This window comes from Agrococcus versicolor, from assembly GCF_039531815.1.
In the GTDB taxonomy this organism is placed as follows: domain Bacteria; phylum Actinomycetota; class Actinomycetes; order Actinomycetales; family Microbacteriaceae; genus Agrococcus; species Agrococcus versicolor.
Genome location: NZ_BAAAQT010000005.1, coordinates 541,555 through 597,514, shown reverse-complemented (window position 1 = coordinate 597,514; position 55,960 = coordinate 541,555). Strand labels below are relative to the sequence as shown.

The window sequence follows — 55,960 nt, the reverse complement described above, 5'->3', positions numbered from 1 at the left end:
ACTCGCGCACGACCGGCGCGGTGCGCTCGCGCGCCTTCGCGGTCATGAGTTTGGAGTCGCGCAGGCCCGCGGGCACCTCGTCGCAGCGCGCGAGCGCGAACGCGCCGACGCTCACGGGCCCGGCGAGCGCCCCGCGCCCCACCTCGTCCATGCCGATGACGAGCGGGCGGGCATCCCACAGCCCCGTCTCGACCTCGAGCGTGGGCTCGATCATCGGCCGCCCGATCCGACGCCGGAGTACACCTCGTCGTGGTCGTCGATCCACTGCCAGCGCGCGACGGGCCACGACACGACGATCGCGCGACCGACGACGTCCGACACCGGCACGAAGCCGCCCGTGGGCTCGTCCATGTGGGCGCGCGAGTCGGCCGAGTGGTACCGGTTGTCGCCGAGCACCCACAGCTGCCCCTCGGGCACGACGACGTCGAAGTCGGTGCCGGAGGCGGGCAGTCCCTCCTGGTCGAGGGTGACGTAGTCCGTCTCGTCGATCGGCACGTCGTTGATCGTGATCTGGCCGAAGTCGTTGCAGCACACGACGTGGTCGCCCGGCAGCCCGATGACGCGCTTGATGAGGTAGCCGTGGCTGTCGTCGGGCGCGAGGCCCACGAACGTCAGGAACCAGTCGGCGGCGCCCGCGATGCCCTCGGGCTGGTCGACCTGCGGGTCGGGCAGCCACGCGTCCGGGTCCTCGAACACGACGACGTCGCCGCGCTCGAGCTGCACGAGCTGCGGGGTGAGCAGGCTCACGATGACGCGGTCGTCGACCTCGAGCGTGTCGGACATCGACGGCGACGGGATGTAGAACGGCCGCACGAGGAACGTCTTCACGAGGAAGGAGATGATGAGCGCCGCGAGGAAGATCACCGCGAGGTCTCTCAGGAACAGGATGATCGTCCTGGAACCGCGTCCATCGGCCTTCGTCGCCATGCCCTGGTCCTGCCCTTCGCCAGCCGCCAAGCCTACGGCCGTCACCCATGCACGCAGGACGACACGAGGGGTGCGCGCGGCACTTCGTTGTCGAACCGTGCTGTCGAGCATCGCTCACGTGCCAGGCGTCCGCCCGCACCCGGACACGACGAAGGGGGCCGGTCGCCCGGCCCCCTTCGTGGATCGCATCGACGCTCAGGCGTCGCGCTTCTCCTTGATCTTCGCTGCCTTGCCGCGCAGGTTGCGCAGGTAGTACAGCTTCGCGCGGCGGACGTCACCCTTGGTGACGACCTCGATCTTGTCGATGACGGGCGAGTGCACGGGGAACGTGCGCTCGACGCCGACCTGGAACGAGACCTTGCGGACCGTGAAGGTCTCGCCGATGCCGCGGCCCTGACGGCCGATGACGTGGCCCTGGAACACCTGGACGCGCGAGCGCGAGCCCTCGATGATGTTCACGTGCACCTTGACGGTGTCGCCGGGGCGGAAGTCGGGGACGTCGGAGCGCAGCGAGGCTGCGTCGACGTGGTCGAGGATGTTCATGGCGGTGTCGCTCTCTGCGGCCGCCACAGGTCGACCGCTTCAGGATGTGGATGTTCGTGGGGTGCCCGCTCGCTCCCCTGTGGCAGAGGATGTGCATGGCACAATCGACCATCTTGCCACATGGCGGCCGTCGACGGCCACACGCGGGCGGCGCTCAGTCGGAGGCGCCACGCTCGAGCCGGATCGTCGTGCCGGCCTGCGGTCCGCCCGGACGCTCGAAGACCGCATCCGACGCCACGATCGGGCGCTGCGCCACCTGGTCGACGTAGGCGCCCAGGCGCGTGCGGGTCTCGAGCAGCAGCAGGCGGACCTGCACGTACCCGATGACGAAGCCGGCGAGGACCACGAGCAGGCCGAGGACGCCGGCGAGCGCGGCGGAGGCCGTGAGGGCGCCCGCGCCGACGAGCGCCGTGAGCGCGCTGCCGGACGCCGCACCCGAGCCGTCGACGACGAGCATGCCGAGGACGACGATCGCGAGCAGCCACGGTCCGACGAGCCGCACGTCGTGCCAGGTGACGGCGCGCGGACCGCGCACCTCCTTGCGCGCGAGCGTGAGCCCTGCGACCGCGCCGATCTGCAGCGCGAGGAACGGCGCGAGCAGCGCGAGCGGCACGATGGCCTGCGCGAGCGGCGCGCCGAAGAGGCCACGGCCGACGAGCACCCAGATGGGCAGCACGACGACCGAGGCGATCATGATCCACAGGAACGCGCGGCGCATGCGGCGAGCGTAGCGACCGGTGCGCCGGCTCCGCCCATGCGTTCGCCGAGAGCACGCCCGGAGCGCGCTCGCCCCGGCGCTGCGGACGTCAGCCCTCGAGGAGGTCGGGCCGCACGCGTCGCGTGCGCTCGATCGCCTGCTCGCGACGCCACGCCGCGACCTTGCCGTGGTCGCCCGAGCGCAGCACGTCCGGCACGTCGAGGCCGCGCCACGTCGCGGGCTTCGTGTAGATCGGGTACTCGAGGAGGCCGTCGGCGTGGCTCTCCTCGACGATCGACTCGGGGTTGCCGACCATGCCCGGGACGAGGCGCGTGATCGCCTCGAGCATCGCGACGACCGCGACCTCACCACCGTTCAGCACGTAGTCGCCGAGGCTCAGCTCGCGCACGGTCGCACGCGTCGCGACGTGCTCGGCGACGCGGGAGTCGATGCCCTCGTAGCGACCGCACGCGAAGACGAGGTGCGGCGCCTCGGCCAGCTCGTGCGCGATCGCCTGGGTGAAGCGCTCCCCCGCGGGCGACGGGAAGACGACCGTGGCCGGCGTCTGCGCGCTCGCGTCGGTGCCGAGGACGGCGTCGAAGGCCTCGCCCCACGGCTCGGGCTTCATGACCATGCCGGCGCCGCCGCCGTAGGGGGTGTCGTCGACGGTGCGGTGCCGGTCGTGCGTGAACGCGCGCAGGTCGTGCACGCGGGCGTCGACGAGGCCGCTCTGGCGCGCGCGACCCAGGAGCGACACGTCGAGCACCGAGAAGAAGTCGGGGAAGATCGTGACGACGTCGATGCGCACGTCAGCCCTTCGCGGCTGCGGGCGGCTCGGGGGCCGCCGGCTCGTCCGCCGCAGCGGATGCGTCCGGCGCGGGCGCCTCGGACGGGTCCGACTCCTCGGCGTCGGGCTCGGGAGCCTCCGCCGCATCGGCACGGCGGCCGGCGCCCTGGGGCTCCGGCTCGGCGTCGGCCGGGTCCGGATCCTCGAACAGGCCGTTGGGCGGCGTGATCTCCACGCGGCCGCGCTGCAGGTCGACCGTCGGCACGAAGGCCTGGACGAACGGCAGCAGCACCTCGGTCTCGCCGGAGGCGATGACGAGGAGGTCCTGGGCGGGCATCGGGTCGATGCGAGCGATGCGCCCGACCATGACGCCGTCGCGCCACACCTCGAGGTTCGCGAGCTGGTGCTGGTACCAGGCGTCGGGCTCGGAGGGCAGCTCGGTGGCGTCCTGCTCGACCCAGAGGACGGCCTTGACGAGGGTCTCGGCCTCCTCGCGGTCGTCGATGCCCTCGAAGAACCCGACGGGGTTGCCGTTGTAGACGCGGAACTCGGTGAGTCGCAGCGTCTTGCGGTGCCACTTCGACGACGTCGGCACCTGCAGCGAGAACTCGGCGCCCGGCACGAAGCGGCGATCAGGCTCGTCGGTGTACAGCTCGATCTTCAGCGCGCCCTTGAGGCCGTGCGCCTTGGTGAGGCGACCGACCCGCAGCTGGGTGCGCGTGCGCTCAGGAATCGGTGTCCACCACGTCGACACGGACGCGGCGCCCCTGCGCGAGCGCACCGACGACGGTGCGCAGCGCGGTCGCGGTACGGCCTCCACGGCCGATGACGCGGCCGAGGTCCTCGGGGTGCACGCGCACCTCGAGGACCTCGCCGCGGGGGGTCTCGCGCGACGCGACGGCGACCTCGTCCGGGCGATCGACGATGCCCTTGACGAGGTGCTCCAGCGCCGCGACGAGCATGTGCTACTCGGCCTTGGCGTCGGACTCGGCGGGTGCCTCGTCGGCGGCGGGCGCCTCGGCCTCGGGTGCCGCTGCGGGCTCCTCGGCCTTCTTCTCCGCCTTCGGGCGGAGGACGGGGGCCTTCTTCTCGTCGGCGACGAAGGCCTTGCGGCCCTCGGGCTGCTGCACGGTCGAGACGGCGTTCGCGTCGCCCTTGAACTTGCCCCAGTCGCCCGTGAGCTTGAGGATCGCGGCCACCTGCTCGGTCGGCTGCGCGCCGACGCCGAGCCAGTACTGCGCACGCTCGCCGTCGACCTCGATGCGCGAGGGGTTCTCGGTCGGGTGGTAGATCCCGATCTCCTCGATGACGCGGCCGTCGCGCTTGGTGCGCGAGTCGGCGACGACGATGCGGTAGAAGGGTGCGCGCATCTTGCCGAAGCGCTTGAGACGGATCTTGACAGCCACGGTTCTCCTGGTGGTTCCTTGACGAATGTGCACCCCTCGGGCCGCGGCGGGGGCGCGGAGAGGGAAGGCGGTGGGAGCCCGCATCTCCGAGAGAGGGCGGAACTGCTGGCTCGACCCACCATTCTGTCACATGACGCCACGCGTGCGTGCGCACCGCTCGGCGCACGACCGCGCCCTACGCTTGCGCCATGGACTTCGCCCACTCCGCGCGCGGCACCCTCGGGGTCGAATGGGAGCTGCAGCTCGTCGACCGCACGTCGCGCGACCTCGCTCCCGTCGCCCCGGCCGTGCTCGCGCGCATCGACGACGACCGGGTGAAGGGCGAGTTCCTGCAGAACACGGTCGAGCTCGTCACGGGCGTGCACGGCACGACGGACGCCGCGGTCGCCGAGGTGCGCGAGCTGCGCGACCTCGTCGTCGCGGCGGCCGACGCCGAGGGCGCCGACGTCATCGGCTCCGGCACGCACCCGACCGCGCGGTGGCGCGGCCAGCCGGTCTCCGACTCCCCCCGGTACCGCAGGCTCATCGAGCACGGCGGGTCGTGGGCCGAGCGCCTGCTCATCTTCGGCGTCCACACGCACGTCGGCATCGATCGACCCCGGCAGCAGACGGTGCCCATCGTGCACGCGCTGCTCGACCACCTGCCGCTCATCCTCGCGCTCTCGGCCTCGAGCCCGTACTGGCAGGGCCACGACTCCGGCTACGCCTCGCAGCGCGCCATGCTCTTCCAGCAGATCCCGAACGCGGGCCTCCCGCCGGACATGCCCGACTGGGAGACGTGGGAGCGCGTCGCGCACGACCTCGTGCACGTCGGCGCCGCCGACGGCCTCACCGAGCTGCGCTGGGACGTGCGCCCGTCGCCGCGCCTCGGCACCGTCGAGGCGCGGATCGCCGACGGCGCGCCCTCCCTCGCGCACCTGCACGCCGTCACGGCCCTCACGCACTGCCTCGTCGAGGAGCGCATGCGCGCGCTCGACGACGGCACCGAGCCCGAGCGCATCCCCTCGTGGCTCGTGCGCGAGAACCGCTGGCGCACCGCGCGCTTCGGCCTCGACGCCGTCATGATCACGAACGCCGAGGGCGCCACGATGCGCGTGGCCGAGGTGCTGCACTCGACGCTCGATCGCCTGGCACCCATCGCGGAGGACCTCGGCGCGACCGCGGGGATCGACGCGGCCGTCGCGGTGCTCGCGCAGGGCGGCTCGTCGGCGCAGCAGCGCGAGGCGATGATCGCCGGCGGCATGGATGCGGTGCTCGAGCACCTCGTAGAGGCCATGCGCGACTAGCCGCTCCGAGCCGCCCGCCCGGAGCCTGCGTCCGCGCTCGGCGCTCGCCTCACGCCGCGGGCGCCGCGGCGAACGCGCGCACGAAGGCGTCGGCGACGCGCACGTCGCCCGACACGACCTCCACGGCGTCGCGTCCGTCGCCGCGCGCCAGCAGCCCCTGCAGGTCGACGCCTGCGCGCAGCACGGCGTCGGGGACCCGGGCGCGCAGCGCCCGAGCCGTCTCCCCCGCCGCACCCGTCTCCGGCCGTTCGAGCGCCACGGTCGCGACGTCGAGGCGGTCGCCGTCGACCCGCACGCGCAGCGCGACGGTGCCGACGAGCAGGTCGGCGACGAAGGCCTGGTCGTGCGCCTCGGAGGCCGAGAACGCGGCCCGCAGCGCGGTGGCGAGCGCGTCCGCGGTCACGACGTCGTCCTCCGCGGGCTCGCCGAGGGATCGCGCGCCCCAGCGGGCGAGCGCGTCGACGACGGGCGCGAGGTCGCGCCCGAGCGGCGTGAGCTCGTAGACGGTGCCCATGCGCTTCACCGGGGTCTTGACGGCGAGGCCGGCGTCGACGAGCTCGGCGAGCCGCGTCGCGAGCACGTTCGTCGGGATGCGCGGCAGGCCGGCCCGCAGGTCGCCGTAGCGCCGCGGGCCGACGAGCAGGTCGCGCACCACGAGCAGCGCCCACCGGTCGCCGACGAGCTCGAGCGCTCGCGTGACGCCGTCGTGCTGCCCGTAGGAGCGGGCCGCCATCAGGAGTCGGCGCCGCCCTCGGCCAGGAACGCGTCGGGGCCCTGCTCGGCCGCGTGCGGATCCATCCACATGAACTCGAGGACGTTGCCGTCGGGGTCCTCGATCGCGTGCTGCACCATGAAGCCGTAGTCCTGCGCGGGACGCGACTCCGAGCCGCCCGAGGCGAGCGCGGTCGCCGCGATCTCCGCGACCGCCTCGCGCGAGTCGCGGCTGAGGGCGATGAGCGCCTGCGCCGTCGTGCGCGGGTCGGCGACCTCCTTCGACGTGAACGTCTGGAAGAAGTCGCGGCGCAGGATCATGAGCATGATCGTGTCCGAGATGACGACGCATGCGGCGTTCTCGTCGGTGAACATGGGATTGATCGACCATCCGAGCGCCTCGTAGAAGGCCTTCGAGCGGTCGAGGTCGGTGACGGGGAGGTTGACGAAGATCATCGTGGACATGTCGGCTCCGTTCGGATGCGCCGACCCCTCGTCGGACCGGCTGCCGTCATGCTTGCAAAAAGCAAGTGCGACGTCAAGCCTCCCGGCATCGCCCGATCAGGCGTTCTTCGCGTCGCGCCAGTCGAGGAACTGCCGCACCTGCTCGACGTCGTAGCCGCCGGGGCCGTCGTCGCCCGAGATCGACACCGTGATGAGACGGGTGCCGAGCGCGTGCAGCGCGTCGAGGCGCTCGACGCCGAGGCCGCCGATGCCCTGGCGCACGCTCGCGCCGTTCGACACGACCATGCCCGAGATGTCGCGCTCGACGTCGTCGGCGTGCTGCGCGAGCACGTCGAGCTTGTGCTGCAGCTCGTCGGGGCCGGCGAAGGAGTGCCACACGTCGGCGTGCTGGGCGACGATCCGCAGCGTCTTCCGCTCGCCGCCGCCGCCGATGAGCACGGGGATGTCGCGCACCGGCGCGGGGTTGAGCGCCGCGAGGCGCGACTCGATGCGCGGCATCGCGTCCTTCAGCTCGCGCAGCCGCGAGCCGGGCGTGCCGAACTCGTAGCCGTACTCGACGTAGTCGCGCTCGAACCAGCCGGCGCCGATGCCGAGCACGAAGCGTCCGTTCGAGATGTGGTCGAGCGTGCGCGAGACGTCGGCGAGCAGGTCGGGGTTGCGGTACGAGTTGCAGAACACGAGCGGGCCGAGCTCGACGCGCTCCGTCGCCTGCGCCCAGGCGGCCAGCTGCGTCGTGCACTCGAAGTGCAGCCCGTCGGGCTCGCCGGACAGCGGGTAGAAGTGGTCCCAGTTGAAGACCATGTCGACGCCCATGTCCTCGAGGCGCCGGACGGCGTCGAGCGACTGCTGGAACGAGGCGTGCTGCGGCGAGACCTGCACGCCGATGCGGGTGGGGATGTCGGTGGCGACCATGCGCTCCAGCCTAGGCGCGCATGCGACGACGGATCTGGGGCTAGCGCCCGCCGCCCAGCATGCGCTGCAGTGCGGCTCGGTCCTCGGCGCTCATGTCGGCGAGGTCGGGTGCCGCCTGCTGGCCGCCGCCGAACACGCCGCCGGGCGCGGGCGCCTCGACGGGCGCCACGGCGCGCTTGGCGGGGTTGCCCGAGCGCTTGCCCTTCGACGGCTTCTGCTGCACCTGCCGCTTGCCGACGCCGTGCGAGCCGGGCATGGGACCCATGCCGGGGATGTTCGGCATGCCGCCCTTCGCGACGGTCTTCATCATCTTCGCCGCCTGGTCGAAGCGCTGCATGAGCTGGTTGACCTCGGTGACGGTCACGCCGGAGCCGCGCGCGATGCGGAGGCGGCGCGAGCCGTTCAGGATCTTCGACTGCTTCCTCTCGCGCGGCGTCATCGAGAGGATGATCGCCTCGGTGCGCGCGAACTCGCCCTCGTCGAAGCCGTCGATCGCCTCGCGCAGGCCCTTCGCACCCGGCAGCATGCCGAGCATCTGCTTGAAGTTGCCCGCCTTGCGCACCTGCTGCAGCTGCTTGAGGAAGTCCTCGAGCGTGAACGAGTCGGTGAGCATCGCCTCGGTGACGCGACGCGCCTCCTCCTCGTCGAACGACTTCTGCGCCTGCTCGATGAGGGTGAGGATGTCGCCGAGGTCGAGGATGCGGCTCGCCATGCGGTCGGGGTGGAAGGGCTCGAAGTCCTCGAGCCGCTCGCCGGTCGAGGCGAAGAGGATGGGGCGGCCCGTGACGCCGCGGATGGACAGCGCCGCGCCACCGCGCGCGTCGCCGTCGAGCTTCGTGAGCACGACGCCCGTGAAGTCGACGCCCTCCTGGAAGGCCTTCGCCGTCGCGACGGCGTCCTGGCCGATCATGGCGTCGATGACGAAGAGCACCTCGTCGGGCTGGATGGCCTTGCGGATCCTCGACGCCTGCTGCATGAGCTCGGCGTCGACGCCGAGGCGGCCCGCGGTGTCGACGATGACGACGTCGTGCTGCCGACTGCGCGCGAGGGCGACGCCGTCGCGTGCGACCTTCACGGGGTCGCCGACGCCGTTGCCCGGCTCGGGCGCGTAGACCGCGACGCCCGCCTGGCCGGCGACGACCTCGAGCTGCGTCACGGCGTTCGGGCGCTGGAGGTCGGCGGCGACGAGGATCGGGGTGTGCCCCTCGCCCGCGAGGTGCAGCGCGAGCTTGCCCGCGAGCGTCGTCTTGCCCGCGCCCTGCAGGCCGGCGAGCATGATGATCGTCGGCGGGGTCTTCGCGAGCTCGAGCCTGCGCTGCTCGCCGCCGAGGATCGCGACGAGCTCCTCGTTGACGATCTGCACGACCTGCTGCGCAGGGTTGAGCGAGCTCGACACCTCCGCGCCGAGGGCGCGCTCGCGGATGCGACCGCAGAAGTCCTTCACGACGTCGAGCGCGACGTCGGCGTCGAGCAGCGCACGACGGATCTCGCGGACGGTGCCGTCGATGTCCGACGGCGTCAGCCGACCCTTCGTGCGCAGCTTCGCGAGGGAGTCGGTGAGCCGGGTGGAGAGAGAGCCGAACGCTGCCATGGTGCCTCCGATGGTACCGGCGGCCGGGCATGGCGTCGTCCCCGGGCGTCTACGCTGCCAGCATGCGCCTGAGACTCTCGCCGCGCGACGTGGGCGTGCTCGTGCGAGCGACGTCGAGGCGGGGCCCGACGCTCGCCGCGCTCGCCGAGGCCGCCGCCGCCCGGTTCCGCGATCGCACGGCCCTCGTCGTCGGCGATCGGTCGTGGTCGTTCGCCGAGCTGTGGCGGCGTGCCGAGCGCCTCGCGGGCGTGTGGCATCGCGAGTCGCTCGACGGGCCGCGCACGGTCGTGGTCGCCTGCGAGGGCGCCGGGCTCGTCGTGTCGCTGCTCGCGGGATCGCGCCTCGGCCTCGACGTCTGGCTCGCGCATCCCGGCCGCGTCGCCGCGCTCGAGCACGTCATCCCCGACGACGCGCTGCTCGTGCACGAGGAGGATGCGCCGGCGTGGCACCGCGGTCCGACGATGCCCGCCGAGCAGGCGCTCGCCCGCTCCGACGAGGAGGGCGGCCCGCTCGCGGACACGAGCCGACGCGGTCGGCTCGTGCTCATGACCGCCGGCACGACCGGCACGCCCGTGCCGCACGTCGCCCGGCAGTTCTCGGTGTGGGGCCTGCGGCAGCTGCGCAGCCTCCACGAGCGCATCGGCATCGCCTCGACCGACACGGTGCTCGCGTGCTGGCCCCTGCACCAGGGCAACGGCGTGCAGCTCGTCGCCGCGTCGCTGCTCACGGGCGCGACGCTCGTCGCCGCGCCGCGGTCGCGGCCGCACACGCGCGTGCGGCTGCTGCTCGAGCGCGGCGCGACGATGCTGTCGGGCACGCCGACGCAGCTGGGCCGCCTGCTCGACCACCTCGCCGAGACGGGCGAGACGCCGCCGCCCGTGCGGCGCATCGTCAGCGGCAGCGAGCCGCTCGACGCGCGGCTCGTCGCGCGCCTGCACGACGCGTGGGGGCCGATCGTCTGCAACGCCTACGGCACGACCGAGACGGGCACCGTGACGGTCGCGAGCCCCGACGAGGTCGTCGCGCATCCCGGCACGGTCGGCCGCGCCATCCCCGGCACGCAGGCCGGCATCGTCGGCCATCCCACGGGCGAGCAGGCCGAGGGGCGCGTGTGGGTGCGCGGCGCAGGCCGCACGATCATCACCGACGACCGGGGCCGCATGGACGACGGCAGGCTCACGATCCTCGGGCGGATGCCCGCCGGACCGGACGGCGACTGACGATGGCGCCGACGCCCGACTTCGTCCTCCGGCTGCGCGAGCACGTCGGCCACGCGCCGCTGTGGCTCTCCGGATCGACGGCCGTCGTGCTCGACGACGATCGCGTGCTGCTCGTGCGCCGCGCCGACACGGGCGCGTGGACGCCGATCTCGGGCATCGTCGATCCCGGCGAGCATCCTGCGACGACCGCGGTGCGCGAGGCGCTCGAGGAGGCGGGGGTCGTCATCGAGGTCGAGGCGCTCGTGCGCGTCCACGTCCTGCCTCCGACGACCTACGGCAACGGCGACGTCACGCAGTACCTCGACCTCGTGCACCGGTGCCGCCACGTGTCGGGCGAGCCGCACGTCGCCGACGAGGAGTCGGTCGACGTGCGCTGGTTCGCCCTCGACGCCCTGCCGCCCATGAGCGACGACATGCTCGCGCGGCTCGACGCCGCCGTGGCGTTCGACGGCACCGTGCGCCTGGCGTAGCCGCGCCCGGCGTCGCCGCGCCTGGCGTCGTCGCGCCTCGCGACCGGCGTCAGCCGACGAGCTGCTCCACGAAGACGTGGGGCGTGAAGCCCGTGAGGTCGTCGATGCCCTCGCCCTGGCCGATGAGCTTGATGGGGATGCCCGTGCGCTCCTGGACGGCGAGCACGAAGCCGCCCTTCGCGCTGCCGTCGAGCTTCGTGATGACGAGGCCCGTGACGCCGGCGTGCTCGATGAAGGCCTGCGCCTGCGCGACGCCGTTCTGCCCCGTCGTCGCGTCGAGCACGAGCAGCACCTCCGACACGGGCGCGAGCTTCTCGACGACGCGGCGGATCTTGCCGAGCTCGTCCATGAGCCCGCCCTTGGTCTGCAGCCTGCCCGCGGTGTCGACGATGCACATCGCGATGCCGCCGGCCTGCGCGCGCTGCACGGTCTGGAAGGCGACGGAGGCGGGATCCTGCCCCTCGCGCTCGGGCCGCACGACCTCGACGCCCGCCCGCTGCGCCCACGTCGCGAGCTGCTCGACGGCGGCGGCGCGGAAGGTGTCGGCCGCGCCGACCACGACCGACTGGCCGTGGCTCGCGAGCAGCCGCGCGAGCTTGCCGATCGTCGTCGTCTTGCCGACGCCGTTCACGCCGACGACGAGGATGACGGCGGGCCGCTCCTGCAGCGTCAGGGTGGGGTCGTAGGCGGCGAAGCGCTCCTCGAGCGTCTCCCGCAGCATGCGGCGCAGCTCGCGGGGATCGTCGACGACGAGCCGGTCGACGTCGGCGCGCAGCGCCTCGACGACCTCCTCGGCGATGTCGGGACCGAAGTCGGCGGTGATGAGCGCCGTCTCCAGGTCCTCCCAGGTCTCCTCGGTGATGGTCTCGCGCTGGAACATCCCGCGGAGCGCGTTCGAGATCGACCACCGCTGCGCCATGGCCCCCATGCTAGGCGGTGCGCCGCCGACCGCCACGCACCGGCGAGGCGTCGAGGCGCTACCATGAGGGTCGCGAAGGGGAGTATCCCGATTCGCCGCGATTCGTCATCACGGGCCCCGGGGCCCCGGTCGCGGCGGCGTGCGTGAGCACGCGGGAGAGACGTTCGCGCCTCCCCTGCGCCCTCACGCCCCCGAAAGGCAGCCCGTGACCCCGTACCAGATCTTCGAGATCGTCTCGCTCTCGGTGCTCGTGCTCATCCTCGTCGCCGACCTGCTGATCGTCGTCAAGCGGCCCCACGTGCCCTCGATGAAGGAGGCGACCGGCTGGGTCGTGCTCTACGTCTCGCTCGCGCTCGTGTTCGCCGGGGCGCTCCTGCTCATGGGCGACGCCCAGCACGCCGGCGAGTTCGTGACCGGCTGGCTGCTCGAGTACTCGCTGTCGATCGACAACCTCTTCGTCTTCATCATCATCCTCAGCCGCTTCTCGGTGCCGCGCGAGATGCAGCAGCGCGTGCTGATGATCGGCATCCTCATCGCGATCGTGCTGCGAGGCATCTTCATCCTCGTCGGCGTGCAGCTCGTCGAGCAGCTCTCGTGGGTCTTCTACATCTTCGGCGCCTACCTCGTCTACGTCGCGTACAAGCAGGCGTTCGGCAACGACGACGAGGCCGGCGAGAAGGACAACCTCGTCACGCGCCTGCTCAAGAGGCGCGTGAACTTCACCGACACGTGGAACGGCGGCAAGGCGACGCTCGTCGAGGACGGCGTGAAGTTCATGACGCCCTTCGTGCTCGTCATCGTCGCGCTCGGCACGACCGACCTGCTGTTCGCCATCGACTCGATCCCCGCCATCTTCTCGGTGACGACCGACCCGTTCCTCGTCTTCGCGTGCAACATCTTCGCCCTCATGGGCCTGCGCCAGCTGTACTTCCTGCTCGGCGGCCTCCTCGACCGCCTCGTGTACCTGCACTACGGCATCGCGGCGATCCTCGGCTTCATCGGCATCAAGCTCGTGTTCCACGCCATGGAGGAGAACGAGCTGCCGTTCATCAACGGCGGCGAGCACATCGCGTGGGTCCCGCACATCGAGACGTGGCACTCGCTGCTCGTCATCCTCGCCTCCATGGTCGTGTCGGTCGTCGCCTCGCTCATCAAGCTGCGCATCGACGCCCGCAGGACCGGCGACGGCAGCCTGCACCTCGGCCCCGTCGAGGCCGAGCGCGGCGCCGACGGCCACTTCCACATCGTCGACGCGACGGGCTCGTCGTTCGCCCGCCCGCTCACGATCGAGCCGCGCACGCAGGGCCTCATGGTGGTCGACGCCGAGGGCAAGCAGGCCCCGATCACCGACTTCGACCGCGAGGTGCTGCGCGAGGCGGCCGTCGAGGACATGCCCGAGCCCGCGCGCGACGCCATCCGCGACGAGGCCCGTGCCGAGTTCGACGCGCACGAGCGCGCCAACCCGACGGATGCCGCGGCCGACGCGGTCGACGACGGGCCCGACGCCCGACGATGATCGTCGGGCTCGATCCCGCCCCGATCCTCGCGTGGCTCGCGCCGCGCGCGATCGACGGGATCGAGGCCGTCGACGCGTCGGGCTACCGACGCACCCTCCGGACGCCGAGCGGCGTCGTCGTGGCCGCCGCCGCGGTCGACGCCCGCTCGGCGTCCGGCGTCCGGCTCGAGGGCGGCACGGCGGCGGTCGAGGCGCTGCGCGACGTCTTCGCGCTCGACGTCGACGCCGCGGAGGCGGATGCCCGAGTCGCCTGGGCGGCCGATCGGCACGGCATCCCCGCGCTCGCCGCCTCGATCGCCGCCGCTCCCCTGCTGCGCGCGCCCGGGTGCGCCGACCCGCACGAGATGACCTACCGGGCCGTCGTCGGGCAGCAGATCTCGGTCGCCGCCGCCACGGGGCAGCTGCGGCTGCTCGCCGCGCTCGGCGACGCGCAGGAGCAGCCGGTCGACGGCCTGCGCCGGCTCTTCCCGACGGACGCGCAGGTCGCAGCCGGAGCGCTGGGCGTGCTGCGCGGTCCGCGGGCGAGGTCCGAGACCGTCGCCCGCGTCGCGGCGGCGCTCGAGGCCGGCGAGCTCGTCATCGAGCGCGGCATCGACCTCGAGCGGATGCGCGCGCAGCTCGTGGCGCTGCGCGGCATCGGGCCGTGGACGGCGGGCTACGTGTCGCTGCGGCTCGGGGATCCCGACGTCCTGCTGCTCGGCGACTCCGCCGTGCGAGCGGGCGCCCTAGCGCTCGGCATCGTCGACCTCCCCGCGCTGGCCGCCGACGTCGCGCCGTGGCGCACGCACCTCATGCTGCACTGCTGGCGGGCGTCCGCGCCCTGAGAGGCGCCGCGGTCGCGCGACGGCGACCGGCTCCGGGGCGCGCGGTCGATGCACGAGCGTCACGAGCGGCAGCGACGAGGACGAGGACGCCGAGCACGCACGCCCACGCCTGCCTCAGCACGAGGACGACGGCCTCGACGGCCTGGCGACGAGGTCGCGATCTGCGCGCCTGCCCGGGTCAGCCACGCACCGAGGCCGTGACCGTGAACGTCGCGTCGCGGTGCACCTGCCGCGTCGGGCCGACGGCGCGCTCGAGCGCGGTGCGGTAGCGCAGGTGCCCGTTCCACACGCACCACAGCTCGCCCCCGGGTCGCAGCACGCGGCCCGCGGCCTCGAACATGCGGTGCGCGAGACCCGTGTGCACGGCCGAGTCGGCGTGGAAGGGCGGGTTGAGCAGCACGAGGTCCATCGACGCGTCGGGCACGCTCCCGGCGGCGTCGTCGCGCAGCGTCGTCACGTGCGCGCCGTTGGCGGCGGCCGTGAGCGCCGTCGAGCGCACGGCGCCGGCGGAGCGGTCGGTCGCCGTGACGCGGGCGGCCGGCTGGGCGAGTGCGACGGCCGTCGCGAGGAGCCCCGAGCCGCAGCCGAGGTCGAGCACGGCCGACGCGCGGGGCATGGCCGCGACGCGATCGAGCAGCAGCCGCGTGCCGCGGTCGACGGCGGAGCCGGCGAAGACGCCGCCGTGGGCGACGACCGTGAGCCCGACGTCGTCGTGCCGCGTCGATCGCGGCCAGTCGAGCGGCGGGAGGTCGCCCCGGGGTCCGGCGGCATGGAGGACGCGCGCCTTGCGGTGGGCGAGGGTGGCCGAGACCTCGCGGAGGTGGCGCTCGAGGACGCCGTTCTGCGAGCGCGTCATGTGCTTGACGCGCGCGCCGGCGACGACGTGCACGTCGCCCGCGGCGTGGCGTGCCACGAGGCCCGCGATCTCGTCGAGGGCGTCGAGCGATCGCGGCAGCTGGAGCAGCACGAGGCTCGCGCCCGTGACGAGCTCGGCGTCGAGCGGGTGATGCGCGTAGCCGCGGAGCCCGACGTGCTCGGCGTTGGCATCGAGCGCACGCTCCCCCGTGATCGGATCCTGGTGCACGCGCACGTGCGCCGCGCCCGCGTCGAGCGCGCCGAGCGTGAGCGCCCCGTGGCGATCGCCGACCACGACGACGTCGCGCCCCGCGATCCACGGCGCCGCCTCGGCGAGCACGAGCGCATCGGCGCTGTCGTGCGCCTGCAGGTCGGGCGAGTCGACGTCGGGCCAGCGGCGCAGGGCGTCGAGGTCGAGCATCGTCCCAGCGTAGGCGTCTGGGGCACGGCGTACCGTCGTCCGCATGGATGCGATCGCGCTCGTCGACGACCTCCGTGCCCGGGTGGGCGGGACCGTGCTCGCCGCCGACGACGACGGCTGGGACGAGGCGCGCGCCCCGTGGGCGCGCCAGGTGCTGCAACGCCCGGTCGCCGTCGTGACCGCCGCCGATGCGATCGACGTCGCGACCGTGCTCGACGTGGCGCGGGCGCATGGCGCCACGGTCGCGGTGCAGCCCACCGGCCACGGCGCGCACGATGCCCTCGACGGTGCGATCGTGCTGCGCATGGGCGCCTTCGACGGCGTCGAGGTCGACGTCGAGACGCGCACGGCCCGGGTCGGCGCCGGCGTGCTCGTCGGCGACCTGCTCGCGGCGCTCGACGGCACGGGGCTCGTCGCGCCGTCGGGCTCGAGCCGCATCGTGTCGGTCGCGGGCCTCGTGCTCGGCGGCGGGCACGGCTGGCTCTCGCGCCTCGGCGGGCTCGGCGGGCAGTGGCTGCGGCGTGCGCACGTCGTGCTGCCGGACGGCGCGCATCGCTGGATCGACGACGCGGACCCTGCGATGCGCCTGCTGCGCGGCGCGGGCGGGCTCGTGGCGATCGCGACCGAGCTCGAGCTCGACCTCCTGCCGGTCGCCGACCTGCGCGGCGGCGCGCTCGCGTTCGCGAGCGAGGCCGCCCGCGTCGTGCTGCTCGCGGCGAGCGAGCTCGCGACCGCCGCGCCGGGGGTCGCGCTCTCGATCGACCTGCTCGCGATGCCCGACGTGCCCGCGCTCCCCGAGGCCATCCGCGGCCGCTCCTGGACGAGCGTGCACGCCGTGCTCGCCGACGTCGACGATGCCGTGCTCGACGGGATCCGCACGGCGGCGCACCCGATCGCCGACGCCATCGCACCGATCGCCCCGGGCGCGCTGCATGCGATCGCGGGCGATCCCGAGGAGCCGGGCGCCGCCGCCGGCTGGTCGGCGTTCGCGCCGTCGCTCGATGACGCGACGATCGACGCGATCGTCCGCGCCCGGGCCGACCCCTCCCTCGCCGCCATCGTCGCGATCGAGGTGCGGCTGCTCGGCGCGATGCCGGCCCCGCTGCCCACGATCGTGCCGGCACCGAGCGCCGACTGGCTGGTGCACTGCATCGCGCCCATCCCGCCCGGTGGCGACGGCGCGACGCAGCGCTCCGCCGTCGCTCGGCTCGCCGCGCTCCTCGCACCCGTCACGGTCGACGCGACGCTGCCGACCTTCCTCGGCGACGCCGGGCTGGAGCGCGCGCTGCCGGAGGACGCCCTGGATGCCGTGCGGGCATGGCGCGCCGAGCACGACGGCGACGTGCTGCACCCGAGCCGGCTGCCGCGCTGACCGCGGCCGGACGAACGAGCAGCGGATGCGGTTGTGTGGCGCGCGAGGCCTCCCGCCGACAGGATCGTCGCAGGAGGTCACCATGCACCGCACCCGCTCCCACGGCACGCTCCCCCTCGTGCTCGCCGCATCGGCCGCGCTCGCGCTCGCCGGCTGCACCGCGACGGCCGCCACGGCGCCGACTCCCTCGTCCGCAGGCGCACCGAGCGAGAGCCCCGCGACGCCCGACGAGGCGACGGAGCTCGGCGCCGTGCCCGAGCCCGTGCCGAGCGGCGAGGTCGTCGCGCAGGGCCTCGTGCTCGACGCCGGCACCCCCGTGCTGTGCCTCGGCGACGTCGCCGCGTCGGCGCCGCCCCAGTGCGGCGGCATCCCCCTCGTCGGCTGGGACTGGTCGGCGATCGACGGCTGGGAGCAGTCGGCGAGCACCCGCTGGGGCTCGTACGCCGTGCAGGGCACGTTCGACGGCGAGACGTTCCGCGTCACCGCCGACCCGATCTCGCTCGCGCTCTACGACGTCGCCCCCATCCCGGAGGCGCCGCGCGAGCCCGGCACGACGCCCGAGGACGAGCTCGCCCGCATCCAGGGCGTGCTGCAGGATGCGCTCGGCGACCGCCTGCTCGCCGGCCAGCCCGTCGACGGCACGCTGGACGCGACGGTCGTGTTCGACGACGGCACGCTGCAGGAGCACCTCGACGAGGTCTACGGGGCGAACGTCGTGCGCGTCATGAGCGCGATGCGCGCCGTGGACGCGCCCTGATCCGAGCCGCACGTCGGCCGCAGATGAGACGAGACGCGAGCCCTCGGGCTCGCGTCTCGTCGTCGTGCGGTCGGGTGCCGCTCAGTCGGCGTCGCCGCGGCCCGTCTCGGACTGCAGGCGGTCGATGTGCTGCGAGGCCTCGGCCTTCGTCATGTCGGCCGGCAGCTGCTCGCCCGCCTCGCGCGCGAGGGTGTCGAGGTAGCTGGTCTGGGCGGCGGTGATGGGCTCGTCGCCCGTGGCCCAGTCGCTCGGGTCCTTGACCGCGGCGTCCTGCGGGTCCGCTGCGCCCAGCATGTCGCCGGAGGTCTGGTCGTCGTCCTGGGGTGCGTTCGCATCGGTCATGTCCGAAGGCTATGCCGCGCCGCCGACATCGCCGGAGGGCTTGCGCGCGGCCGTCCGGGCGGTCGCTCCCGGCGGGGCGCGTGCGCCGTCGTCGCGCGGAGGACGCGTGCGCTACGACGCGTGCGCCTCGTCCGGCTCGCGCCGCGTGCGCTGCCCCACGACGGCCGAGACGCCGTCCTGCCGCATCGAGACGCCGTAGAGCGCGTCGGCGATCTCCATCGTGCGCTTCTGATGCGTGATCACGATGAGCTGGCTCGTCTCGCGCAGCTGCTCGAACACCTGCAGCAGGCGACCGAGGTTCGCGTCGTCGAGCGCGGCCTCCACCTCGTCCATGATGTAGAACGGGCTCGGCCGCGCCTTGAAGATCGCGACCATGAGGGCGACGGCCGCGAGCGAGCGCTCGCCGCCCGAGAGCAGCGAGAGTCGGTCGATGCGCTTGCCCGCGGGGCGCACGGTGACCTCGATGCCCGTCTCGAGCATGTCCTCGGGATCCGTGAGCGCGAGGCTCCCCGAGCCGCCGGGGAACAGCACGGGGAAGATCTCCGCGAACGCGACGCGCGTGTCCTCGAAGGCGCTCGCGAAGATGCCCTCCATCCGCTCGTCGAGGTCGGCGATGATCTGCTCGAGGTCCCTGCGCGTCGTCGCGAGGTCCGCGAGCTGCTCGGTGAGGAACGCGTGCCGCTGCTCGAGCGCCGCGTACTCCTCGAGCGCGAGCGGGTTCACCCGCCCGAGGCGTGCGAGCGTGCGCTCGGCCTCCGCGAGCCGCCGCTGCCACGTCGGTCGGTCGAAGTCGGCGTCGGGCGCATGCTCGGCGAGCAGCACGTCCTCGTCGACGCCGAGCTCGGCCGCGGCGCGCTCGATGAGGCTCGACAGGTGGAGGCGCTGCTCGTACGTCTCCATCTCGAGCCCGTGGACGCGCTCGGTGAGCGCGTGCAGGCGATCGCGCAGCTCGGACTCCTGCCTGCGCAGCGTGCCGAGCGCCTCGGAGTTCTCGCGTCGCGCCGTCTCGCGCTCGGCCAGGCGCAGCCGCGCCTCGGAGAGCGAGCGGTCGACGGCGTCGAGCACGGGAGGCAGCGCGCCGGCGACGCGCTCGGCGGCACGCCGCTGCCGCTCGCGGATGACGGCGCGTCTCGCCTGCTCCTCGGCGGCCTGCCGCTGCGCGACCATCTCGCGCTCGAGCGCCGTGGCGCGCTCGCGCTCGACGCGGACACGCTCGCGCGCCGTCTCGACGTCGACGCGCAGCTCGGTCTCCATGCCGCGCTCGGCGTCGAGCTCGGTCACGAGCGACTCGCGCGAGGACGCGTCGAGGATGGGGCGCGGCGTCTGCTCGAAGTCGGCGAGCCGTCGCTCGGCCGCGTCGAGCGCCGACGATGCCTCCGCGAGCCCCGCCTCCGCCTCGACGACGGCCGCCTGGGCGCGCTCGCGCTCCGCGACCGCCGACTCGAGCCGTGCGCGCACGCGCGAGCGCTCCTGCCCGCGCGCCGCCGACTCCGCGTCGTGGGCGCGCAGCGCCTCGAGCGCCTCCTGCGACTCGCGCCTGCCCGCCTGGAGCGCGTGGCGCTGCTCGTCGACGACGCCGGCCTCGCGCTCGATCTCGGCGCTGAGCGTCTCGAGCCGCTCGAGGGCCGCGTCACGGTCGGCGACGAGCTCGAGCCGCGACGCGGCGTCCTTCGACCCGCCCTGCACGAGCTGCCGCGTCATGACGTCGCCCTCGCGCGTCACCACCGTCACGCCGACGTCCGCTGCGAGCGCCCCGACCACCGCGGCCGCGGCGTCGAGGTCGTCGACCACGACCGTGCGGGCGAGGAGGCCGAGCACGCCGTCGGGCGCCTCCACGACGTCGACGGCAGGCGTCGCGCCGTCGATCGCCGCGACGGCAGCGGCATCCGCGTCGAGCACGGCATCCGCGACGACGACGTCGATGCGGCCGTGGCCGCCGTCGCGCGCGTGCGCGACCGCTGCGACCGCCGCCTCGCGCGAGGTCGCGAGCAGCGCCTCGCCGAGCGCGCCGAGGGCGGCGGCGATGGCCGCCTCGAAGCCGGGTCGCACGCGGATGCGCTCGGCCACGACGCCGTCGATGCCCGCGAGCCCGGCGTCGGCGAGGGCGGCCGAGGCGCTCTGCGCGTCGAGCGCGAGCGACAGCGCCGTCGAGCGCGCTGCGAGGGAGTCGCGCTCACGCTCGCGTGCGTGGAGTGCCTCGCGCGCACGCTCGAGCGACGCCTGCAGCGTGGCGACGGCCTCGTCGGCGGCGCGCCACCGCGATCCGAGGGTCTCGGCGTCGCCGGCCTCGAGGTCGTCGTCGCCCAGCGCGTCGACGGCCTGCTGCGCCTCGACGAGCCGCTGCTGCGCGTTCGCGAGCGCCGCACCGCGTCGCTCGACCTCGGTGCCGCGCGCCGTGCGCGTCGACGCCGCGACCTCGACGCGCGAGCGATGCGCCGCGAGCTCGAGGTCGTGGCGCGACACGAGCGCCGACTGCCGTGCGATCTCCTCGTCGAGCGCGTCGAGGGCCGCCCGCGCGAGCGCGACCTTCGCCGCCTGGCTGCCGAGCCCGCGCTCGCCGTCGGCGACGCGATCGGCGAGCGCCTCGGCCTCGGCGCGGACGGCGGCGATCTGGTCGGCGGTCACGAGGCGCGAGAGGTCCTGCTGCTCGATGGGCTCGCCGAGCAGCGCGAGCCGCTGGGTCGCGAGGGTCGAGAGCGACTGCAGGCGCGTGCGCTCGCGCTCGAGCCCGTGCACCGTCTGGCGGGCGAGGTCGACCTCATCTCCGCCCATCGCGTCCTCGATGCGAGCGGCGCGCATGCGCGCCTGGTCGAGCTGCTCCTGCAGCACGATGCGCTCGCTCTTGCGCTCCGACTCCGTGCGCGCCGCCGCCGCGAGCGCATCGCGGAGGCGCACGACCTCGTCAGCGATGAGCCTGCCCTTCGCCTCGCGGACGGCCGCCTGGATCGACTGCGCCTCCTTCGCGATCTCGGCCTGCTGCCCGAGTGGCTTCAGCTGCCTGCGCAGCTCGCCGGCGAGATCCGACAGCCGGGTGAGGTTCTGCTGCATCGCGTCGAGCTTGCGGAGCGTCTTCTCCTTGCGCCTGCGGTGCTTGAGGATGCCCGCGGCCTCCTCGAGGAACCCGCGGCGGTCGGTCGGGCTCGCCTGCAGCAGCGCGTCGAGCTGCCCCTGGCCGACGATGACGTGCATCTCGCGTCCGAGGCCGGAGTCCGACAGCAGCTCCTGCACGTCGAGCAGCCGGCACGACTCGCCGTTGATCGCGTACTCGCTGCCGCCGCTGCGGAAGAGGGTGCGGGAGATCTGCACCTCGGCGTACTCGATCGGCAGCGCGCCGTCGGCGTTGTCGATCGTCAGCTCGACGTGCGCGCGCGACAGCGGCCCCGTCGTCGCCGTGCCGGCGAAGATGACGTCCTCCATCTTGCCGCCGCGCAGCGTCTTCGCGCCCTGCTCGCCCATGACCCAGGCCAGGGCGTCGACGACGTTCGACTTGCCGGAGCCGTTCGGGCCGACGACCGCGGTGACGCCCGGCTCGAACCGGAACGACGTCGCGCGCGCGAAGGACTTGAAGCCCTTGACGTCGAGGCTCTTGAGGTACACGCCGCTCCCGGTCCGATGGATCGGACCCCACGCTAGCGAACCCGGGCGTGTTGCCGAGGAGGCGGGCCGCGGGTACGCTGCAAGGCTGTCCCGCCGCGGGTGGCGGAAGGACGAGCCCATGACGATCGAGATCCACCCGATCGAGATGCCGACTACCGCGACCGAGCCCGGCGAGCGCGGCGATGCGTTCCGCGAGCACCATGCCCTCGCCGAGCGATCCGCCGCCGCTCGCTACGCGCCCGGCGTGCTCGACCTCACCGCCGACGAGCGGCTGACGGCGTGGGCGACGACCGCGACCGAGCGGAACGTGCGGCTCGGGGCCAGGCTCGACGGCAGGCTCGTCGGCGCCGCGCACCTGTGGCTTCCGCTCGCGGAGTCGACCGACGTGCTCGACTTCGGCACGGCCGCGGAGCCTGGTCTCGATGCGTCAACGGCGCGCGCGGTGCACGCCGCGCTCGTCGAGCGCGCGCTGGCCGTGGCCGGCACCGAGCGTCGCCGGACGATCATGGGCGGCTCCCCCGGGGCCGCGACGGGCGACCGCACCGCCGCGACCGGCTTCGGCGCCGCCGATCCCGGGCATCCCGAGGCCGCACCGCTCGTGGCTGCGGGCTTCGAGCTCGAGCAGGTCTACCGGGTGAGCCTGCTGCACCTCGACGCCGTCCACGACCTGCGAGCGCGGCTCGAGGCGGCGAGCGCGCGATCGCGCGGCTACGACGTCGTGGCGTGGCAGGGCGAGACGCCCGGCGTCCACCGCGAGGCCATGCGCCGACTGCACGAGCGCATGTCGACGGATGCCCCCGTCGGCGGCCTCGCCCTCGAGCCCGAGGTGTGGAGCGACGAGCGCCTCGCGGCGTTCGAGCAGCAGAAGGCGGAGGGCGGCCGCACGATCCGCACCGTCGCCGCGCGCGATGCGAGCGGCACGCTCGTCGGCTTCTCGACGCTCTTCGTCGGCTCGGGCGACGTCGCGCGGCAGCACGACACGCTCGTGGTGCGCGAGCATCGCGGACACGGGCTCGGCATGCTGCTGAAGCTCGCGAACCTCGTCGAGCTCGATGGCCACCACCCCGGGCACCGCCGGGTCAGCACCTGGAACGCGGAGGAGAATCGCCCCATGCTCGCGACGAACGAGGCCGTCGGGTTCGCGCCCATCGCCTACGAGGCGGTCTGGCAGCGGACGCCGCGCGACGAGCGGACCGCGGCATGACCATCGAGGTCCGCGAGCTGGCCGTGCCCGCCGCGTACGACGACGGCACCCGGGCATGGGCGACGTTCGCCGAGATGGTGGCGGTGCGCAACGCCGTCATGGCCCACACGTGGGACGGCGACGCGGCGACGCACGCGATCACGACCCGGGAGGCCTACGGCACCGCCTCGAGCCAGGAGGACGAGCGGCTCGTCTACCTCGGCGGCTGGCTCGACGGCCGCCTCGTGGCGCGCGGCTACGTCGAGCTCTCGCGCCGCGAGGCCCTGCACGTCGCCGGCGTCGACGTGCTCGTGCTGCCCGAGGCGAGGCGTCGGGGCGTCGGCACCGCCGTCTGGCGGGCGGCGCGTGCGATCTGCGAGGCGGACGGTCGCACGACCGTGCAGGCATGGGTCGACCATCGGCCCGCGACCGGGCCGGCCATCCCCGCGCCCACGGGGTTCGGCAGCGTGCCGGCGGACGCCCCGGAGGTCGGCTTCCTGCTGCGCCAGGGCTTCGTGCTCGAGCAGGTCGAGCGCATGAGCGAGCTGTGCCTCGACGACGCGACCGCCGAGCTCGAGCGCCTGCGCGACGCCGCCCTCCCCCACGCCCTCGGCTACGCGATCCGCACCTGGACGGGCAGGACGCCGCCCGAGCTGCTCGACGCGCTCGCGGCGCTGCATCGGCGGATGTCGACCGATGCTCCCGCCGCCGGCCTCGACCACGAGGAGGAGGACTGGGATGCCGGTCGCGTCGAGCGGATCGAGGAGGTCGAGGAGCGACGGGGTCGCGACATGCTGCGCGCCGTCGCCGTCCACGAGGCCACGGGCGCGCTCGTGGCGTTCACCACCCTCGTGGTCGCGAGCCCGGATCGTCCGATCTACCAGCACGACACGCTCGTGCACGCCGACCATCGCGGCCACCGCCTCGGCATGCTCGTGAAGGTCGCGAACCTGCTGGCGCTCGCCGAGCGCGTGCCGCACGGCGCGCGCGTCATGACGTGGAACGCCGAGGAGAATCGACCCATGCTGCGCGTCAACGAGGCCCTCGGCTTCCGTGCGATCGGCTACGAGGGCGCGTGGCAGCTCGTGCGGGGCTCCTCATGGCCGGACGGCCTACCATCGTCGGCATGACGACGAAGGCCACCGCCGAGTCCGCCCCGCCCGTGTCGCCGACGCTCGCGGCCGAGCTGCGGGAGGCGGTGACGAGCGGCCGCACGCGGTCCGTCGCCTGGCGGCGCGCGCAGCTCGACGGCATCGTGCGCATGCTGACGCAGAACCTGACGCTGTGGGAGCGTGCGCTCGCCGCCGACCTCGGCAAGAGCGCCGACGAGACGCACGTGAGCGAGGTCGCGCTCGTGCTCGACGAGGCGCGGCACGCGCGGGCGAGGGTCGCGGGGTGGATGCGCGCACGGCCCGTCGCCGCTCCCCTCGCGGTGCAGCCCGCCTGGGCGCACGTGCGGTCCGAGCCGTTGGGCGTCGCGCTCGTCATCGCGCCGTGGAACTACCCGCTGCAGCTGCAGCTCGCGCCCGTCGTCGGCGCGCTCGCCGCGGGCGACGCCGTGGTCATGAAGCCGAGCGAGCTCGCCCCGGCGACCGCCGCGCTGCTCGCCGATCTCGTGCCGGCGTACCTCGATGCCCGCGCCGTGCGCGTCGTCACGGGCGACGCCGGCGTCGCGTCCGCGCTGCTCGAGCAGCGCTGGGACCACATCTTCTACACCGGCGGCGAGCGCGTGGCGCGCATCGTGGGCGCCGCGGCCGCGCAGCACCTCACCCCCACGGTGCTCGAGCTCGGCGGCGCGTGCCCCGTGTGGGTCGATCGCAGCGCCGACCTCCCCGTCGCGGCGCGGCGCATCGTGTGGGCGAAGCTCATGAACGCCGGGCAGACGTGCATCGCCCCCAACCACGTCTTCGTCGACGCCGCCGTGCGGGATGCGCTCGTGACCGAGCTGCGCGCGGCCCTCGCCGAGCAGCACCCCGATCCGCGCACGTCGCCGTCGTACTCGCGCATGGTGTCGCAGGCGCACCTCGACCGCGTCGTCGAGCGGATCGGCGACGGCACGGCGATCGTCGGCGGCGACGTCGATCGCGACGCGCGCTACGTCGCACCCACCTTCTTGGCCGACGTCGCCGTCGACGCCCCGGCGGTGACGGAGGAGACCTTCGGTCCGATCCTGCCGATCGTGCCGCTGACGGACGTCGACGCGTTCGTCGCCCTGCAGCGCGATCGCCCCAAGCCCCTCGCCCTCTACGCGTTCGCGGGCGACCGGTCGGTGCTCGACCGCATCGAGCGCGAGACCTCGTCGGGCGCCTTCGGTCGCAACGTCGCGCTCGCGCACATCATGGTGCGCGGCCTCCCCTTCGGCGGCGTCGGCGCGAGCGGCCACGGCGCGTATCACGGCAGGCGCTCGTTCGACCTGTTCAGCCATGCGAAGGCCGTCCTCGCGAAGCCGACGCGGCCCGACACGCTCGCGCTCGTCATCCCGCCGATCACCGAGCGCAAGCGTGCCGTGATCCGCAGGCTGCTGCTGCGCTGAGCCGCGACGGCTGGTCGTCGCGTCCCCCTGAGACGGCGAGTCGCATCATGGATGCCGATACCGTGGTCGTGAGCACTCCTCAGGCACCCATGATCCAGCACGCAGCGCACACCCCGGCGACCGCCGCGTCCGCCGCCCCTGCCCGCGCCGATCGCCCCCGCCATCTCTGGATGGACGGCCTGCGCGGCCTCGCCATCGTGCTCATCGTCGAGCTGCACGCCTCGGCGATCATGCGCATGCACGGCATCAACCCGTCGCCGGTGCTCGAGTGGCTCGACGTCGCCGTCTACCCGTTCCGCATCCCGCTGCTCATGCTCCTGTCGGGCATGCTGCTGCCCGCGTCGCTCGCGAAGGGGCCGCGTCGCTACCTCGTCGGCAAGGCCCGCACGATCCTGTGGCCGTACGCGGTGTGGTCGCTGCTGCTCGTCCTCGCCTACGACTTCGTGCCGTGGTCGTCGCTGCTCGACGCGATCCTGGCACCGTCGAGCCACCTCTGGTTCCTGCAGGCGCTGCTCGTCGCCTACCTCGCCGCGCTCGCCCTGCGCCGCGTGCCGACCTGGGCGTCGGCGCTCGGCGCCTTCGCCGCGGCCGGCGCCCTGCGGCTCGTGGACCTGCCGGAGTGGGCGGCGCAGATGCAGCCCGAGCGGCTGCTCACGATGCTCGGGTACTTCCTCGTCGGCGCGCTGCTGCGCAGGCACTGGGACGTCGCCGAGCGGTGGCTGCGCCGAGCGTGGGTCCTCGCCGTGCTCGTCGCGGGCGCCGTCGGCCTCGTGGCCATCTCGCTCGCGCCCGGCGTCCGGCTGTCGTACACGATGGCGCAGTACGCGCCGCTCGTCGTCATGGGTGCGCTCGCGCTCGTCGCGATCGCCCTCCGTCTGCGGTGGACGTCGCCGCCCGCGCGCCTCCTGCGCGCGATCGGTCGCGACTCGATCGTCTTCTACGTCACGCACTGGTTCGTCGTCATGGCGGTCCTGTGGCCGCTGTGGCTCGTGCCCGACTTCGTGCCGCTCGACGTGCACCTGCTCGCCGTCGCGGCCGCGCTGCTCGCGGGCGGCGTCGTCGCGTGGCTCTCCCACCGCGTCCGCGTCGTGCGGCTGCTCTTCCGCATCTGACGCGCGGCGCGCGCTTGGCCTCAGGCGATGCCGCGCGGCCGGCGCTGGCATCGCGGACAGCGATGCGACGACCGGTTCGCCCATGCCTCGCGCACGATGGGGGTGCCGCATCGTGCGCACGGCCTGCCCTCCTGCCCGTACGCCTGCAGGCTGCGCGAGAAGTAGCCCGACTGCCCGTTGACGTTGACGTACTGGGCGTCGAAGGACGTGCCGCCCTCGCCGAGCGCGCGCTCGATGACGCCCTGCACCTCGGCGAGCAGCAGGCGGCCGCGGGCGCGCGTGAGCCGCTCGGCCGGGGTGAGGAAGTGCAGGCGCGCCCGCCAGAGCGCCTCGTCGGCGTAGATGTTGCCGATGCCCGACACGAGCGTCTGGTCGAGCAGCGCGGCCTTCACGCCCTGCCTGCGCCTGCGCAGGCGGGCGACGACGGCATCCGCGTCGAACGCCGCGTCGAGCGGGTCGAGGGCGATGTGGGCGGCATGGTCCGGCACGCCGCCGACGAGCGGGCGCACGGACATCGAGCCGAAGATGCGCTGGTCGGCGAAGTGCACCGCGAGGGAGCCGTGCAGCGGATGCTCGAGCAGCAGCCGCACGCGCGTGTGCCGGTCGAGCGGTGCGCCGGGCTCGCGCAGCAGCACCTGCCCCGACATGCCGAGGTGGATCGAGAGCGCTCGCTCGTCGTCGAGCGGCACCCAGAGGAACTTGCCGCGCCGCGCCGGCGTGCGCATCCTGCGGCCGAGGAGCGTCGCCTCGAAGTCGCGCGGTCCCTCGAGGTGACGGGCGACCGATCGCACGTCGAGCACCTCGACGCCTGCGACCGTCGCACCGTCGACGGCGGGTACGAGACCGAGGCGGACGACCTCGACCTCGGGCAGCTCAGGCACGCCGGCGGCCCGTCAGCGCCCGGTCGCGTCGTGGAGGCGCGTCCAGGCCGTGAGGGCAGCGGCCATCTCGGCGGCCTTCTTGCTCGTGCCCTCGCCCGTGGCGACGACGACGTCGTCGAGCAGCACCGATGCGGTGAAGACCCGCGCGTGGTCGGGCCCGGCGGCCTCGATCGCGTACTCGGGGCCCGTGCGTCCGAGGCGCGCGGCGAGCTCCTGCAGGTGCGTCTTCGGGTCGAGCGCGGCGCCCGAGCGCTCGGGGTCGTCGAGCAGCGGGCCGACGAGCCGCAGCACGAGCGCGGCGGACGCCTCGTGCCCGAGCGCGAGGAACGCGGCACCGAAGATCGCCTCGAGCGCGTCGGCGAGGATCGACGACTTGTCGCGACCGCCCGTCGTCTCCTCGCCGCGGCCGAGCAGGAGGTGGCTGCCGAGGTCGATGCGGCGGGCGACCTCCGCGAGCGCGACCGTCGAGACGACGCCGGCGCGCCGCTTCGCGAGCTCGCCCTCCGACTCGTCGGGGTGGCGCTCGAAGAGCTCGATCGTGATCGCCTGCCCGAGGATCGTGTCGCCGAGGAACTCGAGCCGCTCGTTCGTCGGCAGCCCGCCGTGCTCGAAGGCGTACGAGCGGTGCGTCAGGGCCAACGCCAAGAGCTCGGGGTCGATGTCGACCCCGAGCTGGGCGTGCAGATCGGCGTGGGACGCCACGCGATCAGACGTCGGCGACCTTGCGGCCCTTGTACTCCATGAACAGCGGCGTGCCAGCCGAGTCCTCGACCACGCGGGCGCGGTGCGGGAGGCTGTACACGGTGCGACCGTTCTCGACGGTCTTGACCAGCGTGGGCACGGCGGCCTTCCACTGCGCACGGCGCGAGTGCGTCCTGGAACGCGACTTCTTCCGCTTCGGGACAGCCATTGCTACTCCTTCTCAGGCGCGCGCGTCTGCGCAGCCTCATCGTCGTCGAGGAGCCCACGCAGCGCAGACCATCGTGGATCGATCTGCTCCGGTGGACTCCATTCCGTCCCAGGTGCGAGCCGCTCCCCCGTGATGGGGTCGAGACCTGCGCAGTCTGGCCGATCGACGGGATTGAACGGCAGTGCCAGCACCACCGCATCCCGGACGACCTGCTCCAGGTCGATGACGTCATCGACCACCTGGAACTCGGAATCCTCCGCTCGAATATACGCGAACAGCTCGACGAAGTCGACTTGGACGGGCAGGCGGAACGTCTCGAGGCATCTCGAGCACTCGGCGTCGGCGGTGACGGACGCGGAGCCGGAGGCGAGGATGCCCTCGTGCACGCTCTCGAGACGCACGTCGACCGTCACGGGCTCCTGGGCCGCCACGACGGCGAGCCCCTCCCCGACGCGGTCGCCGAATGCGACGTCGAGCTCGTGCTCGCGCATCTGGCCCGGCTTGCCCACGAGGTCGCGGACCCCGACCTGGAACGGCATTGCATGAACGGACACGACTCCCATCCTACGAAGCCCGCGGACCTGTCGGACACCACCCGGCCGCCCGTGGCAGGATGCGCGCATGAGGGCGACGTCGCTGCGGACCGCGATCCCGGTCGCGCTCGTGGGCTGGCTCGTGTGCGTCGAGCTCGTCAGCGGCGTGCTGCAGGGCTACTACGTGACGATCTCCACCGAGATCGCGAGGCACCTCGACGTCGTCGACGCCGACCTCAACTGGTTCGAGGCCGCCCAGCTGCTGCTGTCCGCCCTCGCCGTGCCGGTGCTCGCGAAGCTCGGCGACATGCACGGCCACCGGAAGGTGCTGCTGGGGTCGACGGTCGTCGTCGCGGGTGCGAGCTGGTGGATGGCGTTCGCGGGCGACTTCTGGAGCTACCTGATCGCCTTCGCGCTGCAGGGCGTCTACGCCGTGTGGCTGCCGCTCGAGATCGCGCTCATCTTCGATCGCGGACGACGGACCGGCCGCGCCGCCTCCGAGACGCGCCGCGCCGCCGGCCTGCTCGTCGTCGGCCTCGAGACGGGCGCGATCCTCGGCGCGCTCGGGGCGGCGCGCGCGTACGCGGGCTTCGGCGAGGCCATGGTGCCCACGCTGCTCGTGCCCGCGGTGCTCGTGACGCTCCTGCTGCCCGCGATCTGGTTCGGCGTCCCCGAGTCCGAGCCCCTGCCCGGCAGGTCGCTCGACGCCGTGGGCTTCTCGCTCCTCGCGCTCTCGCTGCTCACGGTCACGTCGGGCCTGACCTTCCTGCGGCTCATGGGGCCGGGCAGCGTCGTGCCGTGGCTGCTCGTCGCCGTCGGCGTGCTGCTCGTGCTGCCGTTCGGCAGGTGGGTGCTCGGTCGCCCGGATCCCGCGATCGACCTGCGCGTGCTCCGCAGGCCAGAGATGTGGCCCGTCCAGCTCACGGCCGGGCTCGTGGGCGTGAGCCTCCTGGGTGCGCAGACGCCGCTCGCGACCTACGCGGGCACGGATCCGGACGCCGTCGGCTACGGGCTGGGCCTCGACGCGGGCGGCAGATCGATCGTCATCGGCGTGTACCTGCTCTCGCTCATCGTCGGCGCCATCCTGCTCGCGGCCCTGTCGCGCCGCATCGCGCCGCGCGTGCTGCTCATCGCGGCCGCGCTGCTCGTCGGCGTCGGCTACCTCGCGCTCGTCGCCCTCCACGACTCGCTCGTCGAGGTGCTCGCGTGCCTCGTCGTCGCGGGCATCGGATGCGGTGCGCTCGTGGGCGCGATGCCCGCGGCCGCCGCGGCTGCGGCGCCGCGCGGCCAGACCGGCGTCGCCACGGCCCTCACGAACACGACGAAGACCATCGGCGGGTCCTTCGCCTCGTCGCTCTTCGCCATCGTGCTCGCGACCGGCGCGATCGGCACGGCCGCGAGCATCGGCGGCTACGTGACGGTGTGGATCGTGTGCGGCGCCACGGCGCTCGTCGCCGCCGTCGCGCTCGTCGCGGTGCCGCGGCTCGCCTTCGCCGATCCCGAGCCCGTCGCGGAGGCGGCCGAGGAGCCGCCCGCGCCGAGCCCGGCGCGCTGACCCGGATGCGTCGACCGCGGCACCCCGGGCTCCGTCAAGCCGCCGGCGACTCCAGCACGACGTCGCGACGCCTGCGCGGTCGCACCCGCGAGAGCATGACGCCGCCGAGGGCGAGCGCCCCGCCGACGATCGCGAGCGCCGTCGGCACCTCGCCGAGCACGAGCCATGCCACGAGCGTCGCGAGCGCCGGCACGACGAGCGTCGTCGCCGCAGCCGGGCCGGCGCCCGAGTGGTGCAGGACGTACGCCCAGGTCGAGAAGGCGATGGCCGTCGATCCGACGCCGAGGCCGACGGCGGCGAGGATGGCGCCGGTCGACGCCGTCTGCAGCTCGCCGACGGCCTGCGGCGCGAACGGCAGCGTCGCGAGCAGCCCCGCCGCGCATCCGACCCACGTCGCCGCGACGGGCTCGACCGAGCGCAGCGCGACCTTCTGCGTCAGCACGCCCGCGGCGTACAGGACGGCGGCGAGGAGGCCGAGCACGATGCCGAGCCCGTCGATCGCGGGTGCCCCGCGCGAGCCGAGCGCGATGAGCACGACGCCGCCGAACGCGACGCCGAGGCCGACGACGAGCGGGCGCGGGAACCCCTCGCCGAACACGATGCCCGCGACGACCGCGACGAGCAGCGGCGCGACGTTGACGAGCATCGCGGCGGTGCCGGCGTCGAGGTGGTGCTCGGCCCAGTTCAGCACGACGGTGTAGCCGCCGAACCACGCGACGCCGTAGCCGAGCACGAGCGCGAGGCCGCGGCCGCGCGGGAGGGCCGGTCGTGCGACGAGCGCGATGACGAGCAGCACGGGCATCGCGGAGGCGAGGCGCACGAGCGCGAGCGGACCGGGCGAGAGCTCGTCGCCCACGCCGCGGATCGCGACGAACGCCCCGGCCCACAAAAGCACGGTGACGGTCGCCGCGACGAGGACGAGCGACCGGGGCGCCTCGCGCTGCGCTGCGGGCGGGGATGCGTCGGTGCTCACGCACCCATCGTGACGCGCGCGACGTGCGTCACGACCCGGCCACCCGTCAGCCCTTGGCCTGGAGCGGCCCGCGATGCACCATCCACGGGTGCGTCTGCGCGACGGGCTTGATCACCACCTGGTCGATGGAGACGTGCCCGGGCAGCGCGAGGACGTCGGTCATGACCTGCGCGACGTCGTCGGCCGACAGCGGATCCTGCACGCCCTCGTAGACGGCGTCGGCCCTGGCCTGGTCGCCGCCGAAGCGCACGAGCGAGAACTCCTCGGTGCGCACCATGCCCGGCTGCACCTCCATGACGCGGATGGGCTCGCCGTGCAGCTCGAGGCGCAGGACGTCGACGAGCGCCTTCTCGGCGGCCTTCGCGGCGTTGTAGCCCGAGCCTCCCGCGTACGGCACGCTCGCGGCGATCGACGTCACCACCTGGATCGACGCGTACGCGCCGCCGGCCGTCGACCGACGCAGCTGCGGCAGGAGGCCCGTCAGCACGCGCTTCGTCGACACGACGTTCGCGTCGAACATGCCCTGCCAGTCCTCGAGCGTCGTCTCGGGCACGGTGCCGATGCCGAGCGCGCCGCCCGCGACGTGCACGAGCGCGTTCGCGTCGAAGGCCTCCGCCGCCGCCACGAGCCGCGCCACGGCGTCCGCGTCGGTGAGGTCGGCGACGAGGACGTCGCAGCCCGTCTCCTGCGCGAGCGACGCGAGCCGCTCCTCGCGCCGCGCGACCGCGAGCACGCGCCATCCGCGCCGCGTCGCGTGCCGCACCACCGCCCGTCCGATGCCGCTCGATGCTCCCGTGACGACGATCCGCTGCTCCATGGGCACCATCGAAGCACGCCCGCAAGTGCGATCGCACCCGCACGCGGCGCTGCCAGGATGGTGCCGTGACCGAGACCTCCGCGCGACCCAAGCGGCGCGTGCCCTACTGGGACAACGCGAAGTGGCTCGCGATGGCGCTCGTCGTCGTCGGGCACGCCATCCAGCCCCTTGCGCTCGAGAGCGACGTGGCGCTCGTGCCGTACCTCGTGATCTACGCGTTCCACATGCCGTTCTTCGGCGTGATCTCGGGCTACTTCACGACCGACCGGCCCGGTGGGAAGCAGTACGGGCGCGTCATCGGCGACCTGCTCGTGCCGTACGTGCTCTTCGAGACGATCTGGTCGGTCGTCGAGTCGCTCGTGCAGGGCTCCTGGTCGTACAACCCCGTCACGCCGTCGTGGACGCTCTGGTTCCTCCTCGCCCTCGCGGGCTTCCGCGTCGCGCTTCCCGTCATCGCCCGCCTGCGCTGGCCGCTGCTGTGGGCCGTGGCGCTCGCGATCGTCATCGGCTACTTCGACGACGTCGACCAGACGTTCTCGATGATGCGCGCGATCCAGATGCTGCCGTTCTTCGTGCTCGGCTGGGAGCTGCGCCGCCGCGACGTCATGCACCACTGGCTCGACCGCACGCACGTGCGGGGCATCCGCGCGGGCGCCGTCGCCGTCTTCGCCGCCGCCGTCGGCCTCGCGGCGCTCTGGCCCGACCTGTGGCGCGACATGTCGCTGCGCCACTGGCTGTTCCTCGACCGCGCCTACGAGGAGATCGCCGTGGGCGGCGAGTGGTGGGATGGCGGCATCCGCCTCGTCATCATGCTCGTGACGGTCGCGCTCATCGCCGCCGCCATGGTGCTCGTGCCGCGTCGCCGCACCTTCTTCACCGACTGGGGCGCCGCGACGATGTCCATCTACCTGCTCCACACGTTCGTGCTCTACTGGCCGCGCGAGTTCGACTGGCTGCGCGACCTCTCGGGCGAGTGGTGGACGCTGCCCGCTGCCGTCGTGGGCGGCCTGCTCCTGACGATGCTGCTGTCGACCCGCGTCGTGCGCGCCGCCACGCGCTGGCTCGTCGAGCCGAACGTGCGCTGGCTCATGCGCCGCGAGCGCGACAAGGCGCCCGCGACGCGGCCCACCGCCACTGTTACGGACGGCGACGCCGTGCGTTGATGCCGCACGCGGCCCGCCCGTACGGTCGGAGCACCACACGCCGCAGGAGGCAGCCATGAGCGACTGGAAGTTCGAGACCAAGCAGGTCCACTCGGGCGCGCAGCCCGACCCGACGACGAACGCGCGCATCACCCCGATCTACCGGACGACGTCGTACGTCTTCGACTCGACCGAGCACGCCGCGAACCTCTTCGGCCTGTCCGAGTTCGGCAACATCTACTCGCGCATCATGAACCCGACGCAGGACGTCGTGGAGCAGCGCATCGCGGCCCTCGAGGGCGGCACGGCAGCGCTGCTCGTCGCCTCCGGCCAGGCGGCGGAGACGTTCGCGGTGCTCAACATCGCGCAGGCGGGCGACCACATCGTGTCGTCGACGTCGATCTACGGCGGCACGTACAACCTGTTCAGGTACACGCTCGCGAAGCTCGGCATCGAGGTGACGTTCGTCGAGGACCAGGACGACCTCGCCGAGTGGCGTGCCGCCATCCGACCGACGACGAGGCTGCTCTTCGCCGAGACGATCGGCAACCCCCGCATCGACATCCTCGACATCGCGGGCGTCGCCTCGGTCGCGCACGAGGCGGGCGTGCCGCTCATCGTCGACAACACGATCGCCACCCCGTACCTCATCCGACCGCTCGAGCACGGCGCCGACATCGTCGTGCACTCGGCGACGAAGTTCATCGCCGGGCACGGCGCCGTCATCGGCGGCGTCATCGTCGACGGCGGACGCTTCCGCTGGTCGGAGTCCGGCGACCGCTTCCCCGGCCTGACGCAGCCCGACCCGAGCTACCACGGCGCCGTCTTCTCGCAGGCGGTCGGCGACGAGATCGCGTACGTCGTCAAGGCGCGCGTGCAGCTCCTGCGCGACATCGGCGCGTCGATCTCGCCCGACTCCGCGTGGCAGATCCTGCAGGGACTCGAGACGCTGAGCCTGCGCATCGAGCGCCACGTCGAGAACGCCGAGCGCATCGCGACGTTCCTCGAGACGCATCCCGCCGTCGCGAGCGTCAACTACGCGAGCCTCCCCTCGAGCCCGTACAAGGCCGCCGCCGACCGCTACGCGCCCGCGGGCGTCGGTGCCGTGCTGTCGTTCGAGCTCGTCGGCGGGGTCTCCGCCGGCCGCGCGTTCGTCGAGTCGCTCGACCTCTTCAGCCACCTCGCGAACATCGGCGACGTGCGCAGCCTCGTGATCCACCCCGCCTCGACGACCCACTCGCAGCTCACGCCCGAGCAGCAGCTGACCGCCGGCGTGACGCCGGGCCTCGTGCGGCTCTCGGTGGGCATCGAGAACGTCGACGACCTCATCGCCGACCTCACCGCGGGCCTCGAGGCCGTGCAGGCGACGAACCGCGCCGCGGCGTAGCGGGTGGACTGGCAGCGCAGCGACGACGTCCAGCCGTCGGCCCGCGTCCCGGCGCACCTGCTCCTCGATCCGACGCCCGTGCCCGTGACGGGCGCGTGGCGACCGGGCGACGATCCGGGTGCCCGCCGGTTCGCGCGGGTCGGCGACCTCGTCACCGAGCGCGGCGCCACGATCCCCGCGACCGTCGTCGCGTACGAGACGTGGGGCACGCTGTCGCCGGAGCGCGACAACGCGATCCTCGTCGCGCACGCGCTCACGGGCGACAGCCACGTCGTCGGCCCCGCCGGTCCCGGGCACGCGACGAGCGGCTGGTGGGCGGGCGTCGTCGGGCCCGGGCTGGCGCTCGACACCGACCGCTGGTTCGTCGTCGCGCCCAACATGCTCGGCGGCTGCCAGGGCTCGTCGGGGCCTGCGACGATCGGCCACGACGGGCGCGAGCTCGCCTCGCGCTTCCCGCGCGTGACGATCCGCGACCAGGTCGAGGCCCAGCGACGCCTCGCCGACCACCTGGGCATCGACCGCTGGCATGCGATCGTCGGCGGCTCCATGGGCGGCATGCACGTCCTCGAGTGGGCGATCGAGCACCCCGAGCGCGTCGCGCGTGCCGCGATCCTCGCAGCCCCTCCCCTGTCGAGCGCCGACCAGATCGCCCTCAACGGCCTGCAGCTCGAGGCCGTGCAGTCCGACCCGAACTGGCTCGGCGGCGAGTACTACGACCGGCCGGAGGGGCAGGGACCGCACCGCGGGCTCGCCCTCGCGCGACGGATGGCGATGGTCAACTACCGCTCCCCCGACGAGCTCAACCGCCGCTTCGGCCGCGGCTGGCAGTCGTCGGTCGACCCCGACGACGGCGGCCGCTTCCAGGTCGAGTCGTACCTCGACGTCCACGGCAACCGCTTCACGCGCCGGTTCGACGCGGGCAGCTACGTGCGGCTCGTCCTCGCGATGTCGTCGCACGACGTCGGGCGCGGCCGCGGCGGCGTCGAGGCGGCGCTGTCGCGCGTCACGGCCGAGACCCTCGTCGTCGGCATCGACTCCGATCGCCTCTTCCCCGTCGCCGACCAGCAGCGCATCGCGGCCGGCCTCTCGGCATCGGTGTCGGGCGCCGCCCCTGTCGTGCTCGAGAGCGAGTTCGGCCACGACGGCTTCCTCATCGAGACCGACGCCGTCGGCGCGCTCCTGGCATCCCTCGTCGACTGACGGCCGCGCCGCCCCTCAGGCGAGCGCGGGCTGCGCGGCGACGCGCGGCAGCCGCAGCATCCGCCAGGCGGCGAGCGCCAGCAGCACGACGTAGCCGCCGTTGCGCAGCGTGAGCACGAGGAGGCCGATGGCCTCCTGCCCGACGACCTCGCCGTACAGCCACGGGTAGCAGAGCTGCGTGAGCCCGCACAGCACGACGATGACGGCGACGCCGTCCCACGCGCGCACGCCCACGAGCAGCAGCGCGGGCGCGACGAGCCAGATCGCGAACTGCGGCGACCCGACGGGGTTCGCGACGATGAGGCCGGCGACGAGCGCCGTCGCGAGCCAGGCGCCCACGGCGTCGCGGTCGACGCCGCGGCGCGTCGCGAGCACCCCGAGCCCCGCGAGGAGCAGCGTGAGCACGACGAGCACGGGCGTCGCCGCGGCGGCGACGGCGTCCGCGGCCTCGGTCTGCAGCTGGTAGGTCAGCTGCACGTCGTCGTACCCGAGCGGCGCCCCGAGCCAGTGGAACGGCGTCGCGAGCACGGCCTCGATCTGCAGCCCTCGGTCGCCCTGCCACGTCACGAACGACAGCACGTTGCCGCCGGCGCCGAGCGCGAGCGCCGCGAGCATGACGATGCCCGTGACGCCCGCAGCGATCGACACCGTCACGAGCCGCTGCGGTCGCACGACGAGCTGCGCGAGCCACAGCACGCCGGGCCAGATCTTCGTCCACGCGCCCACGGTGAAGGCTGCGGCGGCGAGCGCATGGCGACCGGACCACGTGGCGACGACGCCCCCGACCGCGATGGGCATCGTGATCGAGTCGATGCGTCCGACGACGATCGGTCCGAGCAGCGCCATGAGCGCGAGCCACGTCCATGCGGGAGCGACGCCGCGCGGATGCCGCAGCAGCAGCCAGAATGCGACGGCGTCGAGCACCGTGACGACGACGAGCCACATGCCGGGCAGCGCAGCAGGTCCCGCGACGGCCGAGGCGGCGATCGGCAGCCACGCGAGGATCGGGTACACCCACGGCACGTCGATCCCGACGATCTCGCCGTCGAGCGCGCGCTGGACCCACCACGGGTAGACGCCGCGGACGTCGCCGAACGCCGTCGTGACCTCGGGGGCGTTGAGCGCGGCCACGAGGCCGTGGACCGCCACGAAGGCGGCCCACAGCAGCAGGCGCGAGCGCAGCGGCGACGCGGCGGAGGTCAGGTGAGCCGCCTCGTGGCGTCGCGGACCTCGCCGACGAGCTCCTCGATGCAGTCCTCGAGGAACAGCACGCCCGTCGTCGCGCCCGACTGGTCGAAGGCGCGCGCCACGTGCGCCCCCGACGAGCGCATGCGCTGGATGGCGTCCTCGAGCTCGCCGCCCGCGTACAGCGACGCGAGCTGACGGATGCGCTTGGCGGGGATGGGCTGCCCTGGGTCGTCGGGGCCGAGCACGTCCTTCAGGTGGATGTAGCCGGTGGGCTCGCCGGCGTCGTCGACGATGACGTAGCGCGAGAAGCCGTGCTCGCGCACCGCCGCCTCGACGTCGTCCGTCGTCGCGTCCTCCGCGAGCGTCACGAGGCCGTCGAGGCCGATCGCGACGTCGCCGACGGTGCGCTCGGTGAACTCGAACATCTTCGAGATCGCGCCGGTCGGGTCGACGAGCAGCCCCTCGCGCTTCGAGGTCTCGACGATCGTCTCCACCTCGTCGAGCGTGTACGCGCTCGCCGCCTCGTCCTTCGGCTCGACGCCGAAGAGCCGCAGGATGTGGTTCGCGATCCAGTTCATGATCCAGATCACGGGCTTGAAGACGCGCGAGATGAGCACGAGCGGCGGTGCGAGCAGCAGCACGGCCGCGGTCGGGAGCGTGAAGGCCGCGTTCTTCGGCACCATCTCGCCGAACACGACGTGGAGGTACGTGACGATGAGGATCGCGAGGCCGAGGGCGATGCCGTCGACGGCGATCTCGGGCAGGCCGACCGCGCCGAGCGGGATGGCGAGCAGGTGGTGGATCGCCGGCTCGCTCACGAGCAGGATGAGCAGCGAGCACACCGTGATGCCGAGCTGGCACATCGCGAGCATGAGCGACACGTGCTCCATCGCCCACAGCGCGAGCCTCGCGGCGCGCGACCCGCGCTCGGCGCGCGGCTCGACCTGCGAGCGCTTCGCGGAGATGACGGCGAACTCGGCACCGACGAAGAACGCGTTGACCGCGAGCAGCACGACGAGCCACACGAGGCCGATCCAGTCGGAGCTCATCGCGCCACCTCCTCGGGCTCGGCGACGACGACGAAGCGGATCCGGTCGATCCTCCGGCCGTCGAGCCGCTCGACGCGCAGCACGCCGCCGTCGATCGCGACCTCGTCGCCGGCGAGCGGCAGACGGCCGAGCTCGGCGACCATGAAGCCCGCGACCGTCTCGTACGGGCCGTCCTCGGGGATCTCGACCCCGGCGCGCTCGCGCAGCTCGTCCGGTCGCAGCAGGCCCGGGAAGGCGACCCAGCCGGGGGCGCGCACGATGTCGGGCCGCAGGCGGTCGTGCTCGTCGCTCACCTCGCCGACCATCTCCTCCACGAGGTCCTCGAGGGTCGCGAGGCCCGCGGTCCCGCCGTACTCGTCGACGACGATCGCCATCTGGTAGCCCTGCTCCTTGAGGTCGGCGAGCAGCTGGTCGAGGTGCACGGTCTCGGGCACGCGATGCGGCTCCTCGGCGATCGCGAGCACGGGCACGTCGCCGCGGCGCTCGCGCGGCACGGAGACCGCCTGCTTGACGTGGGCGATGCCCACGACGCGGTCGAGGTCGTCGTCGAACACCGGGAAGCGCGACAGGCCCGTCTGACGGGCGAGGTCGAGCACGTCGGCGACGGTGCGGTCGCGGTCGATGGCCTCGACGCGAGGCCTCGGGGTCATGACGTCGCCGGCGGTGAGCTCGGAGAAGCGCAGCGTGCGCGAGAGCAGCGTCGCCTGGTCGGCGTCGAGCAGGCCCTCGAGGGCGGAGCGGCGCACGAGCGACGAGAGCTCGTCGGCGGTGCGGGCGCCCGAGAGCTCCTCCTTCGGCTCGATGCCGATGGAGCGGAGGATGCCGTTCGCCGAGCCGTTGAGCACGAGGATCGCGGGCTTGAGGACGAAGGTGAAGGCGCGCTGGAAGGGCGTGACGATCGTCGCGGTGCGCAGCGGCACCGCGAGGGCGAAGTTCTTGGGGACGAGCTCGCCGACGATCATCGACAGCAGCGTCGCGACGACGATCGCGACCACGAGCGAGACGCCGGGCGCGAGGTCGCCGGGGATGCCCCAGCCCTCGAGCACGGGTGCGAGGAGGTGCGTGATCGCCGGCTCCATCGTGTAGCCCGTGAGGAGCGTCGTGAGCGTGATGCCGAGCTGCGCGCTCGACAGGTGCGTCGCGGTCTGCTTGAGGGCGGCGATGACGCCGGCGTGGTCGCCCTCGCCGCGCGCCTGCTGCGCCTCGAGCTCGGAGCGATCGAGGTTCACGAGCGAGAACTCGCTCGCGACGAAGTAGCCGGTGCCGACCGTGAGGACGACGCCGATCAGGATGAAGAGCCAGGGCAGCTGCTCGATCATCGGATGCGTCCGATGGGCATGGTGGCCTGGTGACGGAGGGTGGGGCTGTCGCCCCAAGGACTATGGTGCTCGTCGCTCACGCACGCGATCCTACCGCGATCGACACGTGGCATCACATGCCCGAACGGCTCGCTCGGGTCACCAGGAGACCGGGAGCGCCTTGCCCTCCTCGTAGCCCGCGGCCGACTGCACGCCCACGACGGCGCGCTCGCGGAACTCGACGATCGACGACGCCCCCGCGTAGGTCGCCGAGGAGCGGACGCCGGAGGTGATCATGTCGAGCAGGTCCTCGACGCTCGGGCGATTCGGGTCGATGAGGATCGTCGACGACGAGATCCCCTCGGCGAAGAGGGTCTTCGTGGCGAGCTCGAACGCCGGGAGGTCGCCGAAGCGGCCCTCGACGGCCTTCGTCGACGCCATGCCCCACGACTCCTTGAACAGGCGTCCGCGCTCGTCGCGCTGGATGCGTCCGGGCGCCTCGATCGTGCCGGCGAACCACGAGCCGATCATGACGCTCGACGCGCCGGCGGCGAGCGCGAGGGCGACGTCGCGCGGGTAGCGCACGCCGCCGTCCGCCCAGACGCGTGCGCCGAGGCCGATGGCCTCCTCCGCGGTCTCGAGCACCGCGGACAGCTGCGGCCTGCCGACGGCGGTCATCATGCGCGTCGTGCACATGGCGCCGGGGCCGACGCCGACCTTGAGGATGTCGGCGCCCGCGTCGACGAGGTCGCGCACGGCCGAGGCGGTCACGACGTTGCCGGCGACGATCGGCACGTCGACGGCGGCGCGCACGGCGGCGATCGCCCGCAGCATGCCCTCCTGGTGCCCGTGGGCGGTGTCGATGACGACGACGTCGGCGCCCGCGTCGACGAGGGCGCGCGCCTTCGCGGCCGGGTCGCCGTTGATGCCGACGGCGACGGCGACGCGCAGGCGCCCGTCGTCGTCGAGGGCGGGGCGGTACAGGGCGCCGCGCAGCGCGGTGCGCGGGCTCACGGTGCCGAGGACGCGACCGTCGTCGTCGACCACGGCGGCGAAGTCGACGCCCGCGGCATGCACGGCGTCGAAGGCGGCGCGCGGATCGGCGACGTCGGCGGGCGAGAGCGGGTCGATCGATCCGTGCAGCAGGTCGCCGATGCGCGCGTCGGGCAGCGCGTGCCCGAGGCGGACGGCGCCGATCGCCCCGACGTGGCGGCCGTCGCGCACGACGACGATGCCGTGGCCCTCGACGGCGGGCACGCGCAGCAGCACGTCGGCGACGAGCTCGTCCTCGGTCGCGAGCTGCGCCGACGCGAGCGTCACCGGCTGGTCCTTGACCCATGCGATCGCCGCGATCGTGTCGGCGACGTCGTGGTCCTGCGTCAGCACGGCGAGGCCGCCTCGACGGGCGAGCGTCGCCGCGAGCAGGGGGCCGGTGACGGAGTTCATGTTCGCCGCGACGATCGGCAGCGTCGCTCCCGTGCCGTCGTCCGGCGAGAGGTCGACGGCCATGCGGCTGCCGACGTCCGAGCGGCTCGGGACGAGGAACGCGTCCGAGTAGGTGAGGTCGTGCGACGGCGGCGGCTGCAGGAAGCGCATGCCTCCACGCTACGCCGAGCACGACGCCGCCGTGCGCGCCGGCGAGCGCCTCAGCCCTCGGCGCTCGCGTAGTCGCAGGCGATGCGCGCCTCGACGGGGAAGGCGATGGGGAACGTGCCGAAGAGCATGCGCCCGGCGCCCGCCGCCGCCGCGCGGATCTCGTCGGCGACGGCGTCGGCGCGCTCGGCGGGCGCGTGGACGATGACCTCGTCGTGGAGGAAGTAGACGAGCTCGCCGCCACCGGCGCGCAGGCTGCGCCGCAGCAGCGCCATCCAGCACAGCGCCCACTCGGCCGCGGAGCCCTGCACGACGAAGTTGCGCGTGAAGCGACCCCAGCCGCGCTCGCGCGAGACGGCGTCGCGATCCGAGAGCCCGGCGGAGGCGGCGGGCATCGGCGGGCTCGTGCGCCCGAGCCACGTGCGCACGAGGCCGCCGCGCTCGCCCGTCGCCGCCGCGTCGTCGACGACGCGCATCGCCGCGGGGTAGGCACGCCGCAGCGCGGGCACGAGCCGACCCGAGTCGCCGGAGGTGGCGCCGTAGAGCGCGCCGAGCATCGCGACCTTCGCGCGCGGTCGCGACTCCGCGACGCCGCTCGCGACGAGCCCCTCGTAGAGGTCGCCGACCGCGGCGCCGGCGAGCGCCTCGTCGCGTGCCATCGCGGCGAGCACGCGCGGCTCGAGCTGCGCCGCGTCGGCCACGACGAGCCGCCAGCCGGGGTCGGCGACGACGGCGCCGCGCACCTGCTTGGCGATCTGCATCGCGCCGCCGCCGGCCGTCGCCCACCGGCCGGTCACGACCCCGGCGGGCACGTACTCGGCGTGGAACCGGCCGTCCTGCACCCAGTCGTCCGCCCACTGCCAGCCGTTCGCCGTCCACAGGCGGTAGAGGCGCTTGTAGGCCGTGAGGGGTGCGACGACGGGGTGATCGAGCTCCTGCAGCTCCCAGCGCGAGGTCGAGCGCACGTCGAGGCCGGCCGAGCGCAGCGCCCGCAGCAGCTCGGGCGGGGAGTCGATCGCGACGTGCTGCCCGAGGGCGGCGTCGACCTCGTCGGCGAGCGCCTGCAGCCGCGCGGGTCGTCCGGCCGACGGACGCGGGCCGAGGGCGTCGGTCAGCAGCCGATCGTGCTCGCGGGCCGACCACGGCAGACCGACGTGCAGCAGCTCCTCGGCGACGAGCGCACCCGTCGACTCGGCTGCGAGCAGCATGCCCAGCGAGGCGTCGCCGGCCACCGCGGCCTCCTGCCGCGCGAGCTCGTCGACGAGCGCGTCGACGGGCTCGGGGGCCTCGTCGAGCGAGAAGAGGGCGCCGTCGGGCGCGCGCAGCCGTCGCGTCCACCGCGCGTCGAGCGGCATCCGGCCCGCGTCGGCGAGGATGCGGTGGCACAGCCGCAGGTCGCGCGCGCGCTCGACCGCGACGCCGGCGGCGAGCAGCACGGGCACGACGCGCGCCGAGTCCTGCCAGACCCAGCGCACGCGCTCGGGCTCGAGCGCTGCGACGGCGGCCGGGAGGTCGTCGACCGCGCGCCGATCGCGGGGCCCGTCGTCGCCGACGAGCGCCACCTCCCACGCGTCGCCCGCGGGGGCGATGACGACATCCACGTGCCCACGCTAGGCGCCACCGCCGACGCGCCCGGGACGGACGACGGCTGAACACGCCGTGAACGCCCTGGGCGGAACGCGTGCTCCGCGGCCCCGCGTCGTGCACTATGAGACTGGGAGGACGCGATGCAGGCACAGGTGGTGGTGCTGAACGCGACGCTCGAGCCGATCGGGGTCGCCTCGCTGCAGCGCGCCGTGGCCTTCGTCGTCAAGGAGCGGGCGCAGATCATGCTCGCCTCCGAGGGCACCATCCGCTCCGAGAGCATCGAGATGCCCGTGCCGAAGGTCGTCGTCTTCAACGACTACGTGGCGGTGCCCCACACCCGCATGTACGACCGCATGCCCTGGACGCGGCGCGGCGTGCTCGAGCGCGACCGTCGACGCTGCGCGTACTGCGGCGGCCCCGGCTCGACGATCGACCACATCCAGCCCGCGTCGCGCGGCGGCGGGTCGACGTGGCTCAACACCATCACGGCCTGCGTCGACTGCAACGGTCGCAAGGGCGGGCGCACGCCCACCGAGGCGTCGATGCCGCTGCAGTTCGAGCCGCGCGTCGTCTGGCGTCGCGAGGTCATCATGCTCGCCGTCGAGGCGGCGGGCGTCGACCTCGTCGCGCTGGGTCTCGCTCGTTGACAGAACGTCCAGAACGCTCGCACGCCCAGCCTCGGCGCGTATGATCGAGTGCTGGTGTCGATGACCGACACGACAGCATGCCCCCGGTGAGAAGAGGCGAAGGATCCGTGGCAGCCGCGAGCAGCGACTTCGGAGCGAACGAATGGCTGGTTGAAGAGCAGTACGAGCTCTTCAAGCAGGACAGGTCGAAGGTGGCCCAGTCCTGGTGGCCGATCCTGGAGCGCTACGCGGCGCAGCTGGGAGGCGGCACCGCGACCGCCACCGCGGCGCCACCGGCGCCCCCGGCGCAGGCGCCATCCGCGCCGGCGGCTCCCTCCGCGCCGACCGCCCCCACGGCGTCCGCGCCCCCGGCCCCGGCCGCGCCTCCCGCACCCGCGGCACCGACGGCGCCGTCCGCAGCACCCGTCGCCGCCGCGAACGCGCCCGAGGCGCCCGCGCAGGCGACGCCGCCCGCTCCCCCGGCGCCGACGAAGCCCGCGCAGCGTCCCGACGGCACGATCGCCGCCCGCACGACGAAGACGCCCGCGAAGCCCGCGCCCGTCCCCGCCGACCGGTCGAACGACGAGCGCGCCGCCGAGCAGGCGAAGGCCGACGAGCCGACGGTCACCGCGCTGCGCGGCATGCCGAAGGCGCTCGCCCACAACATGGACCTCTCGCTCGCCGTGCCCACCGCGACGAGCGTGCGCACCGTGCCCGCGAAGCTCATGATCGACCAGCGCATCGTGATCAACAACCACCTGCGGCGCACCCGCGGCGGCAAGATCTCGTTCACGCACCTCATCGGCTACGCCCTCGTCCGGGCGCTCAAGGCCTTCCCGAGCCAGAACGTCTCGTACGCCGAGGTCGACGGCAAGCCGTCGCTCGTCGCGCACCCGCACGTCAACCTCGGCATCGCGATCGACCTGCCGAAGCCCGACGGCACGCGCGCGCTGCTCGTCCCGAGCATCAAGCGCGCCGACACCATGGACTTCGCGGAGTTCATCGCGACCTACGAGCAGATCGTCAAGAAGGCGCGCGCGAACAAGCTCGACGCCGGCGACTTCGCGGGCACGACGATCTCGCTCACGAACCCGGGCGGCATCGGCACCGTGCACTCGGTGCCGCGCCTCATGCCCGGCCAGGGCTGCATCATCGGTGCGGGCGCACTCGACTACCCGGCGGAGTTCCAGGGCGCGAGCGAGGAGCGCCTCGCCGACGCCGGCATCGGCAAGACGATCACGCTCACCTCGACGTACGACCACCGCGTCATCCAGGGCGCGGGCTCCGGCGAGTTCCTGAAGATCGTCCACGGCCTCCTGCAGGGCCAGGACGGCTTCTACGAGGGCATCTTCGCCGACCTCCGCATCCCCTACAAGCCGATCATGTGGTCGAAGGACGTCTCCGTCCACGAGTCGGACGAGATCTCGAAGGCGACGCGCGTCACGCAGCTCGTCAACGCGTACCGCGTGCGCGGCCACCTCATGGCCGACATCGACCCGCTCGAGTACGTGCAGCGCACGCACCCCGACCTCGAGATCGAGCAGCACGGCCTCTCGTTCTGGGACCTCGACCGCGACTTCGTCACCGGCGGCTTCGGCGGTCGTCGCTCGGCGCACCTGCGCGACGTGCTCGGCGTGCTGCGCGACACGTACTGCCGCACGATGGGCGTCGAGTACATGCACATCGCCGACCCGGCCCAGCGCAAGTGGTTCCAGGACCACCTCGAGGTGCCGTACGTCAAGCCGACGCACGACGAGCAGATGCGCATCCTGCGCAAGCTCAACGAGGCCGAGGCGTTCGAGACGTTCCTGCAGACGAAGTACGTCGGCCAGAAGCGCTTCTCGCTCGAGGGCTCCGAGTCGATGATCGCCTTCCTCGACGCGCTCATCCAGGGTGCGGCCGCGTCGAACCTCGACGAGGTCGTCATCGGCATGCCGCACCGCGGTCGCCTCAACGTGCTCACGAACATCGCGGGCAAGACGTACGGCCAGATCTTCCAGGAGTTCGAGGGCGCCGCGGTCATGCAGGGCTCGGGCGACGTGAAGTACCACCTCGGCACCGAGGGCACCTTCGTGGCGGCCGACGGCTCCGAGATCCCCGTCTACCTCGCTGCCAACCCCTCGCACCTCGAGGCCGTCAACGGCGTGCTCGAGGGCATCGCCCGCGCGAAGCAGGATCGCATCGGCGACGGTCGTCGCTCGGTGCTGCCCGTGCTCGTGCACGGCGATGCCGCGATGGCGGGCCAGGGCGTCGTCTTCGAGACGCTGCAGCTCTCGCAGCTGCGCGGCTACCAGACCGGCGGCACGGTCCACCTCGTCGTCAACAACCAGATCGGCTTCACGACCCCACCGTCGGAGTCGCGCTCGTCGATCTACTCGACCGACATCGCGAAGGCGATCGGCGCTCCCGTGTTCCATGTGAACGGCGACGACCCCGAGGCCGTCGTGCGCGTGGCCGAGCTCGCGTTCCAGTACCGCGAGGAGTTCCGTCGCGACGTCGTCATCGACCTCGTCTGCTACCGCAGGCGCGGCCACAACGAGGGCGACGACCCCACGATGACGCAGCCGCTCATGTACTCGCTCATCGAGCGCAAGCGCTCGGTGCGCACGCTGTACGCCGAGAACCTCGTCGGCCGCGGCGACATCACCGAGGACGAGTACGAGGAGGCCCAGAAGGACTTCCAGGACCGCCTCGAGCGCGCCTTCATGGAGACGCACGCCGCGGCGACGGGCTCGATGCCCGTGCCCGCGCAGACGCCGGAGTCGACCATGGTCGGCACCCCGTCCGACACGGGCATCTCGCGTCAGGCGATCGAGGCGATCGGCGACGCGCACGCGAACGCGCCCGACGGCTTCACGGTGCACACGAAGGTGCAGCAGGTGCTGAAGAAGCGCCTCGACATGAGCCGCAACGGCAACGTCGACTGGGCGTTCGGCGAGCTCCTCGCGCTCGGCTCCCTCCTCATGGAGGGCACGACCGTGCGCATGTCCGGCCAGGACACGCGTCGCGGCACGTTCGTGTCGCGCCACGCCGTCATGCACGACAAGGTGAACGGCCAGGAGTGGCTGCCGCTCGCGAACCTCTCGGAGGATCAGGCGCGGCTGTCGATCTACGACTCCCTGCTGTCGGAGTACGCGGCGATGGCGTTCGAGTACGGCTACTCGGTCGAGCGCCCCGACGCGCTCGTGCTGTGGGAGGCCCAGTTCGGCGACTTCGTCAACGGCGCGCAGATCGTCGTCGACGAGTTCCTCTCGAGCGCCGAGCAGAAGTGGAACCAGTTCTCGTCGCTGACGCTGCTCCTGCCGCACGGCTACGAGGGCGCCGGCCCCGACCACTCGTCGGCGCGCATCGAGCGCTTCCTGCAGCTGTCGGCCGAGCAGAACATGATCGTCGCCCGGCCGTCGACGCCCGCGTCGTACTTCCACCTGCTGCGCCGCCAGGCGTACCAGCGGCCGCGTCGTCCGCTCATCGTGTTCACGCCGAAGGCGATGCTGCGCCTGCGCGACGCCGTGAGCCCCGTCGAGGACTTCGAGTCGGGCACGTTCCGGCCCGTCATCGACGATGCGAAGGTCGACTCGTCGTCGGTGCGCCGCGTGCTCATCCACTCGGGCAAGATCCACTACGACCTCGCCTCCGAGATCGCGAAGCGCGAGCTGACCGACGTCGCGCTCGTGCGCCTCGAGCAGCTGTACCCGCTCGACGTCGACGGCCTCAACGCGGCGCTCGACCGCTACGACGGCGCCGAGCTCGTATGGGTGCAGGAGGAGCCGCTCAACCAGGGCGCATGGCCCTCGGTGCACTTCACGCTCCCGCGGCACCTGCACCACGGCCGCACGATCCGAGCGATCGGCCGACAGGAGTCGGCGAGCCCCGCGACGGGCTCCCCGAAGCGCTCCGCCGCCGAGCTCGCGCGCATCCTCGACCAGGCGCTCGGCACCGACTGAGCGCAGGCTCGCCCTGGGGGAGCCCGCCGACGCATCGCGTCGGCGGGCTCCTCCGCGTCAGGGGCGCGACGCTGCGTCGTCGACGTGGCGGAGGACGTCGCCCGGCTGGCAGTCGAGCACGCGGCAGATGGCGTCGAGCGTCGAGAAGCGCACGGCCTTCGCGCGCCCGTTCTTGAGGACGGCGACGTTCGCGGGCGTGATGCCGACGGCATCGGCGAAGTCGCCCACCGACATGCCCCTGCGGGCGAGCAGGACGTCGATGTCGACGACGATCGCCATCAGATGACCGCCTCGAGGTCGGCGCGCAGGCCCGTGGCCTCGACGAGCAGCCCCCGCATGACGCCGACGAGCAGGGCGACGGCGGCGCATGCGAGGACGACGACGGCGAGGGCGATCGCGATGCCGATGCCGCCGCCCACCGCGGCGATCGCATGCGTCGCGACGACGACGGCCACGAGCGTCGCGACGACGGCTGCCGCGACGATGCCATCGACGCAGCGCAGCGCGCGGGCGTCGAAGATGGTGCGGCGCGCGACCCGCGCCAGCAGCAGCCACGTGCAGACGAGCGCGATCTGCGCGCACACGATGGCGGTCACGCCCGCGACGGCGTAGGCGGCGACGAAGCGGGCAGCCGTCGGCGCCTCGTTCGCGACCTCCTGGGCCATGGCGGGCACGACGACGACCTGACCGACGACCGAGAGTGCGGCGAGCAGCACGAGGACGACACGCGACACGGCGATGAGGATCCGGGGCATGCATCGATCTTCAATGGATATCGATCGAATGTCAATCGATCGCGCCGCATCCTCGACTCAGGTCCGGCTGGCGAGGAAGGCGTAGACCTCGGTCTCGTCGACGCCCGGGAAGGCACCCGGCGGCAGCGCCGCGAGCAGGTGGGAATGGGCGCGAGCGCTCGGCCACGCCTTGCCCGCCCATGCCTCCGCGAGCTCGACGGGCGGCGTGCGGCAGCAGGCGGGGTCGGGGCACTGCGACGCCGAGCGCTCCTTCGTCGCACGGCCGCGGAACCAGCGGGCCTGCGAGAACGGCACGCCGATCGAGAGCGAGAACTCGCCCTGCGCGCTGCGCTCGGTCATGGCCGTGCACCAGAACGTGCCGGCGGGCGTCTCGGTGTACTGCTCGAACGCGTTGACGGTGTCGGGCGCGTCGAACACCTCGCGGCTCGTCCACCGCTTGCAGACGGGCTGCCCCTCGATGGCGCCGGTGTGGTCGGCGGGGAACGTCACGCCGTCGTTCTCGTACGCCTTGTAGATGATCCCCGACTCGTGCACCTTCTGGAAGTGCAGGGGGATGCCGAGGTGGTGCGTCGCCAGGTTCGTGAGGCGGTGCGCCGCCATCTCGTACGACACGGCGAACGCGTCGCGCAGGTCCTCCACCGCGAGCTGCCGCTGCGCCTTCGCCTCCGCGAGGAACGCGACGGCTGCCGACTCGGGCATGAGGAGCGCCGCGGCGAAGTAGTTCGTCTCGACGCGCTGGCGCAGGAAGCCGCCGTAGTCGCGCGGCACGTCGTGGCCGAGCACGTGGTGGCCGAGGGCCTGCAGCAGCACCGACCGCGGGTCGTGATCCCCGCGCGAGGAGCGCGAGAGGTAGATGCGATGCCGTCGGAGGTCGGTCACCGACCGCGTCGAGTGCGGCAGGTCCCCCACGTGGTGCACCGAGAAGCCGAGCCGCTCGGTGATCGCGGCGATGAGGTGCTGCGACAGCGGACCCTGCGCGTAGCCGACGTCGCGGAGGATGCGCGCGGCCTCCGCCTCGATCTCGCCGAAGTGGTTGTCGCGGGCGCGCATCTCGGCGCGCAGCTGGACGTTGGCCCTGCGTGCCTCCTCCGGGGTGGCGATGCGCTCCTCCGACGTGCGCTCGAGCTCGTCGACGAGCGCGAGCATCGTCTCGAGCACGTCGTCGGGCGTGCGCGGCCCGACGCGCATCGTCGGCAGCTGCTTCTGCACCCACAGCGGCGAGCGCATGGCGCGCTCCAGCCGCAGCTCGCGCGCAGCGCGCTCGCTCGGGGGCGCGTCGCCCGTGAGCGCGTCGAGGGTGACGCCGAGCAGCGCCGCGAGCCGCTGCAGCGTCTGGAACCGGATCTCGCGCTTGCCCGTCTCGATCGCGCTCAGCTGCGAGGGCGCCAGGCCGATGGCGTCGTGGACGGCGTCGAGCGTGAGGCCCGCCGCCTTGCGATGGTGCCGGATCGCCTTGCCGAGCTGCAGCGGATCCGTCGCATCCGGCTCCTTGGCGGGGGTGCGCGTCGACCGATGCCAGGACTGGGACGTCATTGCTGCAGCGTACGGCAGGAATGCAGAACTTCATGGCTGGGATCGGCGCCAGGACGCTCTTCCTGCGACGAGGGTGGTGGCACACACCCCGACGGAGGAGGCCCCCGATGACCGAGAGCACCAGGACCCAGCAGCAGGAAGCCGATGCGCTGCAGCTCGAGTGGGACGCCGACGCACGGTGGAGCGGCGTCGCCCGCGACTACGCCGCGAGCGACGTCGTGCGCCTGCGCGGCTCGGTCGTCGAGGAGCGCACGCTCGCCCGTCGCGGCGCCGAGCGGCTCTTCGACCGCCTGCAGCACGACGAGCCCGTCCGCGCCCTCGGCGCCCTCACGGGCAACCAGGCCGTGCAGCAGGTGAAGGCGGGCCTCGAGGCGATCTACCTGTCGGGCTGGCAGGTCGCAGCCGACGCGAACCTCGCCGGTCAGACCTACCCCGACCAGAGCCTCTACCCGGCGAACTCGGTGCCGAGCGTCGTGCGTCGCATCAACAACGCCCTGCTCCGCGCCGACCAGATCGAGCATGCCGAGGGCGAGCGCTCGGTCGACGACTGGCTCGTGCCGATCGTGGCGGACGCGGAGGCCGGCTTCGGCGGACCGCTCAACGCGTTCGAGCTGCAGCGCGCCATGATCGCCGCCGGCGCCGCAGGCGTGCACTGGGAGGACCAGCTCGCCTCCGAGAAGAAGTGCGGACACCTCGGTGGCAAGGTGCTCATCCCGACCCGGCAGCACGTGCGCACCCTGAACGCGGCGCGCCTCGCCTCGGACGTCGAGGGCGTGCCGACCGTCATCGTCGCCCGCACCGACGCGGAGGCGGCGACGCTGCTGACGAGCGACGTCGACGAGCGCGACCGCCCGTTCCTCACGGGCGGACGCACCGCCCAGGGCTTCTACGAGGTGCGTGGCGGCATCGAGCCGTGCATCGCTCGCGGTCGCGCCTACGCACCGTACGCCGACCTGCTCTGGATGGAGACGTCGAAGCCCGACCTCGACGTCGCGCGGCGCTTCGCGGAGGGGATCAAGGACGAGTTCCCCGACCAGCTGCTCGCCTACAACTGCTCGCCGTCGTTCAACTGGCGTCGGCACCTCGACGACGACGAGATCGCGAGCTTCCAGCGCGAGCTCGGCGCGATGGGCTTCCGCTTCCAGTTCATCACCCTCGCCGGCTTCCACGCCCTCAACCACGCGATGTTCGACCTCGCGAGGGGCTACGCCGAGCACCACATGACCGCCTACGTCGACCTGCAGGAGCGCGAGCTCGCCGCGGAGGCGCACGGCTACACCGCCACGCGCCACCAGCGCGAGGTGGGCACCGGATGGTTCGACCTCGTGGCCTCCGCGCTCGACCCCGACTCGGGGACCCTCGCCCTCGCCGGCTCCACCGAGACCGCGCAGTTCCACTGACCTCGGGCCCCGCCCGGCCCCCGCACCCCCTGGAGACGACCATGGACGACCGCATCCGCATCACCGAGCACGCACCCGGGCAGGAGCGCGTGCTGACGCCGCACGCACTCGAGCTCCTGCTCTCGCTGCACGACTTCGCGGAGGCCAGGCGGCGCGAGCTGCGCCGCCTCCGCCGCACCCGCCGCGCCGCCCTCGCCGACGGCGCGACGCCCACCTTCCTGCCGGAGACGCGGCACATCCGCGACGACGCGACGTGGCAGGTGGCACCACCCGCACCGGGGCTCGAGGATCGCCGGGTCGAGATCACCGGCCCGATCGAGCGCAAGATGACGATCAACGCGCTCAACTCCGGCGCCCGCGTCTGGCTCGCCGACTGCGAGGACTCCTGCTCCCCCACGTGGGAGAACGTCATCAAGAGCCAGGTGAACCTGCAGGACGCCATCGCCGGCACCATCGCGTACACGAGCCCGGACGGCAGGGAGTACCGCGTCACGGCCGAGCGCACGCCCACCATCGTCGTGCGCCCGCGCGGCTGGCACCTCGACGAGCGTCGCATCCTCGTCGACGGCGAGCCCATGAGCGCCTCGCTCGTCGACTTCGGGCTCCACATGGTGCACAACGCCGACGCGCTCATCGCCGCGGGTCGCGGGCCGTACCTGTACCTGCCGAAGATCGAGAGCCACCTCGAGGCACGGCTGTGGAACGACGTCTTCCGTGCGACGCAGGACATGCTGCTCATCCCCCGCGGCACCATCCGCGCGACGGTGCTCATCGAGACCATCTCGGCGGCGTTCGAGATGGAGGAGATCCTGTACGAGCTGCGCGAGCACTCGTCGGGCCTCAACGCGGGTCGGTGGGACTACCTCTTCTCGATCATCCGCGCCTTCCGGTTCCGCGGCGACGACTTCGTGCTGCCGGACCGCGCCGCGCTCACGATGACCGCGCCCTTCATGCGGGCGTACACCGAGCAGCTGGTGCGTGCGTGCCATCGTCGCGGCGCGCACGCCATCGGCGGCATGTCGGCGTTCGTGCCGAGCGCGAAGGATCCGGCCGCGACGGAGGTCGCGCTCGCGCAGGTCGCGCAGGACAAGCGGCGCGAGGCGGGCGACGGCTTCGACGGCTCGTGGGTCGCGCACCCGGGGCTCGTCGCCGTCGCGCAGGCGGAGTTCGATGCCGTGCTCGGCGAGCAGCCGCACCAGCTCGCGCGCACGCGCGACGACGTCGTGCCCGACGGTGCGGCGCTCATCGACCTCACGACGACGCCCGGCGACATCACCGAGGCCGGCGTGCGGCTCAACGTCGAGGTCGCGATCCGCTACATGGAGGCGTGGCTGCGGGGTCAGGGCGCCGTCGCGATCCACTCGCTCATGGAGGATGCCGCGACGGCCGAGATCTCCCGATCGCAGGTGTGGCAGTGGATCCACGTCGAGGCGCGCACCGTCGAGGGGCGCACCGTCTCGCGCGACTGGGTCAAGCGCCTCGTGCGCGAGATCGCCGAGGCGACGCCGAGGACCGAGGGCGATCGCCTCGACGAGGCGGTCGCGCTCTTCACGGAGGTGGCGCTGCGGCCGACCTACCCGGCGTTCTTCACCCTCGCGGGCACCGAGCGCTACCTGTCGCCGCTCACGCAGCCCCAGGCGATCGCCGCCTGACCTCCGCATGCGACGCAGGGTCCCGGCCGAGACGCTCGCCGGGACCCTGCCGCACGCGCCGCGTCAGCGCCTGGCGATCCGCCAGGCTCGCAGCTCGTCGTGCAGCTCGGCCTTGCGCGCCTCGGAGGCGAACGACGCGTCGATCGAGTGCCCGGCCAGGTCGACGAGCGTCGCGTCGGGGATGCCGGCAGCGGCGAGCGCCGCGAGGTTGTCGGCGACGTAGCCACCGAAGTAGGCGGGGTCGTCGGAGCTGATCGTGACGACGACGCCGGCCTCGACGAGCGCGGGCAACGGGTGCGCTCGCAGATCCTCGACCGCCCGCAGCCGCACGTTCGACAGCGGGCATACCGTGAGCGGGATGCGCTCGCGCGCGAGGTGGCGCACGAGCTCCGGGTCGTCGACCGATCGGATGCCGTGGTCGATGCGCTCGGCGCCCAGCAGGCGCAGCGCCTGCCACACGTAGTCGGCGGGGCCCTCCTCGCCGGCGTGGGCGACGCGGCGCAGCCCGAGCTCCGCCGCGCGCGCGAAGACCTCCTGGAAGAGCGACGGCGGGTAGCCGACCTCGGCGGAGTCGAGGCCGACGCCCAGCAGCTCGCCGGCGCGCGGCGCGACCTCCTCGAGGACGGCGGCGGCCGAGTCGACGGGCAGGTCGCGCACGAAGCAGAGGATGAGCCCGCCGGTGATGCCCCAGCGGCGCTCGGCCTCGTCGAAGCCCGCGCGCAGGCCGTCGAGGACGACGTCGACCGGCACGCCGTTGGCCGCGTGCACCTGCGGGTCGAAGAACGCCTCGACGTGGCGGACCCCGTCGACGTGGGCGCGCTCGAGGTAGGCGAGCGCGAGGTCGGCGAAGTCGTCGCGCGTGCGGAGCACGACCATGCACGCGTAGTAGACGTCGAGGAACGACTGCAGATCCTCGAACGCGAAGCGCTCGCGCAGCTCGTCGACGTCGGCGAACGGCAGGGTGACGCCGTTGCGCTCGGCGAGCGCGAACGCCAGCTCGGGCTCGAGCGTGCCCTCGAGATGGAGGTGGAGCTCGGCCTTCGGCAGCGTGCGCCAGTCGATCGGATCGGTCACCGTGTGCTCCTGGAAGCGTCGGCGCGGGTCGGCGGCGAGCGCCGACGCGCTAGGAGTGGGTGGCCTGGACGGCGCGCAGGCGCGCGAGCACCTGGTCCTTCAGCTGCTCGGGCGCCGTCTCGGCACACGCCTGCTTCAGGGCCATCGTCAGCTGCACGCCGACGGTGTGCTCCTCGGCGCAGTCGGTGCAGCCGTCGAGGTGCGCGCGGATGTCCGCCGCGTCCTCGCTGCACAGCTCCTGGTGCAGGTACTCCTCCAGCTCGGCCTTCGCCTTGTCGCAGCCGCAGTCGCCCATCAGCGCTTCTCCCCTGCCTTCATGCCCTGCTCGCGGGCGTAGTCCGCCAGCAGCTCCCGCAGCTGTCGCCTGCCACGGTGCAGGCGACTCATCACGGTGCCCACGGGCGTCTTCATGATCTCCGCAGTCTCGGCGTACGACATGCCCTCGACGTCGACCCAGTAGACGACCATGCGGAAGTCGTCCGGGATGGACTGCAGCGCGTCGCGCACGACGCCTGCGGGCATGCGGTCGATCGCCTCGGCCTCCGCCGACCGCGACCTCGTCGCGGTCGTCGACTCGCCGACGCCGATCTGCCAGTCCTCGAGATCGTCGAGCGGCGCCTCGTAGGGCTGCCGCTGACGCTTGCGGTACTGGTTGATGTACGTGTTCGTCTGGATGCGGTACAGCCAGGCACGAAGGTTCGTGCCGGGCGTGAAGGAGTCACGGGCGGCGTACGCCTTCGCGTACGTCTCCTGCACCAGGTCTGCCGCGTCCTGCGGGTTGCGCGTCATCCGCATCGCCGCCGCGTACAGCTGGTCGGTGTACTCGAGGGCCTCGTCGATGAACGCGTCGGAGTCGTCTGCCATCGGCGTCGATCCTACGCCGCGCGTCAGCACGCTGGTCCCAGTCATGCACCCCTCCTTCGTAGGATGGAACCGATGACCCACTCGACGCATTCCCTCGCGTGGGCGGCGCCGGTGGCCACCGCCCCGCTCGACGCCGTCGTGCACCTGCCCGGCTCGAAGTCGCTGACGAATCGCGAGCTCGTGCTCGCCGCGCTCGCCGACGGCCCCGGCACGCTGCACGCACCGCTCCACTCCCGCGACTCGGCGCTCATGGTCGACGCGCTGCGCGCGCTCGGCGTCGGCGTCGAGGAGGTCGGCGAGGGCCCATTCGGCCCGGACCTGCGGGTGACGCCCGGGCCGCTCGGGTCCGCGTCGATCGACTGCGGCCTCGCGGGCACCGTCATGCGCTTCCTGCCCATCGTGGCGGCCCTCGCCGAGGGCACCGTGGCGTTCGACGGCGACCCGCACGCGCGGACGCGGCCCAACGCCACGACGATCGACGCGCTGCGCGCGCTCGGCGTGCGCGTCGACGACCACGGCACCGGCACGATGCCGTTCACGGTGCACGGCACGGGCGCCGTCCGCGGCGGCGAGCTCGTCGTCGACGCGAGCGCGTCGAGCCAGTTCGTGTCGGCGCTGCTGCTCGCCGCTCCGCGCTTCGCCGAGGGGCTCACGCTGCGCCACGCCGGCGCGCGGCTCCCCTCGCTCCCCCACGTCGAGATGACGCTCGCGACGCTGCGCGCCCGCGGCGTGCAGGTCTCGTCGCCCGAGGTCGGCGTGTGGCGCGTGGAGCCGGGGCCCATCGCGGCCGCCGACGTCGCGATCGAGCCCGACCTGTCGAACGCCGCGCCCTTCCTCGCCGCCGCGGTCGTCGCGGGCGGTCGCGTCACCGTGGCCGGCTGGCCCGCGACGACGACGCAGGTGGGCGCGGAGCTGCCCGCGCTGCTCACGCGCCTCGGGGCATCCGTCACGATCGACGGCGACCGCTGCACCGTCGACGGCGGGGCGGGCGTCGCCGCGACCCCGCTCGTCGGCGGCACGATCGACATGGCGCACGCGGGCGAGCTCTCCCCCACGATCGCCGCGCTCGGCGTCTTCGCCGACGCGCCGCTGACGATCGAGGGCATCGGCCACACCCGCGGCCACGAGACCGACCGCATCGACGCGATCGTCGCCGACCTCGCCGCGCTCGGCGGGGTGGCGACGGGCGACGCCGACTCGATCACCGTGCAGCCGAGCGCCCTGCACGGCGGCACGTGGGCGGCGTACGCCGACCACCGCATCGCCACGGCGGGCGCGCTGCTGGGCCTCGCCGTCGACGGCGTCGTCGTCGACGACGTCGGCGCGACGGCGAAGACGATCCCCGAGTTCCCCGAGCTCTGGCACCGCATGGTCGCCGGGACGGATGCACCGTGAGCTGGATCACCGACGAGCCCGACGAGGGATGGGAGGCCTACGACGAGGCCTCGGTGCGCGAGCGCCCCAACCCGAAGGCGAACAAGCCGCGCACGAAGATCCGGCCCGAGCACGCCGACTCCGTCGACGGCTTCGTGACGGCCGTCGACCGCGGCCGC

Annotated in this window: 53 protein-coding genes and 1 pseudogene (2 of these 54 running past the window's edge); 21 read left to right on the top strand and 33 right to left on the bottom strand. The window is 73.3% G+C overall.

Going from position 1 to position 55,960, the window contains the following annotated elements; all coding sequences use genetic code 11:
- From ABD249_RS05690 to rpsP, 8 genes are all read right to left on the bottom strand, one after another.
- Positions 1-214, bottom strand: partial view of a ribonuclease HII gene (locus ABD249_RS05690; protein WP_344341341.1) — the beginning only. 440 nt of this gene lie to the left of the window's left edge; 214 of the gene's 654 nt are visible here — the first part of the coding sequence; it begins with the start codon at positions 212-214; its stop codon lies beyond the left edge, outside the window.
- Positions 211-927: a signal peptidase I gene (lepB, locus tag ABD249_RS05685; protein ID WP_344341339.1), complete on the bottom strand. Its 717-nt coding sequence runs from the start codon at positions 925-927 to the stop codon at positions 211-213. Before lepB ends, ABD249_RS05690 begins: the two co-directional genes overlap by 4 nt.
- 195 nt (positions 928-1,122) lie before the next feature.
- Entirely contained in the window at positions 1,123-1,470 is a 348-nt protein-coding gene (gene rplS, locus ABD249_RS05680) for a 50S ribosomal protein L19 (protein WP_344341337.1), read from the bottom strand.
- 154 nt (positions 1,471-1,624) lie between these two features.
- Complete coding sequence (locus tag ABD249_RS05675) at positions 1,625-2,188, bottom strand: hypothetical protein (RefSeq protein WP_344341335.1); 564 nt, start codon at positions 2,186-2,188, stop codon at positions 1,625-1,627.
- Positions 2,189-2,276: 88 nt separating this feature from the next.
- Positions 2,277-2,975, bottom strand: coding sequence for a tRNA (guanosine(37)-N1)-methyltransferase TrmD (gene trmD, locus ABD249_RS05670; protein ID WP_344341333.1), 699 nt, complete (start codon positions 2,973-2,975; stop codon positions 2,277-2,279).
- Position 2,976: 1 nt separating this feature from the next.
- A complete protein-coding gene (gene rimM / locus ABD249_RS05665) occupies positions 2,977-3,735 on the bottom strand; it encodes a ribosome maturation factor RimM (RefSeq protein ID WP_425546288.1) in 759 nt (252 codons plus the stop codon).
- Positions 3,680-3,916 (bottom strand): RNA-binding protein, encoded by a 237-nt coding sequence (locus tag ABD249_RS05660; RefSeq protein ID WP_344341331.1) that lies wholly within the window; start codon positions 3,914-3,916, stop codon positions 3,680-3,682. The genes rimM and ABD249_RS05660 overlap by 56 nt, the downstream gene beginning before the upstream one ends.
- 3 nt (positions 3,917-3,919) lie before the next feature.
- On the bottom strand, positions 3,920-4,360 hold the full coding sequence (gene rpsP, locus ABD249_RS05655; protein ID WP_344341329.1) for a 30S ribosomal protein S16: 441 nt from the start codon (positions 4,358-4,360) through the stop codon (positions 3,920-3,922).
- 188 nt (positions 4,361-4,548) lie between these two features.
- Here rpsP and ABD249_RS05650 point away from each other — a divergent pair, with 188 nt between their 5' ends.
- Positions 4,549-5,646 carry a carboxylate-amine ligase gene (locus ABD249_RS05650; RefSeq protein ID WP_344341327.1) on the top strand — a complete coding sequence of 366 codons (1,098 nt, stop codon included), beginning with the start codon at positions 4,549-4,551 and terminating at the stop codon, positions 5,644-5,646.
- 49 nt (positions 5,647-5,695) lie between these two features.
- Here the strand turns inward: ABD249_RS05650 and ABD249_RS05645 are convergent, their stop codons facing one another.
- From ABD249_RS05645 to ffh, 4 genes are all read right to left on the bottom strand, one after another.
- Positions 5,696-6,379 carry a winged helix-turn-helix transcriptional regulator gene (locus tag ABD249_RS05645; RefSeq protein WP_344341325.1) on the bottom strand — a complete coding sequence of 228 codons (684 nt, stop codon included), beginning with the start codon at positions 6,377-6,379 and terminating at the stop codon, positions 5,696-5,698.
- Positions 6,379-6,822: a VOC family protein gene (locus tag ABD249_RS05640; protein ID WP_344341323.1), complete on the bottom strand. Its 444-nt coding sequence runs from the start codon at positions 6,820-6,822 to the stop codon at positions 6,379-6,381. The genes ABD249_RS05645 and ABD249_RS05640 overlap by 1 nt, the downstream gene beginning before the upstream one ends.
- Positions 6,823-6,918: 96 nt before the next feature.
- A complete protein-coding gene (locus ABD249_RS05635) occupies positions 6,919-7,734 on the bottom strand; it encodes an LLM class F420-dependent oxidoreductase (RefSeq protein WP_344341321.1) in 816 nt (271 codons plus the stop codon).
- Between the two features lie 40 nt (positions 7,735-7,774).
- A complete protein-coding gene (gene ffh / locus ABD249_RS05630) occupies positions 7,775-9,325 on the bottom strand; it encodes a signal recognition particle protein (protein WP_344341319.1) in 1,551 nt (516 codons plus the stop codon).
- Between the two features lie 62 nt (positions 9,326-9,387).
- Here ffh and ABD249_RS05625 point away from each other — a divergent pair, with 62 nt between their 5' ends.
- Complete coding sequence (locus ABD249_RS05625) at positions 9,388-10,545, top strand: AMP-binding protein (RefSeq protein WP_344341317.1); 1,158 nt, start codon at positions 9,388-9,390, stop codon at positions 10,543-10,545.
- 2 nt (positions 10,546-10,547) lie between these two features.
- On the top strand, positions 10,548-11,015 hold the full coding sequence (locus tag ABD249_RS05620) for an NUDIX hydrolase (protein ID WP_344341315.1): 468 nt from the start codon (positions 10,548-10,550) through the stop codon (positions 11,013-11,015).
- Positions 11,016-11,064: 49 nt separating this feature from the next.
- On the opposite strand, the gene ftsY is transcribed toward ABD249_RS05620, so the two are convergent.
- Positions 11,065-11,934 (bottom strand): signal recognition particle-docking protein FtsY, encoded by an 870-nt coding sequence (gene ftsY / locus ABD249_RS05615; protein ID WP_344341313.1) that lies wholly within the window; start codon positions 11,932-11,934, stop codon positions 11,065-11,067.
- A gap of 205 nt (positions 11,935-12,139) precedes the next feature.
- On the opposite strand from ftsY, the pseudogene ABD249_RS05610 reads away from it, so the two are divergent.
- Both ABD249_RS05610 and ABD249_RS05605 read left to right on the top strand, forming a co-directional pair.
- Positions 12,140-13,108, top strand: a pseudogene (locus tag ABD249_RS05610) (TerC/Alx family metal homeostasis membrane protein); the annotation flags it as partial.
- 338 nt (positions 13,109-13,446) lie between these two features.
- On the top strand, positions 13,447-14,274 hold the full coding sequence (locus ABD249_RS05605) for a DNA-3-methyladenine glycosylase 2 (RefSeq protein WP_344341311.1): 828 nt from the start codon (positions 13,447-13,449) through the stop codon (positions 14,272-14,274).
- 178 nt (positions 14,275-14,452) lie between these two features.
- On the opposite strand, the gene ABD249_RS05600 is transcribed toward ABD249_RS05605, so the two are convergent.
- Positions 14,453-15,550: a class I SAM-dependent methyltransferase gene (locus ABD249_RS05600; RefSeq protein WP_344341309.1), complete on the bottom strand. Its 1,098-nt coding sequence runs from the start codon at positions 15,548-15,550 to the stop codon at positions 14,453-14,455.
- A 43-nt stretch (positions 15,551-15,593) separates the two neighbouring features.
- Here ABD249_RS05600 and ABD249_RS05595 point away from each other — a divergent pair, with 43 nt between their 5' ends.
- The gene (locus tag ABD249_RS05595; protein ID WP_344341307.1) at positions 15,594-16,922 is read left to right on the top strand and encodes an FAD-binding oxidoreductase; all 1,329 of its coding nucleotides are present in this window, start codon (positions 15,594-15,596) and stop codon (positions 16,920-16,922) included.
- Positions 16,923-17,004: 82 nt separating this feature from the next.
- Positions 17,005-17,679: a hypothetical protein gene (locus ABD249_RS05590; RefSeq protein ID WP_344341305.1), complete on the top strand. Its 675-nt coding sequence runs from the start codon at positions 17,005-17,007 to the stop codon at positions 17,677-17,679.
- A gap of 81 nt (positions 17,680-17,760) precedes the next feature.
- Here ABD249_RS05590 and ABD249_RS05585 read toward each other — a convergent pair whose 3' ends face one another.
- Entirely contained in the window at positions 17,761-17,973 is a 213-nt protein-coding gene (locus tag ABD249_RS05585; RefSeq protein WP_425546301.1) for a DUF3072 domain-containing protein, read from the bottom strand.
- 159 nt (positions 17,974-18,132) lie between these two features.
- Complete coding sequence (gene smc, locus ABD249_RS05580; RefSeq protein WP_344341301.1) at positions 18,133-21,618, bottom strand: chromosome segregation protein SMC; 3,486 nt, start codon at positions 21,616-21,618, stop codon at positions 18,133-18,135.
- Positions 21,619-21,736: 118 nt separating this feature from the next.
- On the opposite strand from smc, the gene ABD249_RS05575 reads away from it, so the two are divergent.
- The 4 genes from ABD249_RS05575 to ABD249_RS05560 all read left to right on the top strand — a co-directional run bounded on the left by ABD249_RS05575 (position 21,737) and on the right by ABD249_RS05560 (position 26,446).
- Positions 21,737-22,822, top strand: coding sequence for a GNAT family N-acetyltransferase (locus tag ABD249_RS05575; protein ID WP_344341299.1), 1,086 nt, complete (start codon positions 21,737-21,739; stop codon positions 22,820-22,822).
- Positions 22,819-23,931 carry a GNAT family N-acetyltransferase gene (locus ABD249_RS05570; RefSeq protein ID WP_344341297.1) on the top strand — a complete coding sequence of 371 codons (1,113 nt, stop codon included), beginning with the start codon at positions 22,819-22,821 and terminating at the stop codon, positions 23,929-23,931. The genes ABD249_RS05575 and ABD249_RS05570 overlap by 4 nt, the downstream gene beginning before the upstream one ends.
- Positions 23,928-25,334, top strand: a complete 1,407-nt coding sequence (locus ABD249_RS05565) for an aldehyde dehydrogenase family protein (protein ID WP_344341295.1) — start codon at positions 23,928-23,930, stop codon at positions 25,332-25,334. Before ABD249_RS05570 ends, ABD249_RS05565 begins: the two co-directional genes overlap by 4 nt.
- An 89-nt stretch (positions 25,335-25,423) precedes the next feature.
- Positions 25,424-26,446 carry an acyltransferase family protein gene (locus ABD249_RS05560; RefSeq protein ID WP_344341293.1) on the top strand — a complete coding sequence of 341 codons (1,023 nt, stop codon included), beginning with the start codon at positions 25,424-25,426 and terminating at the stop codon, positions 26,444-26,446.
- 20 nt (positions 26,447-26,466) lie between these two features.
- On the opposite strand, the gene mutM is transcribed toward ABD249_RS05560, so the two are convergent.
- From mutM to ABD249_RS05540, 4 genes are read right to left on the bottom strand one after another with little or no spacing between them, the layout of a single operon-like run.
- A complete protein-coding gene (mutM, locus tag ABD249_RS05555; RefSeq protein WP_344341291.1) occupies positions 26,467-27,327 on the bottom strand; it encodes a bifunctional DNA-formamidopyrimidine glycosylase/DNA-(apurinic or apyrimidinic site) lyase in 861 nt (286 codons plus the stop codon).
- Between the two features lie 12 nt (positions 27,328-27,339).
- Positions 27,340-28,029 carry a ribonuclease III gene (gene rnc / locus ABD249_RS05550; RefSeq protein WP_344341289.1) on the bottom strand — a complete coding sequence of 230 codons (690 nt, stop codon included), beginning with the start codon at positions 28,027-28,029 and terminating at the stop codon, positions 27,340-27,342.
- 4 nt (positions 28,030-28,033) lie between these two features.
- Positions 28,034-28,237: a 50S ribosomal protein L32 gene (gene rpmF / locus ABD249_RS05545; protein WP_344341287.1), complete on the bottom strand. Its 204-nt coding sequence runs from the start codon at positions 28,235-28,237 to the stop codon at positions 28,034-28,036.
- Between the two features lie 2 nt (positions 28,238-28,239).
- Entirely contained in the window at positions 28,240-28,800 is a 561-nt protein-coding gene (locus ABD249_RS05540) for a YceD family protein (RefSeq protein WP_425546287.1), read from the bottom strand.
- Between the two features lie 58 nt (positions 28,801-28,858).
- On the opposite strand from ABD249_RS05540, the gene ABD249_RS05535 reads away from it, so the two are divergent.
- The gene (locus ABD249_RS05535) at positions 28,859-30,325 is read left to right on the top strand and encodes an MFS transporter (RefSeq protein WP_344341283.1); all 1,467 of its coding nucleotides are present in this window, start codon (positions 28,859-28,861) and stop codon (positions 30,323-30,325) included.
- A 34-nt stretch (positions 30,326-30,359) separates the two neighbouring features.
- On the opposite strand, the gene ABD249_RS05530 is transcribed toward ABD249_RS05535, so the two are convergent.
- Both ABD249_RS05530 and ABD249_RS05525 read right to left on the bottom strand, forming a co-directional pair.
- The gene (locus ABD249_RS05530) at positions 30,360-31,298 is read right to left on the bottom strand and encodes a DMT family transporter (protein ID WP_344341281.1); all 939 of its coding nucleotides are present in this window, start codon (positions 31,296-31,298) and stop codon (positions 30,360-30,362) included.
- 46 nt (positions 31,299-31,344) lie between these two features.
- Positions 31,345-32,115, bottom strand: coding sequence for an SDR family NAD(P)-dependent oxidoreductase (locus ABD249_RS05525; RefSeq protein WP_344341279.1), 771 nt, complete (start codon positions 32,113-32,115; stop codon positions 31,345-31,347).
- 65 nt (positions 32,116-32,180) lie between these two features.
- Between ABD249_RS05525 and ABD249_RS05520 the strand changes: the two genes are divergently transcribed.
- Genes ABD249_RS05520 through metX form a run of 3 tightly spaced genes read left to right on the top strand, consistent with a single transcriptional unit; the run spans position 32,181 to position 35,844 of the window.
- Complete coding sequence (locus ABD249_RS05520) at positions 32,181-33,278, top strand: acyltransferase family protein (protein ID WP_344341277.1); 1,098 nt, start codon at positions 32,181-32,183, stop codon at positions 33,276-33,278.
- A gap of 55 nt (positions 33,279-33,333) precedes the next feature.
- Positions 33,334-34,644, top strand: a complete 1,311-nt coding sequence (locus tag ABD249_RS05515) for a bifunctional o-acetylhomoserine/o-acetylserine sulfhydrylase (RefSeq protein WP_425546286.1) — start codon at positions 33,334-33,336, stop codon at positions 34,642-34,644.
- Between the two features lie 3 nt (positions 34,645-34,647).
- Positions 34,648-35,844, top strand: a complete 1,197-nt coding sequence (metX, locus tag ABD249_RS05510; RefSeq protein WP_344341275.1) for a homoserine O-acetyltransferase MetX — start codon at positions 34,648-34,650, stop codon at positions 35,842-35,844.
- Between the two features lie 15 nt (positions 35,845-35,859).
- Here metX and ABD249_RS05505 read toward each other — a convergent pair whose 3' ends face one another.
- From ABD249_RS05505 to ABD249_RS05485, 5 genes are all read right to left on the bottom strand, one after another.
- Positions 35,860-36,993, bottom strand: a complete 1,134-nt coding sequence (locus ABD249_RS05505) for a glycosyltransferase 87 family protein (protein WP_344341273.1) — start codon at positions 36,991-36,993, stop codon at positions 35,860-35,862.
- A 50-nt stretch (positions 36,994-37,043) separates the two neighbouring features.
- The gene (locus tag ABD249_RS05500; protein WP_344341271.1) at positions 37,044-38,081 is read right to left on the bottom strand and encodes a hemolysin family protein; all 1,038 of its coding nucleotides are present in this window, start codon (positions 38,079-38,081) and stop codon (positions 37,044-37,046) included.
- Positions 38,078-39,400: a hemolysin family protein gene (locus ABD249_RS05495; RefSeq protein ID WP_344341269.1), complete on the bottom strand. Its 1,323-nt coding sequence runs from the start codon at positions 39,398-39,400 to the stop codon at positions 38,078-38,080. The genes ABD249_RS05500 and ABD249_RS05495 overlap by 4 nt, the downstream gene beginning before the upstream one ends.
- Positions 39,401-39,538: 138 nt before the next feature.
- Entirely contained in the window at positions 39,539-40,975 is a 1,437-nt protein-coding gene (gene guaB1 / locus ABD249_RS05490; protein WP_344341267.1) for a GMP reductase, read from the bottom strand.
- 50 nt (positions 40,976-41,025) lie between these two features.
- Entirely contained in the window at positions 41,026-42,573 is a 1,548-nt protein-coding gene (locus tag ABD249_RS05485) for a bifunctional 3'-5' exonuclease/DNA polymerase (protein ID WP_344341265.1), read from the bottom strand.
- Between the two features lie 126 nt (positions 42,574-42,699).
- Between ABD249_RS05485 and ABD249_RS05480 the strand changes: the two genes are divergently transcribed.
- Together ABD249_RS05480 and ABD249_RS05475 are read left to right on the top strand one after the other, a co-directional pair.
- Positions 42,700-43,206, top strand: a complete 507-nt coding sequence (locus ABD249_RS05480) for an HNH endonuclease (protein ID WP_344341263.1) — start codon at positions 42,700-42,702, stop codon at positions 43,204-43,206.
- Between the two features lie 77 nt (positions 43,207-43,283).
- Positions 43,284-47,129, top strand: a complete 3,846-nt coding sequence (locus ABD249_RS05475; RefSeq protein WP_344341261.1) for a multifunctional oxoglutarate decarboxylase/oxoglutarate dehydrogenase thiamine pyrophosphate-binding subunit/dihydrolipoyllysine-residue succinyltransferase subunit — start codon at positions 43,284-43,286, stop codon at positions 47,127-47,129.
- A gap of 57 nt (positions 47,130-47,186) precedes the next feature.
- On the opposite strand, the gene ABD249_RS05470 is transcribed toward ABD249_RS05475, so the two are convergent.
- Genes ABD249_RS05470 through ABD249_RS05460 form a run of 3 tightly spaced genes read right to left on the bottom strand, consistent with a single transcriptional unit; the run spans position 47,187 to position 49,417 of the window.
- Positions 47,187-47,408, bottom strand: coding sequence for a helix-turn-helix domain-containing protein (locus tag ABD249_RS05470; RefSeq protein WP_344341259.1), 222 nt, complete (start codon positions 47,406-47,408; stop codon positions 47,187-47,189).
- Positions 47,408-47,884, bottom strand: coding sequence for a DUF2975 domain-containing protein (locus ABD249_RS05465; protein ID WP_344341257.1), 477 nt, complete (start codon positions 47,882-47,884; stop codon positions 47,408-47,410). Before ABD249_RS05465 ends, ABD249_RS05470 begins: the two co-directional genes overlap by 1 nt.
- A 57-nt stretch (positions 47,885-47,941) precedes the next feature.
- A complete protein-coding gene (locus ABD249_RS05460; protein WP_344341255.1) occupies positions 47,942-49,417 on the bottom strand; it encodes a helix-turn-helix domain-containing protein in 1,476 nt (491 codons plus the stop codon).
- A gap of 107 nt (positions 49,418-49,524) precedes the next feature.
- On the opposite strand from ABD249_RS05460, the gene aceA reads away from it, so the two are divergent.
- Together aceA and aceB are read left to right on the top strand one after the other, a co-directional pair.
- Complete coding sequence (aceA, locus tag ABD249_RS05455; protein ID WP_344341253.1) at positions 49,525-50,817, top strand: isocitrate lyase; 1,293 nt, start codon at positions 49,525-49,527, stop codon at positions 50,815-50,817.
- A 41-nt stretch (positions 50,818-50,858) separates the two neighbouring features.
- Positions 50,859-52,469, top strand: coding sequence for a malate synthase A (gene aceB, locus ABD249_RS05450; RefSeq protein WP_344341251.1), 1,611 nt, complete (start codon positions 50,859-50,861; stop codon positions 52,467-52,469).
- Between the two features lie 63 nt (positions 52,470-52,532).
- Here the strand turns inward: aceB and ABD249_RS05445 are convergent, their stop codons facing one another.
- Genes ABD249_RS05445 through ABD249_RS05435 form a run of 3 tightly spaced genes read right to left on the bottom strand, consistent with a single transcriptional unit; the run spans position 52,533 to position 54,407 of the window.
- The gene (locus ABD249_RS05445) at positions 52,533-53,543 is read right to left on the bottom strand and encodes an adenosine deaminase (protein WP_344341249.1); all 1,011 of its coding nucleotides are present in this window, start codon (positions 53,541-53,543) and stop codon (positions 52,533-52,535) included.
- A 49-nt stretch (positions 53,544-53,592) separates the two neighbouring features.
- Entirely contained in the window at positions 53,593-53,838 is a 246-nt protein-coding gene (locus ABD249_RS05440) for a zf-HC2 domain-containing protein (protein ID WP_344341247.1), read from the bottom strand.
- A complete protein-coding gene (locus tag ABD249_RS05435) occupies positions 53,838-54,407 on the bottom strand; it encodes a sigma-70 family RNA polymerase sigma factor (RefSeq protein WP_425546285.1) in 570 nt (189 codons plus the stop codon). Before ABD249_RS05435 ends, ABD249_RS05440 begins: the two co-directional genes overlap by 1 nt.
- A 72-nt stretch (positions 54,408-54,479) precedes the next feature.
- Between ABD249_RS05435 and aroA the strand changes: the two genes are divergently transcribed.
- Positions 54,480-55,802 carry a 3-phosphoshikimate 1-carboxyvinyltransferase gene (gene aroA / locus ABD249_RS05430; protein ID WP_344341243.1) on the top strand — a complete coding sequence of 441 codons (1,323 nt, stop codon included), beginning with the start codon at positions 54,480-54,482 and terminating at the stop codon, positions 55,800-55,802.
- Positions 55,799-55,960 carry the 5' portion of a ribosome small subunit-dependent GTPase A gene (gene rsgA / locus ABD249_RS05425; protein WP_344341240.1) on the top strand. Its footprint extends 870 nt past the window's final position, so 162 of the gene's 1,032 nt are visible here — the first part of the coding sequence; it begins with the start codon at positions 55,799-55,801; its stop codon lies beyond the right edge, outside the window. The genes aroA and rsgA overlap by 4 nt, the downstream gene beginning before the upstream one ends.

Excerpts from the sequence above, each read along its gene's own strand:
- ftsY (WP_344341313.1), bottom strand. The coding sequence starts at position 11,934 with ATGGCGCAGCGGTGGTCGATCTCGAACGCGCTCCGCGGGATGTTCCAG.
- guaB1 (WP_344341267.1), bottom strand. The coding sequence starts at position 40,975 with ATGCGCTTCCTGCAGCCGCCGCCGTCGCACGACCTCACCTACTCGGAC.
- ABD249_RS05575 (WP_344341299.1), top strand. The coding sequence starts at position 21,737 with ATGACGATCGAGATCCACCCGATCGAGATGCCGACTACCGCGACCGAG.
- rpmF (WP_344341287.1), bottom strand. The coding sequence starts at position 28,237 with ATGGCTGTCCCGAAGCGGAAGAAGTCGCGTTCCAGGACGCACTCGCGC.
- ABD249_RS05470 (WP_344341259.1), bottom strand. The coding sequence starts at position 47,408 with ATGGCGATCGTCGTCGACATCGACGTCCTGCTCGCCCGCAGGGGCATG.
- ABD249_RS05570 (WP_344341297.1), top strand. The coding sequence starts at position 22,819 with ATGACCATCGAGGTCCGCGAGCTGGCCGTGCCCGCCGCGTACGACGAC.
- ABD249_RS05625 (WP_344341317.1), top strand. The coding sequence starts at position 9,388 with ATGCGCCTGAGACTCTCGCCGCGCGACGTGGGCGTGCTCGTGCGAGCG.
- ABD249_RS05525 (WP_344341279.1), bottom strand. The coding sequence starts at position 32,115 with ATGGAGCAGCGGATCGTCGTCACGGGAGCATCGAGCGGCATCGGACGG.
- ABD249_RS05500 (WP_344341271.1), bottom strand. The coding sequence starts at position 38,081 with ATGAGCTCCGACTGGATCGGCCTCGTGTGGCTCGTCGTGCTGCTCGCG.
- ABD249_RS05480 (WP_344341263.1), top strand. The coding sequence starts at position 42,700 with ATGCAGGCACAGGTGGTGGTGCTGAACGCGACGCTCGAGCCGATCGGG.
- ABD249_RS05640 (WP_344341323.1), bottom strand. The coding sequence starts at position 6,822 with ATGTCCACGATGATCTTCGTCAACCTCCCCGTCACCGACCTCGACCGC.
- ABD249_RS05635 (WP_344341321.1), bottom strand. The coding sequence starts at position 7,734 with ATGGTCGCCACCGACATCCCCACCCGCATCGGCGTGCAGGTCTCGCCG.
- ABD249_RS05465 (WP_344341257.1), bottom strand. The coding sequence starts at position 47,884 with ATGCCCCGGATCCTCATCGCCGTGTCGCGTGTCGTCCTCGTGCTGCTC.
- ABD249_RS05495 (WP_344341269.1), bottom strand. The coding sequence starts at position 39,400 with ATGATCGAGCAGCTGCCCTGGCTCTTCATCCTGATCGGCGTCGTCCTC.
- ABD249_RS05675 (WP_344341335.1), bottom strand. The coding sequence starts at position 2,188 with ATGCGCCGCGCGTTCCTGTGGATCATGATCGCCTCGGTCGTCGTGCTG.
- ABD249_RS05560 (WP_344341293.1), top strand. The coding sequence starts at position 25,424 with ATGATCCAGCACGCAGCGCACACCCCGGCGACCGCCGCGTCCGCCGCC.
- ffh (WP_344341319.1), bottom strand. The coding sequence starts at position 9,325 with ATGGCAGCGTTCGGCTCTCTCTCCACCCGGCTCACCGACTCCCTCGCG.
- ABD249_RS05585 (WP_425546301.1), bottom strand. The coding sequence starts at position 17,973 with ATGCTGGGCGCAGCGGACCCGCAGGACGCCGCGGTCAAGGACCCGAGC.
- aceB (WP_344341251.1), top strand. The coding sequence starts at position 50,859 with ATGGACGACCGCATCCGCATCACCGAGCACGCACCCGGGCAGGAGCGC.
- ABD249_RS05535 (WP_344341283.1), top strand. The coding sequence starts at position 28,859 with ATGAGGGCGACGTCGCTGCGGACCGCGATCCCGGTCGCGCTCGTGGGC.
- ABD249_RS05475 (WP_344341261.1), top strand. The coding sequence starts at position 43,284 with ATGCCCCCGGTGAGAAGAGGCGAAGGATCCGTGGCAGCCGCGAGCAGC.
- ABD249_RS05600 (WP_344341309.1), bottom strand. The coding sequence starts at position 15,550 with ATGCTCGACCTCGACGCCCTGCGCCGCTGGCCCGACGTCGACTCGCCC.
- ABD249_RS05540 (WP_425546287.1), bottom strand. The coding sequence starts at position 28,800 with ATGGGAGTCGTGTCCGTTCATGCAATGCCGTTCCAGGTCGGGGTCCGC.
- ABD249_RS05605 (WP_344341311.1), top strand. The coding sequence starts at position 13,447 with ATGATCGTCGGGCTCGATCCCGCCCCGATCCTCGCGTGGCTCGCGCCG.
- ABD249_RS05515 (WP_425546286.1), top strand. The coding sequence starts at position 33,334 with ATGAGCGACTGGAAGTTCGAGACCAAGCAGGTCCACTCGGGCGCGCAG.
- ABD249_RS05440 (WP_344341247.1), bottom strand. The coding sequence starts at position 53,838 with ATGGGCGACTGCGGCTGCGACAAGGCGAAGGCCGAGCTGGAGGAGTAC.
- ABD249_RS05565 (WP_344341295.1), top strand. The coding sequence starts at position 23,928 with ATGACGACGAAGGCCACCGCCGAGTCCGCCCCGCCCGTGTCGCCGACG.
- ABD249_RS05590 (WP_344341305.1), top strand. The coding sequence starts at position 17,005 with ATGCACCGCACCCGCTCCCACGGCACGCTCCCCCTCGTGCTCGCCGCA.
- ABD249_RS05650 (WP_344341327.1), top strand. The coding sequence starts at position 4,549 with ATGGACTTCGCCCACTCCGCGCGCGGCACCCTCGGGGTCGAATGGGAG.
- ABD249_RS05460 (WP_344341255.1), bottom strand. The coding sequence starts at position 49,417 with ATGACGTCCCAGTCCTGGCATCGGTCGACGCGCACCCCCGCCAAGGAG.
- aceA (WP_344341253.1), top strand. The coding sequence starts at position 49,525 with ATGACCGAGAGCACCAGGACCCAGCAGCAGGAAGCCGATGCGCTGCAG.
- ABD249_RS05435 (WP_425546285.1), bottom strand. The coding sequence starts at position 54,407 with ATGGCAGACGACTCCGACGCGTTCATCGACGAGGCCCTCGAGTACACC.
- ABD249_RS05620 (WP_344341315.1), top strand. The coding sequence starts at position 10,548 with ATGGCGCCGACGCCCGACTTCGTCCTCCGGCTGCGCGAGCACGTCGGC.
- ABD249_RS05595 (WP_344341307.1), top strand. The coding sequence starts at position 15,594 with ATGGATGCGATCGCGCTCGTCGACGACCTCCGTGCCCGGGTGGGCGGG.
- ABD249_RS05660 (WP_344341331.1), bottom strand. The coding sequence starts at position 3,916 with ATGCTCGTCGCGGCGCTGGAGCACCTCGTCAAGGGCATCGTCGATCGC.
- lepB (WP_344341339.1), bottom strand. The coding sequence starts at position 927 with ATGGCGACGAAGGCCGATGGACGCGGTTCCAGGACGATCATCCTGTTC.
- aroA (WP_344341243.1), top strand. The coding sequence starts at position 54,480 with ATGACCCACTCGACGCATTCCCTCGCGTGGGCGGCGCCGGTGGCCACC.
- rplS (WP_344341337.1), bottom strand. The coding sequence starts at position 1,470 with ATGAACATCCTCGACCACGTCGACGCAGCCTCGCTGCGCTCCGACGTC.
- ABD249_RS05645 (WP_344341325.1), bottom strand. The coding sequence starts at position 6,379 with ATGGCGGCCCGCTCCTACGGGCAGCACGACGGCGTCACGCGAGCGCTC.